The sequence below is a fragment of the Collinsella sp. LCP21S3_D3 genome, from assembly GCF_052118305.1.
Taxonomy (GTDB): Bacteria; Actinomycetota; Coriobacteriia; order Coriobacteriales; family Coriobacteriaceae; genus Collinsella.
On record NZ_JBQKHK010000013.1, the window covers coordinates 1 to 55449 of the forward strand.

The 55449-nt window shown below is 58.4% G+C and carries 45 protein-coding genes, 6 tRNA genes, 1 rRNA gene and 1 pseudogene; 5 read left to right on the forward strand and 48 right to left on the reverse strand.

Translation table 11 applies throughout. The features are described from left to right. Window positions 1–61: 61 nt before the first annotated feature. The 3 genes from ACTQ1S_RS06840 to ACTQ1S_RS06850 form a co-directional block, all read right to left on the reverse strand. Window positions 62–601, reverse strand: a complete 540-nt coding sequence (locus tag ACTQ1S_RS06840) for an HAD-IIB family hydrolase (protein WP_441547359.1) — start codon at window positions 599–601, stop codon at window positions 62–64. 83 nt (window positions 602–684) lie between these two features. Continuing rightward, a complete protein-coding gene (locus ACTQ1S_RS06845; RefSeq protein WP_441547360.1) occupies window positions 685–1263 on the reverse strand; it encodes an urease accessory protein UreE in 579 nt (192 codons plus the stop codon). 3 nt (window positions 1264–1266) lie between these two features. Further along, entirely contained in the window at window positions 1267–1695 is a 429-nt protein-coding gene (locus ACTQ1S_RS06850; protein WP_427727768.1) for an FKBP-type peptidyl-prolyl cis-trans isomerase, read from the reverse strand. Window positions 1696–1815: 120 nt separating this feature from the next. Here ACTQ1S_RS06850 and ACTQ1S_RS06855 point away from each other — a divergent pair, with 120 nt between their 5' ends. Together ACTQ1S_RS06855 and ACTQ1S_RS06860 are read left to right on the forward strand one after the other, a co-directional pair. Continuing rightward, window positions 1816–2829, forward strand: coding sequence for a dipeptidase (locus tag ACTQ1S_RS06855; RefSeq protein ID WP_441547361.1), 1014 nt, complete (start codon window positions 1816–1818; stop codon window positions 2827–2829). 74 nt (window positions 2830–2903) lie between these two features. After that, complete coding sequence (locus ACTQ1S_RS06860) at window positions 2904–3680, forward strand: M48 family metallopeptidase (protein ID WP_441547362.1); 777 nt, start codon at window positions 2904–2906, stop codon at window positions 3678–3680. A gap of 6 nt (window positions 3681–3686) precedes the next feature. Here ACTQ1S_RS06860 and folB read toward each other — a convergent pair whose 3' ends face one another. The 41 genes and pseudogenes from folB to uvrA form a co-directional block, all read right to left on the reverse strand. Then, a complete protein-coding gene (gene folB, locus ACTQ1S_RS06865) occupies window positions 3687–4172 on the reverse strand; it encodes a dihydroneopterin aldolase (RefSeq protein ID WP_441048575.1) in 486 nt (161 codons plus the stop codon). Between the two features lie 43 nt (window positions 4173–4215). Further along, a complete protein-coding gene (locus tag ACTQ1S_RS06870) occupies window positions 4216–4797 on the reverse strand; it encodes an HD domain-containing protein (RefSeq protein ID WP_441547363.1) in 582 nt (193 codons plus the stop codon). Window positions 4798–4799: 2 nt separating this feature from the next. Further along, window positions 4800–5357 carry a GTP cyclohydrolase I FolE gene (gene folE, locus ACTQ1S_RS06875; RefSeq protein WP_427718613.1) on the reverse strand — a complete coding sequence of 186 codons (558 nt, stop codon included), beginning with the start codon at window positions 5355–5357 and terminating at the stop codon, window positions 4800–4802. Window positions 5358–5424: 67 nt separating this feature from the next. Next, window positions 5425–6006, reverse strand: coding sequence for an anaerobic ribonucleoside-triphosphate reductase activating protein (nrdG, locus tag ACTQ1S_RS06880; protein WP_441015851.1), 582 nt, complete (start codon window positions 6004–6006; stop codon window positions 5425–5427). 426 nt (window positions 6007–6432) lie between these two features. Then, complete coding sequence (gene nrdD / locus ACTQ1S_RS06885) at window positions 6433–8655, reverse strand: anaerobic ribonucleoside-triphosphate reductase (RefSeq protein ID WP_427718616.1); 2223 nt, start codon at window positions 8653–8655, stop codon at window positions 6433–6435. A 567-nt stretch (window positions 8656–9222) separates the two neighbouring features. Beyond that, the gene (locus ACTQ1S_RS06890; protein WP_441547364.1) at window positions 9223–9417 is read right to left on the reverse strand and encodes a hypothetical protein; all 195 of its coding nucleotides are present in this window, start codon (window positions 9415–9417) and stop codon (window positions 9223–9225) included. 204 nt (window positions 9418–9621) lie between these two features. Continuing rightward, window positions 9622–9696, reverse strand: a tRNA-Val gene (locus ACTQ1S_RS06895). 3 nt (window positions 9697–9699) lie between these two features. Beyond that, window positions 9700–9775, reverse strand: a tRNA-Gly gene (locus tag ACTQ1S_RS06900). A gap of 33 nt (window positions 9776–9808) precedes the next feature. Next, the gene (locus ACTQ1S_RS06905) at window positions 9809–10075 is read right to left on the reverse strand and encodes a hypothetical protein (RefSeq protein WP_427727887.1); all 267 of its coding nucleotides are present in this window, start codon (window positions 10073–10075) and stop codon (window positions 9809–9811) included. A gap of 32 nt (window positions 10076–10107) precedes the next feature. Further along, window positions 10108–10908: pseudogene (locus tag ACTQ1S_RS06910) on the reverse strand (alpha-amylase family glycosyl hydrolase). Between the two features lie 140 nt (window positions 10909–11048). Continuing rightward, window positions 11049–11124 (reverse strand) — tRNA-Gly (locus ACTQ1S_RS06915). 42 nt (window positions 11125–11166) lie between these two features. Beyond that, a tRNA-Cys gene (locus ACTQ1S_RS06920) sits at window positions 11167–11240 on the reverse strand. 35 nt (window positions 11241–11275) lie between these two features. Continuing rightward, window positions 11276–11351: transfer RNA gene (locus ACTQ1S_RS06925), tRNA-Gly, on the reverse strand. 105 nt (window positions 11352–11456) lie between these two features. Further along, the gene (locus ACTQ1S_RS06930) at window positions 11457–12203 is read right to left on the reverse strand and encodes an anti-sigma factor antagonist (protein WP_441547365.1); all 747 of its coding nucleotides are present in this window, start codon (window positions 12201–12203) and stop codon (window positions 11457–11459) included. Window positions 12204–12284: 81 nt separating this feature from the next. After that, a complete protein-coding gene (locus ACTQ1S_RS06935) occupies window positions 12285–14630 on the reverse strand; it encodes a SpoIIE family protein phosphatase (RefSeq protein WP_441547366.1) in 2346 nt (781 codons plus the stop codon). Window positions 14631–14689: 59 nt separating this feature from the next. After that, a tRNA-Leu gene (locus tag ACTQ1S_RS06940) sits at window positions 14690–14779 on the reverse strand. Between the two features lie 590 nt (window positions 14780–15369). Beyond that, window positions 15370–16398: an ABC transporter ATP-binding protein gene (locus ACTQ1S_RS06945; protein WP_154517434.1), complete on the reverse strand. Its 1029-nt coding sequence runs from the start codon at window positions 16396–16398 to the stop codon at window positions 15370–15372. Beyond that, a complete protein-coding gene (locus ACTQ1S_RS06950) occupies window positions 16399–17490 on the reverse strand; it encodes an ABC transporter ATP-binding protein (protein WP_154517437.1) in 1092 nt (363 codons plus the stop codon). Window positions 17491–17492: 2 nt separating this feature from the next. Next, entirely contained in the window at window positions 17493–18383 is an 891-nt protein-coding gene (locus ACTQ1S_RS06955) for an ABC transporter permease (protein WP_370450642.1), read from the reverse strand. Between the two features lie 59 nt (window positions 18384–18442). Then, the gene (locus ACTQ1S_RS06960) at window positions 18443–19480 is read right to left on the reverse strand and encodes an ABC transporter permease (RefSeq protein ID WP_304212150.1); all 1038 of its coding nucleotides are present in this window, start codon (window positions 19478–19480) and stop codon (window positions 18443–18445) included. A 155-nt stretch (window positions 19481–19635) separates the two neighbouring features. Further along, window positions 19636–21312, reverse strand: a complete 1677-nt coding sequence (locus ACTQ1S_RS06965) for a peptide ABC transporter substrate-binding protein (protein ID WP_441547367.1) — start codon at window positions 21310–21312, stop codon at window positions 19636–19638. Window positions 21313–21606: 294 nt separating this feature from the next. Next, window positions 21607–21861, reverse strand: coding sequence for a preprotein translocase subunit SecG (secG, locus tag ACTQ1S_RS06970; RefSeq protein ID WP_006236144.1), 255 nt, complete (start codon window positions 21859–21861; stop codon window positions 21607–21609). A gap of 166 nt (window positions 21862–22027) precedes the next feature. After that, window positions 22028–23581 (reverse strand): 2,3-bisphosphoglycerate-independent phosphoglycerate mutase, encoded by a 1554-nt coding sequence (gene gpmI / locus ACTQ1S_RS06975; protein ID WP_304212185.1) that lies wholly within the window; start codon window positions 23579–23581, stop codon window positions 22028–22030. Window positions 23582–23586: 5 nt separating this feature from the next. Continuing rightward, the gene (gene tpiA, locus ACTQ1S_RS06980) at window positions 23587–24354 is read right to left on the reverse strand and encodes a triose-phosphate isomerase (RefSeq protein ID WP_154517452.1); all 768 of its coding nucleotides are present in this window, start codon (window positions 24352–24354) and stop codon (window positions 23587–23589) included. Continuing rightward, window positions 24347–25537 (reverse strand): phosphoglycerate kinase, encoded by a 1191-nt coding sequence (locus ACTQ1S_RS06985; protein WP_304212190.1) that lies wholly within the window; start codon window positions 25535–25537, stop codon window positions 24347–24349. Before ACTQ1S_RS06985 ends, tpiA begins: the two co-directional genes overlap by 8 nt. A gap of 140 nt (window positions 25538–25677) precedes the next feature. Next, a complete protein-coding gene (gene gap, locus ACTQ1S_RS06990) occupies window positions 25678–26703 on the reverse strand; it encodes a type I glyceraldehyde-3-phosphate dehydrogenase (RefSeq protein ID WP_154517458.1) in 1026 nt (341 codons plus the stop codon). A gap of 193 nt (window positions 26704–26896) precedes the next feature. Next, the gene (whiA, locus tag ACTQ1S_RS06995; protein ID WP_441541200.1) at window positions 26897–27826 is read right to left on the reverse strand and encodes a DNA-binding protein WhiA; all 930 of its coding nucleotides are present in this window, start codon (window positions 27824–27826) and stop codon (window positions 26897–26899) included. Between the two features lie 6 nt (window positions 27827–27832). Further along, window positions 27833–28753, reverse strand: a complete 921-nt coding sequence (rapZ, locus tag ACTQ1S_RS07000) for an RNase adapter RapZ (protein WP_427718645.1) — start codon at window positions 28751–28753, stop codon at window positions 27833–27835. 99 nt (window positions 28754–28852) lie between these two features. After that, window positions 28853–29539, reverse strand: coding sequence for an N-acetylmannosamine-6-phosphate 2-epimerase (locus ACTQ1S_RS07005; RefSeq protein WP_154517496.1), 687 nt, complete (start codon window positions 29537–29539; stop codon window positions 28853–28855). Between the two features lie 70 nt (window positions 29540–29609). Beyond that, window positions 29610–30575 (reverse strand): ROK family protein, encoded by a 966-nt coding sequence (locus ACTQ1S_RS07010; RefSeq protein WP_427728775.1) that lies wholly within the window; start codon window positions 30573–30575, stop codon window positions 29610–29612. Window positions 30576–30745: 170 nt separating this feature from the next. After that, window positions 30746–31666: a dihydrodipicolinate synthase family protein gene (locus ACTQ1S_RS07015; RefSeq protein ID WP_427718650.1), complete on the reverse strand. Its 921-nt coding sequence runs from the start codon at window positions 31664–31666 to the stop codon at window positions 30746–30748. A gap of 68 nt (window positions 31667–31734) precedes the next feature. After that, a complete protein-coding gene (locus ACTQ1S_RS07020; RefSeq protein ID WP_441547368.1) occupies window positions 31735–32586 on the reverse strand; it encodes an acetylxylan esterase in 852 nt (283 codons plus the stop codon). Further along, window positions 32579–33556, reverse strand: coding sequence for an acetylxylan esterase (locus tag ACTQ1S_RS07025; protein ID WP_427718656.1), 978 nt, complete (start codon window positions 33554–33556; stop codon window positions 32579–32581). Before ACTQ1S_RS07025 ends, ACTQ1S_RS07020 begins: the two co-directional genes overlap by 8 nt. Before the next feature lie 80 nt (window positions 33557–33636). Continuing rightward, window positions 33637–34464 carry an ABC transporter ATP-binding protein gene (locus ACTQ1S_RS07030; protein ID WP_154517508.1) on the reverse strand — a complete coding sequence of 276 codons (828 nt, stop codon included), beginning with the start codon at window positions 34462–34464 and terminating at the stop codon, window positions 33637–33639. Next, window positions 34465–36480 carry a dipeptide/oligopeptide/nickel ABC transporter permease/ATP-binding protein gene (locus ACTQ1S_RS07035; protein ID WP_427728769.1) on the reverse strand — a complete coding sequence of 672 codons (2016 nt, stop codon included), beginning with the start codon at window positions 36478–36480 and terminating at the stop codon, window positions 34465–34467. Between the two features lie 3 nt (window positions 36481–36483). Then, the gene (locus tag ACTQ1S_RS07040; RefSeq protein WP_441547369.1) at window positions 36484–37440 is read right to left on the reverse strand and encodes an ABC transporter permease; all 957 of its coding nucleotides are present in this window, start codon (window positions 37438–37440) and stop codon (window positions 36484–36486) included. A 157-nt stretch (window positions 37441–37597) separates the two neighbouring features. Further along, window positions 37598–39205, reverse strand: a complete 1608-nt coding sequence (locus ACTQ1S_RS07045; protein WP_427718660.1) for an ABC transporter substrate-binding protein — start codon at window positions 39203–39205, stop codon at window positions 37598–37600. 364 nt (window positions 39206–39569) lie between these two features. After that, a complete protein-coding gene (gene uvrC, locus ACTQ1S_RS07050) occupies window positions 39570–41510 on the reverse strand; it encodes an excinuclease ABC subunit UvrC (RefSeq protein ID WP_441547370.1) in 1941 nt (646 codons plus the stop codon). A 6-nt stretch (window positions 41511–41516) separates the two neighbouring features. Continuing rightward, window positions 41517–43814, reverse strand: coding sequence for a murein biosynthesis integral membrane protein MurJ (gene murJ / locus ACTQ1S_RS07055; protein ID WP_441547371.1), 2298 nt, complete (start codon window positions 43812–43814; stop codon window positions 41517–41519). A gap of 3 nt (window positions 43815–43817) precedes the next feature. After that, complete coding sequence (gene ybaK / locus ACTQ1S_RS07060) at window positions 43818–44318, reverse strand: Cys-tRNA(Pro) deacylase (RefSeq protein ID WP_441083177.1); 501 nt, start codon at window positions 44316–44318, stop codon at window positions 43818–43820. Window positions 44319–44452: 134 nt separating this feature from the next. Continuing rightward, on the reverse strand, window positions 44453–47332 hold the full coding sequence (gene uvrA, locus ACTQ1S_RS07065) for an excinuclease ABC subunit UvrA (protein ID WP_441547372.1): 2880 nt from the start codon (window positions 47330–47332) through the stop codon (window positions 44453–44455). Window positions 47333–47592: 260 nt separating this feature from the next. On the opposite strand from uvrA, the gene ACTQ1S_RS07070 reads away from it, so the two are divergent. The 3 genes from ACTQ1S_RS07070 (at window position 47593) to ACTQ1S_RS07080 (ending at window position 51416) form a co-directional block, all read left to right on the forward strand. Continuing rightward, window positions 47593–48423 (forward strand): Mrp/NBP35 family ATP-binding protein, encoded by an 831-nt coding sequence (locus tag ACTQ1S_RS07070; RefSeq protein WP_441547373.1) that lies wholly within the window; start codon window positions 47593–47595, stop codon window positions 48421–48423. Then, on the forward strand, window positions 48424–49695 hold the full coding sequence (locus tag ACTQ1S_RS07075; RefSeq protein WP_441547374.1) for an NAD(P)/FAD-dependent oxidoreductase: 1272 nt from the start codon (window positions 48424–48426) through the stop codon (window positions 49693–49695). Window positions 49696–49775: 80 nt separating this feature from the next. Next, entirely contained in the window at window positions 49776–51416 is a 1641-nt protein-coding gene (locus tag ACTQ1S_RS07080) for an NAD(P)/FAD-dependent oxidoreductase (protein WP_441547375.1), read from the forward strand. A gap of 65 nt (window positions 51417–51481) precedes the next feature. Here the strand turns inward: ACTQ1S_RS07080 and uvrB are convergent, their stop codons facing one another. The 4 genes from uvrB to rrf all read right to left on the reverse strand — a co-directional run bounded on the left by uvrB (window position 51482) and on the right by rrf (window position 55297). Further along, window positions 51482–53722 (reverse strand): excinuclease ABC subunit UvrB, encoded by a 2241-nt coding sequence (uvrB, locus tag ACTQ1S_RS07085; RefSeq protein ID WP_441547376.1) that lies wholly within the window; start codon window positions 53720–53722, stop codon window positions 51482–51484. A 51-nt stretch (window positions 53723–53773) separates the two neighbouring features. After that, entirely contained in the window at window positions 53774–54355 is a 582-nt protein-coding gene (locus ACTQ1S_RS07090; RefSeq protein ID WP_441068933.1) for a lytic transglycosylase domain-containing protein, read from the reverse strand. Beyond that, window positions 54348–54989, reverse strand: coding sequence for a dephospho-CoA kinase (gene coaE / locus ACTQ1S_RS07095; protein WP_154517538.1), 642 nt, complete (start codon window positions 54987–54989; stop codon window positions 54348–54350). Before coaE ends, ACTQ1S_RS07090 begins: the two co-directional genes overlap by 8 nt. 192 nt (window positions 54990–55181) lie before the next feature. Beyond that, a 5S ribosomal RNA gene (gene rrf, locus ACTQ1S_RS07100) occupies window positions 55182–55297 on the reverse strand. Between the last annotated feature and the right edge of the window lie 152 nt (window positions 55298–55449).

Consider the following 55449-nt stretch of genomic DNA (forward strand, 5'->3'; position numbering starts at 1 on the left):
GTCCTTTCCTAGAACCTGTTGTTGTGGTGATTTCAGATTCTAGGACGAAGGCCGTTCTTCGTTAAACGAGCGCTAGGGTGTCACCCTTACACCAACATTTTCGACGCGATCCCGCCGGCTGCTCTGTCTCGGGCGTTTGAAACGCGATCTTAATGACGTCCTCGTCGATGTCCTCGGGGCGGTCGACCACCGCCACATCGCAATGGACCTCGTAGCGCAAATGGTCGACGAATGCATCGTTGCCGCTTATGGTGTAGAGGTGTCCCTCGCAGGAAAGGGTCACGTCGGCATGGGGATACGCAACCACGGCATTCGCGATATCCATAGCAAGGTTACGCTCCATGGAACGCCTGACAACGGCACGCCCCTCGCTCATCACGAGGGCTCCGTTTTCGCATACATAGGCGAGCTCATCGGCCACCGGGGCAAACAGATAGCGCAAGCTCGCATATTGACGGCCGCTCGCCGGCATAAACACGATGCCACGACGATGCAGCTCATCGATGAGCTCAAAGGCCTCGGAACGCGGCTCGCACTCCCCCGGATGCAGCAACGTGCCGTCCAAATCGCATGCAATCAGCTTGATTCCCTCAAGACCCATATGCTTTCCCCCACAGCACCTCATCAACAGCAAGACGGACTTTGAATAGCTGCCTCTCAAATTCCGTCTTGCTCATACGCACGTTAACCGCGCGCCTTTTTTACGATCGTAAAGTCGGGAGCCATGCTCACAACGGCATACGCCGCACTCGACGCAAAACGCCGGTCCGTATCGAGTTCACGGCTAACCACCGAGAGCATAACGCCCTCGACGCCCCGGAGCATGCGGCCCAAAACAGGCTGCACCGGCGTATACATGCGCACGGTATGCTCGTCCGAATCGCCTCGGAAAAGCGGCGCGTGCATATTGCCGATCTCCCAGCACGCATGCGCGAGCGCAATCGGATCCATGCGGTCGACTTCGACCAAATAAACCTCGGCGCTGCGCAGGCGCACGACAACCGCCACGGGCACCATGCCCGAACGGTCGATGGCGAGCACGTCGCCGTCGGCAAGACGACTGCCGTCGGCAGTATCCAGCCGAACATCGACCGTGCGCCCCAGCTCCGTCACGCCCGCAAACGCGCATACATCAGCCTGGTCCCAATCGAGCAGCAGCTCGTCAACTTCAAAGATGCCACCCAGCTCCCGACGAAGCAGGAGTTCATAGGACGGATCGTTGAGATTTCCCAAGCATGTCGTCGAAACCAGGCGTTCAGGCATACTCTAACCCTCGACCTCGACGAGCTCGATATCAAAGTTGAGATCCTTGCCGGCCAGTTCGTGGTTAGCATCGAGCGTCACGGCCTCGGGCGTCACATCGATGACAACGGCAGGGACAGGCATGCCGCTCGGCGTGGACAGGAAGAGCTTCATGCCCTTCTCGATCTGCTCGATGTTGGGAACCTGCTCGGCCGGGAAGGTGATAACCATCTCGGGATTGTGCTCGCCGTAGGCATCGGCAGCAGGAATGTGCACGGACTTCTTCTCGCCCACCTGCATGTCGACAACAGCGGCATCGAAGCCCTTGATCATCTGACCGGCACCGCAGGTGAACTCCAGCGGCTCGCCGCGATCGTAGGAGCTATCGAACTGCGTGCCATCGTCGAGCGTGCCGCGATAATGAGTCTTGACCTTCTTGCCCTGGTTGGACATGGAAACCTCCGTGATAAGGGCGGCACACAACGCGGGCCGCCATGAACGTATGGCGCTAACTATACCCTAGTCATACAATTCGAAGACAGTTTGCAAAGAAACGCTGCAACCGGAGGAACCATGGCATATCCCGTATTTGACTTGCACTGCGACACCGCCGACCGCATCGGCTGGGCCACGCTCGATCTCGACCTGCGCTTTACCGCCGGCACCGACGGTTATTTCCCCGGCGACGAGACGCATCCGCAAGATTTCGACCTCATCGAGGGCAATGCCTGCGCCATCTCGCTCGCAAAGATCGGCAACACGCCGTGGGCACAGTGCTTCGCCACGTTTATCCCCGACGAGATTCCCACCGCCCACGCCGCGCGCTTCCAGGCGCAGATCATGGCGCATATGAGCGGCCAGGCCATGCTCAACCACGACCGCATGGTCAACGTGCGCAGCGCCGCGGACATTCGCCCCGCGCTCAAGGACGGCAAGGTCGCCTGCATCCACACCATCGAAAACGCCACGTTCTTTGCCGAGGACCCCGCACTGATCGAGGTGCTCAAGAGCTTGGGCGTACTCATGTCATCACTCAGCTGGAACGCGCAGGGGCCGCTCGCGAGCGGACACGATACCCACGCCGGCCTCACCGCCGCCGGCATCGAGGCACTTACGCAGATGGAGCACGCCGGCATGGTGCTTGACGTCTCCCATCTCAACGATGAGTGCTTTGACGAGGTCGCCGCCCGCGCCACGCGTCCCTTCGTCGCCAGCCACTCCAACTCCCGTGCGGTTTGCGGCGCCAAACGCAACCTTACCGACGACCAGTTCCGCACCATTCGCGACATGGGTGGCATCGTCGGCCTCAACTACTGCAGCGAGTTCCTTTCCAACGACGCAACCGACAAGACCGCCGCAGACGTCACCTTCGATCAGCTAGCGGCACATATCGAGCACTGGCTCGACCTGGGCGGCGAGGACGTCATCGCGCTCGGCGGCGACTGGGACGGCGCCACGGTGCCCGTTTTCCTCTCCGATGCCAGCAAGATGCCCGAGTTCCAGAACATGCTCTCCAAGCATTTTGGCAAGACCGTGATGCAAAAGCTCTGCAGCGACAACGCGCTTGCCTTCTTTGAGCGTTATTAATTTCACATCCCTTGAGCGGGCCGGCATGCCGAACGGTCGACATGCCGGCCCGTCCCCAATCTGAAGGACCGCTTTTGACGCAGCAGTTTACGATTTCCGTATCCCGACCGGATGGGATGCCCATCCCCGTCGTCGTTACCAAAAAGCGTGTCAAGAACTTCAACCTACGCGTCACATCGAGCGGTGAGGTCCACGCCAGTGCGCCGCTCGGTGCCACCCGCGAGCGTATCGAAGCATTTGTGAAGCGCAACAGCGCCTGGATTATCAGCCGACTTGCCCAGCGCGAGCAACGTCAGGCGACGGCGCAAGAGCCGCTCAGCCCCTCGTCCATCATTGCGCTTTGGGGCAAGCCCATCACGGTACAAGATGCGCTCGATCACAACTTTGCATCACCCGCACCGCGACCCAAACAGGCCACCTTCGCAAGTTTTATGGGTACCGACGAGCCAAGTGGGCGCGCGCAGGCAAAGCAGCGCACGGCCCTCGACGGCCTAACGCCCGATGAGCTCCAAGCCCGCATCGACCAGCTCTATACATCCGAGGTCACCACGGCGCTGCGCGATATGGTGCGCACATACGAAATCGCAATGGGTGTCGTCGCTTCCCGCGCTTCCGTGCGCAGCATGAAAACGCGCTGGGGCTCGTGTACGCCCAAAACCGGTGCCATTCGCATCGCACGCGAGCTTGCCGCCTACCCCGTCGAGTGCCTTGACATGGTTGTCGCCCACGAGCTCGTCCACTTGCTCGAGCCAAGCCACAATCAGCGGTTTCACGCCCTGCTCGACACGTACTGCCCCAACAATAGAGCTCTGTCGCAGCGGCTCAAGCAGCCACCCATAGAGACGTATTAGAACCGGTTAGCGCACGCGCTCGATCTCGACACCGCAGCTTGCCAGGGGAAGACCGACGGGTGCCCAAGGCTTATCGAGCTTAACACGCACGCCGAGCAGCAGAGGGTAACGACGTAGCAGCATCTGGGCCACGCCCTCGGCTGCGGCCTCGATGAGCTTAAACGTATGCTCGCGCAGATAGCCATCGACATCGTGGCACACCGAGCCGTAATCAATCGAGGCATCCAGGTTATCGTGCTCCCCTGCTGCACGCAGGTCGGCATAGAGCACCAAGGACACGATGAACTTCTGACCCAGGGCGTTCTCCTCGGGATACACGCCGTGGTTGGCAAAGACCTCAAGACCTTCAACGGTGATGCGATCGGCATGGCGCAGATCGTCATAACTCACGTGGGGCACCGCCGTTGCGGTGGATATTTCGCCCCTTCCACGGCGGGCGAGCTCGGCGCCTTCAGTCTTGGTTGCATTCTCGGGCAGTTTCTTGTTACCCATCGCGATCGTCTCCTTCGTTTAGAACCCCGACCGCGCAAACCAACTACACGCGAATCGACAGGTTCTTTTTATCATCGCTCCAGTTGCAGGCATTGCGCGCGGGGCATGCAAAGCAGGCGCGCGACGCTTTGTCAGCTGCATAGAGCAGACGCTCAAGCGGTTGGCTGTTCACGCGCAGCTTTCTATGGCCTAAAATGGCCGTCTTAATGGCCGCGGCATCGGCCGGATCAAATGCCACGTCATCGGGCATGCCGCCAAGAATCGCATCAGCGACGCGCTCGCTTGCAACATCATGGGATATACCCGATTCATACTGTTCATCTTTGCCGATATCGTGAAGAAGTGCCGCGGCGTAGATGACCTCGCGGTCAAATTCGAGCTGTTCCTCAAGATTCTTAATCCACATAATGCGCGCGACATCCAGCAGATGGTCAATACCGTGGCGGCAAAAGATGCGCCCCGATTCCAACTGTGCAATGTTGCCCAGGTGCCGCCGGAACAGCCCGTTGGCACAAATGTAATCAATGCGAGGCATGGCGCCAAAGGGAGTCAGGCCCGAAGCCATAAAACCGCGGCGCGGCGTCCCCTCATCGGTCTTCGATGTAAAGTCGTTGACGACTCTCATGGTTAGCGGCCCAGCATCCTAAAGAATCGCTCCTCGAGCGCGGGATCGGTCTCAAAGACACCGCGACGAGCAAGCGTTACGGTCTTGGTACCGGGCTTTTGCACGCCGCGCATGGTCATGCACATATGCTCGGCTTCCATCAGCACGATCGCCCCTTGGGGAGCAAGATATTCCATGAGGGCATCGGCAACCTGCGCGCACAGCTGCTCCTGCAGCTGCAGACGACGGGCATAGACCTCAACCGTGCGAGCAAGCTTAGACAGACCCGCCACGCGACCGTTAGGGATATAGCCGATCGCAGCCTTGCCATAAAACGGCAGCAGATGGTGCTCGCACAGCGAGTAAAACGTAATGTCGCGCTCGATAACCAAATCGTTCGAAGCGACGGCAAAGGTTTTGGACAGGTGCTCCTCGGCACTCCGGCCCATACCGCCGGCAATCTCGCCATACATACGGGCGACGCGTGCCGGGGTCTCCAGTAGGCCCTCACGAGTTGGGTCCTCGCCTATACCTTCAAGCAGCAGCTTAATAGCAGTCTCGACTTTTTCCTGATCGACCATCTGGGCCTCACTTTTTTCGATTTCGCGTTCGCGCTATGGTACCACGCTGGCACGCAACCTCTTCCAGCTACATAGTATGGGTCGAATAGACCGGATCGTCCCGCCAAAGCTCCACAGCGTCGCAAAGCGCAACGCCCTCGCGCGCAGCACGAGCGCGCGAGGCGTTCATGTCGATCACACGCTGATTACTCGAGCCCCTAAAGCGCAACGAGATATCGTACAGATCTTGAACGAACGGACCGTCCACCAGCATGTCGAGGCAAGCAAGGATACGGTCCGTCACGTCGGTATGGTGACGGCCACCCGGCATTAGTTCCTCGAGCACGTCACCGGTAAAGCACCAAATGGTCTTCCCAGACTCCACAGGGTAGGTCGCACGCACGCGTTCGATAAAATCAACGAGCCCCGCCTGGTTCTCGGGTTCCATAGGCTCCCCGCCCAGAATCGTCAGGCCATCAATAAAGGGATGATCAAGACTCTCGATGATTTTGTCCTCGACGGCACGATCGAACGGTTCACCCGCGGCAAAGTCCCACGCGACGGAGTTAAAACAATTCTTGCACCCACGACGGCACCCACTCACAAACAGAGAAGTACGAACGCCTTCTCCATCAGCAATGTCGAAATACTTAATGTTCGCGTAGTTCATAGGTAACCTTCCTGGGGGTCTGGAGCATATCATCCCGTCCTCAAACATTCTCGGCCTTCGGCCTGCGAAACTGCGGGCGGGACGATATGCTCCAGATCCCTCGCGAGCGACACTCGGTGAACAAAGCGAACATCGAGTATGGGGTTCGAGGTCCAATAAAAACTGGGTTGCGGCTCAACCGCCATCGCAAGTAAATCGCAGCTGCAGCTCGAATTATTTCCGCCAAGAACTTCGAGGAGTGAGCAGACCGCATACTGCATCTCAGCTACATCAACTTGGCTGCCCCGTAGCGAGGCCCCGGACCTTTGCTCGATATGAGTTCCGCACGAACAGGAGGCGCCAGTGGCGCCTCCGTCGTGAGCCAGGGCTGTCCGAAATAGCGAGTAAAGGTCCGGGGCCTCGCTACGGGGCAGCCTGGGATGGTTATTAGAGATGCAGCACGCGATCGCGGATCTCCTCGGTTCGACCCTGGTTCCAGAACTGGGTACCGATGTAGCCGCACGTGCGACGGGCGACATTCATCTTCTCCTGGTCACGATTGCCGCAATTGGGGCACTCCCACACCAGTTTGCCATCGTCCTCGACAATGCGAATCTCGCCGTCATAGCCGCACACCTGGCAGTAATCGCTCTTGGTGTTGAGCTCGGCGTACATGATGTTGTCGTAGATGTACTGCATTACGCGAATGACCGCCTTGAGGTTGTCCTGCATGTTGGGAACCTCAACGTAGGAGATAGCACCGCCCGGCGAAAGCTGCTGGAACATACCCTCAAACTTAAGCTTGTCGAAGGCATCGATCTCCTCGGACACGTGGACGTGATAGCTGTTAGTAATGTAGCCCTTGTCCGTCACGCCCGGGATAATGCCGAAACGGCGCTGCAGGCACTTGGCGAACTTGTAGGTCGTCGACTCAAGCGGGGTGCCGTACAGCGAGAAGTCGATATCGCTTTCGGCCTTCCACTCGGCGCACTTGTCGTTCATGTGCTGCATGACGGCCATGGCAAACGGCGTGCCCTCCTTCTCGGTGTGGCTGTGGCCCGTCATGTACTTGACGCACTCATACAGACCGGCGTAACCCAGGCTAATGGTGGAATAACCGCCCACGAGCAGCTTGTCGATCGTCTCGCCCTTCTTAAGGCGCGCCAAGGCACCGTACTGCCAAAGAATCGGCGCAGCATCCGAAAGCGTGCCCATCAGGCGCTCATGACGGCACAGCAGGGCGCGGTGGCACAGCTCAAGGCGCTCATCGAAGATCTTCCAGAACTTGTCCATGTCCTGATGCGAGCTCAGCGCAACATCGGGCAGGTTGATGGTCACAACACCCTGGTTAAAGCGACCATAGTACTTAGGCTTGGTCGGGTCATAGTTCAGAGCGTTGGCGACATTGTTAAAGCCGTTGCCCGAACGGTCGGGCGTCAGGAAACTGCGGCAACCCATGCAGGTATAGCAATCGCCGTTGCCGGCGGTCTCGCCCTTAGACAGTTTGAGCTCGCGCATCTTCTTCTCGGAGATGTAGTCGGGCACCATGCGCTTGGCGGTGCACTTGGCGGCGAGCTTGGTCAGATAGAAGTACGGCGAATCCTCGCGGATGTTATCGTCCTCGAGCACGTAGATGAGCTTGGGAAACGCCGGGGTGATCCACACGCCGGCTTCGTTCTTAACGCCCTCATAGCGTTGACGAAGCGTCTCCTCCACAATCATGGCAAGGTCGTGCTTCTCCTGGGGCGTACGGGCCTCATTGAGATACATAAAGACCGTCACGAACGGCGCCTGGCCATTCGTGGTCATAAGGGTCACGACCTGATACTGAATCGTCTGGACGCCGCGACGAATCTCATCGCGCAGGCGTTCCTCAACGACCTCGCGAACCTTCTCGGCAGATGCCGAAACACCGAGCTCCTCAAGCTCGCGAGCGACCTCGCCGCGAATCTTTTGACGGCTCACCTCAACGAACGGGGCGAGATGGGTCAGCGAAATAGACTGACCGCCGTACTGGGAGGAAGCAACCTGGGCGATAATCTGCGTCGCGATGTTGCAGGCGGTCGAGAAGCTGTGCGGCTTCTCGATCAGCGTGCCCGAGATAACGGTGCCGTTCTGGAGCATGTCCTCCAGGTTCACCAGATCGCAGTTGTGCATGTGCTGGGCAAAGTAATCCGAATCGTGGAAATGGATCAGGCCCTCATTATGGGCATCCACGATCTCCTGGGGCAGCAGCACGCGTTGGGTCAGGTCCTTGGAAATCTCGCCGGCCATATAGTCGCGCTGAACGGAATTGACGGTCGGATTCTTATTGGAGTTCTCCTGCTTAACCTCTTCGTTATTGCACTCGATCAGCGACAGGATCTTGTCGTCGGTCGTGTTCTTTTGGCGCTTCAGGCTCTGAACATAACGATAGATGATGTAGCGGCGAGCGACCTCGTAGCAGTCGAGACGCATGATCTCGTCCTCGACCAGATCCTGGATCTCCTCGACCGATACGGTATGGCCGGCCTTCTCACATGCCTCGGCGACGTTTTGCGCCGCGTAGATCACCTGGCGGTCGGTAAGACGAGAGCCCTCCTCGACCTCCAAGTTGGCGGCGCGAATCGCATTGACGATCTTATCGATGTCAAAGGCAACCTCGGTGCCGCTGCGCTTGATGATCTTCATCCTCTTGCCTCTTTCGCGTCGTAATCCCATTGCGCTTCAGAGCCAAACGATGCCTGGCAGGGCTTGTCCCTGTCTTGCGGCGCCGTCGCGCAATCTGTGTTCTCGATAAACCATAGGTCCTCATGCGGACAATCCTCGCGGCCGATCAAGCGGCTCAAAGGCGTGTCCAAATGGGACGAACAAGGTCTTCGTTCTCTGTCCGACATCTATCATACGACAAAGACGCCTCTATATCCTGTATTCTTTTTTTAGGTTAAACACAACATATAGTGTTTCAGCAGGTCAAAGCAATTGGTCATTTTACAGACACATTAATTATGAGGGTTTCTTGGCAAGTCGGTAAAACGTTACCAACGCGGCTACCTGCAAGGCAGTTATAAAACCCCCTAGTCAAGCCGCCGACAAATCCTACCAAAACCAAGCCGCTCACGCGAAAAGAATCCAAAAGATTATGCTTGACCAACATGTTGCGGTCGAATGCCGGCGGACGGAGCGACGGGGCTGCAAACGCTCGGAAGACTACAGCCCCGGCACCCCGTCCGCCGGCATTCGATAGGCGAGGAGCTATTAGTTCTCTTCGCGAGCTATCATGCGGCCGAGAGCCGCTGTAAAGGGATCGAGCAGCACGCCGGCGATAACCACAAAAGCCCACCCCTTTGTGACAAGGCCCGCCCAGCGCGCGAAGAACGCACGGCCTTCAATCGTTCCGAATCCTCCCTGGAAGGCAATCTCGCCAAAACCGATCACCATAAAAGATTGCACGGGGGTCAACCATGGAAACGCGGGCGACGTGCACGGTTATGATCAAAATAATCATCTCCCACGAGACCAAGAGGCCAATAACGACAAATTATGCTGGGCAGCAAATGCAACGTGAAAAGGCGACCGAGGTCGATAATTTGACGGCATATTATGTGTATTTATAACAAAACAGTCCAGAAGCAAAGCCTCTGGACTGCGAACATTTGGTGGGCGTTACAAGATTTGAACTTGTGACCTCTTCCGTGTCAGGGAAGCGCTCTCCCCCTGAGCTAAACGCCCAAATGGAGCGGACAACGGGGCTCGAACCCGCGACTCCAACCTTGGCAAGGTTGTGCTCTACCAACTGAGCCATGTCCGCTTACGGGGATTAATCTTACGTGATACCCGCATCCTATGCAAGAACTTTTTTTGAAAAGTTTTGCGACGCCCTCGCGAACCTCACGAAGACATCAGCCACCTCAAAAAGGCCGAGCTCCTCACCCTGATACACGTATGCCGAGCCCGGAAGCGCCAGCTCAAGCAAAAGGGCCGCCCGCGCGCGGCGCTCGCCGAGTTCACGGTCCTCGTCATAAGACGACCCGTCGCGCAAGAGCCAGTCGAGCGCAATCTGGTGGTAGCGCGTCGCCTTGATTTGCGGCAGGGCATAGCGCGTCGCCACGCGCGATAGATCTCGTGGACCTCGTTGCGGTCTCACAGCGGACTGGTGCCGTCGTCAACCATGTCATCGCCCTCGGCGAGATGCCACCGGTCGAGGTCATCGCGGTCGAGGTCCTTGGCGAGACCGTGCGCCACATCAATGCGAAAGCCATCAACGCCTCGATCGCTCCAAAACGTCAGGACGTCGCAAAAGAACGCATGAACCTCGGGGCGTGACCAGACAAAGTCCGGCCGCTCGGGCGTAAACATATGCAGCTACCACTGACCGTCCGCAACACGCGTCCAGGCGGGGCCGCCAAAGTTGGCATTCCAATTGGTGGGAGGCAGCTCGCCATGTTCGCCGCGACCATCGCGGAAGATATAACGGGCGCGCTCGGGCGATCCGGGGCCGGCGGCAAGAGCGGCTTTGAACCAGGGGTGCTGGTTGGATGAATGATTGGGCACGATGTCGACGATGACCTTGATGCCGCGCGTGTGAGCCGCAGCGACCATGTCATCGAAGTCGTCAAGCGAGCCGAGACGTGGGTCGACATCGCAGTAATCCGCCACATCATAGCCACCATCGACAAGAGGCGATGGGTAAAACGGGCTCAACCAGATGGCCTCGATGCCCAGCCGCTCAAGATAGTCCATCTGCTGGGTAATGCCCACGATGATACGCCCAAAGCTGATATTCGCGGCAAACAACGCCACGGCCACGCCCCAAGACGCTCGCTCCCTCTCGGGTTCGAGCCTCTGCAATGGGTACGAAAAAGCCCGGCTACCGTGGTAGTCGGGCTGTTGTGCTTGGAGCGGACAACGGGGCATCCGCGTATCCGCTTCGCGGATCCGCATCGGCTTCGGCCGCCTGCCGGCGACCTCGCCAGCTCGCTACAAACGCTCCGCGTTTGCTTAACGCTCGCTCCCTCTCGGGTTCGGGCCTCTGCAATGGGTACGAAAAAGCCCGGCTACCGTGGTAGTCGGGCTGTTGTACTTGGAGCGGACAACGGGGCTCGAACCCGCGACCCCAACCTTGGCAAGGTTGTGCTCTACCAACTGAGCCATGTCCGCATATGTAAAACAAAACGGGCGCCGGAGCGCCCGGATGTTGCCTGGAGGCGAAGCCCGGATTCGAACCGGGGGTAAAGGCTTTGCAGGCCTCTGCCTTACCACTTGGCCACTTCGCCGAAAAAGGACCGTTAAGAACGGTCCGGAAATGCAATGGAGCGGACAACGGGGCTCGAACCCGCGACCCCAACCTTGGCAAGGTTGTGCTCTACCAACTGAGCCATGTCCGCTTGCGGGTTATTAATTTACGCGAGTTATCCAAAAGACGCAAGTACTTTTTTCAAAAAAGTTGCCCAAAGCAAGTTCACGCAGGAAAATCATGTCAACCCAAGGCGCTAAGCGCACGATTCCAATGCCGAGCTAAACAGCTTCACCATCCGAACGCGTGTGCCGGCACCATCCGTGCGACGGGCAACCTCCACATTATCGACGAGCATGCGCATAAGCTTGATACCGCGTCCGCGTTCCTCGGATGCCATCGGTTCGCTCACCCCATCGATAGAATAGCCAGCGCCTCGATCAAGCACCTCAAGCACAACACGGTCCCCATAGGCCTGAATCGTCAAGATGCAGCCAACACCGCCCGCATGGTCATATGCGTTACCCAATGCCTCCCCCAACGCTAATGCGACGTCATAGCGCTCATCACGCCTCAGGGGAAGTGATTCGAGAATCTCGGCCACACGGTGCCGATAATACGGGAGATTCTCGATGCCTCGCTGCACCTTGACGCTCTTGCTCCATCGCGGCAACTCCCCCACCGGAATGGCGGGAATCGACTCCCGCACCGCACCCGCAACATGAAGGATGTCGACAAGTCGGGCAATCTCCAAAAAGCGAACGACCTCATCGGAGGCGTTAACAAGCGAAAGCAGCCCTTCTCGTCTCATAAGCTCTCTGGCACGCGTAAGCAAAAACGCCAAACCCGTCGAGTCGATAAAAGCCACGGTCTGGCAATTGATGACAACACGGCGCACGCCCCGGTCGATTAAATTATCCAACCGTCGGCGCAGCTCGGGCACCGAGGCGATATCGATATCGCCCGGTGGCGTCAAAACCGCTATGTCATTCCACTCATTCATGCGACCATGGTTCCCCAAAAGAGCTCGCTCGATGCACACTTTTCTGCAACCGTTAGGATTCTGTATGCCCAACGTCGCGACCTACGATCGGCCCCGTAAAAACTCAAGGGACACCAATGCAATGTCATCGTCCAGCGCCGAGTCGGTAAAGCGGTCAAGCTCGCCCAAGACCTTACCGCAGATGCCCGATACGCCCTCACCCGAAACAGAGAGTAGAAGGTCGCGCAGGCGTTGCTCGCCAAAGAAAGCACCCGAGCGGTCGCGCGCTTCGATCGTTCCGTCGGTATACATAAACAGCATGTCACCAGGATCGAACGTAAACACGCCCGTCTCGTACACCATGCTCTCAAAGGCACCGATCACGCCCGATTGGCACCCAAGGAGCTCCACTTCTCCCCCGCAGGTCTCTCCTCCGCCATGCGGCGTCGACGACGGCCTAATGACCATAGCGGGAGGATGTCCCGCAGAGCAATAGGTAGCGCGGCCCGCTTTAAGATCAATCTTGGCGATAAACGCCGTCACAAACGTCTCGACCCTCGAAAAGCCCATGAGCATGCTATTGAGCGAGCGGGCCATGCGAGCGGGTCCCGCACCCTCCCAGGCATAAGCCGTCAACGCCGTCTTGACGAGCGCCGACATCGACGCCGCCTCAATTCCTTTGCCGGAGACATCGCCCAATATCATAACGGCGCAATCGTCGGGAAGACGGACAAGCGTATAGAAGTCACCACCGACCAACGCCGAATTCGTTGCCGACAGGTATACCGAATCGGTTGCGATGCCCGGAACGTCGCCTAGCGAATTTCTCATGCCAATCTGAAGCGTCTGAGCGATATGACGCTCTTCACGCTTTTGAGACTCGCCCTCATAGATCAGCTCAAAGTCGTGTGCCAAATGCACCATGTAGTCGTATTCAAGGTCGTCGATTGGCTCCTGGCTGCCATCACGGAGCAGCAAAACGCGCCTCGTCGGTCCCTTGGCGATATCAGCGGGCACGATTGCATCGTTGCTTCGCGTACCATCCGCCTCCGAGTGGCAGCGCCCCGCCTCGATACCGGAGTCGACATAAAGTCCCTGACACGGCAGGCCGTGGGCTCTCAACCATGCGCCCATAGTCGTGGATTCGTCCACGCGTGTAAGGCGCACGTGCTTGAGGTCGTCGACGCTCGTCCCGCCCAGCACCGATGTCTCAAATCCATCGGAAATTGCCCCCAGGCGCGCCGCCGGCGTCGTGACAGAAAAGAAGAGTGACTCCGGATCGCCCGGCAATGCCACACGACTGCCGCCTTCAAAATCGATGACATAGGTTTCGAGGCCCGCATCATACTCCACGGGGCAGAAATGACAACTGAGCACAGCGCAGATTTCGGTCGATACCGCACGCGAGGCGGCAATAGGATCATCGAGATAGGCAAACAACTCATCGCGCAGCATGTTGAGAGAACGGCCAAGCTCTGCCGTGCGACGTGAACGTAGACTCGATGCCATGCCGACTAGTTGGATGGAGAGATAATCGCAAATGACCTCGAGCACGTTGACATCATAGGCAAGCGGCGCCTGCGGACGTTTCCAACCGACCTCCAACACACCGAGCACCTGAGTGCCATAAAACACGGGAAGACATATCTCGCTGCGGTATGGAGGCATATCTTGCATGCGTAGCAGGTGCTTAGAACGATTGTCCAGGTCCATGAACATACCCGAGGCAATCCTATCGCCCTCGAGGTCCTGCTGAATCGACAGGCGGCAGGCACGAGACTCACGGAGCACATACGTCGGGATACCCGCACCATACGGCATAAACTCGGGCAGGTAGCTGTCATACAGCTCCTTGGAAACACCGCGAAGCTTAAAACCGCCGCTCTCAGAAAAATAGATGGCAGCACCCGAGGCATCGAGGGTTCCTACAAGCTGGTTCAAAACGGTATCCAACAAACTAGGCAGCTCATCGGAGCCCATCGTGCTCATAATGACCGACAACGTGCCCGAGAGGCGCTTATTCGCCACTCTGAGCTCCGAAAGCGCACGCTTGAGCTGACGGTCATGCGAATACTGTTCTTCGATACTATGGAGCGCCACGAGAACACGCGGCGCACGGCGGCCAAAGATACGAGGCGGCGTAACCGAGCCGGCACAAACTAGGACGGGAATAAAGGAGCCGTCACTTAGCTTAAGCATCAACTCGCTCTCGGTACCATTGGTCTCAAAAGGAAGACGATGTTCTGTCGCGCGTTCAAATGCTGACGAGTACAAGAGATCTTTAACGTCCCCGTTGATCACATCGGAACGTTCCTCGCAGATCAAGTCGAGCAAGCGATTGTTTACATGCAAAATGGTTCCGTCGAGCTCGCAGATAATGACAGCATCGCTCGTAATATCGACCAATTGGGCAACGTCAACCCACTCATTGCGCTCAAGCGTTTCCATCGTGAACCTCACCGTCTATCGGTAACAAAAAAGCCTCCGAAGAGGCTTCTCAAATGCGATGGTGTCGGAGGCGGGACTTGAACCCGCATGACCAAAAAGCGGTCACTAGCACCTCAAGCTAGCGCGTCTGCCAATTCCGCCACTCCGACATGCTATATTGTTGATTCGCAGTTCGTTTTGTTGGACCCGCGCTTTCAACGAGGAAGATAATAACCTATGATTCGAGAACTGTGCAAGCACTTTTTTCAAAAAAGTTTACGAATTTGAAAATGCGCAGGTAGACTGACCTGTTCGGGCAGGAATGAGGTTGCCTTCCAACGCGTCCTCGGGCATGCGGCATTATTTTGATCTGCGCTTCGCGCTACAAAATAATGCCGCCCCCTGCGGAATGCGTTGGAAGGCAACCTCATTCCTGCCCTAGGGGCACATGCTTCATGCACAGTTCTCAAACATGTTCTGGGGCTGATATAAATTTGGTGGCTCGGCTTTGCCGAGCCCTTTTATGGGGAGGCCGGAGCTAAAGCTCCGGCCTCGCTATCTTTCCCATTAGATTAAGTGAGCGATCAGGGAACCGCATTCCACCTGCCGAGTTGCCGCAGGGCCTGCCCTGGTGTTGCTTTTCAGAACATTCCGCAGGACGGAGGAAGCCCCGCAGCGCGTAGCGCGCAGCGGGGCTTCCGACATGTCCGAGGACGTTCTGAAAAGCAACACCAGGGCAGGCCCGGACTAAAACAACCGACTACAGGTCGATATGCGATTCCTTGATCGGGAACGGCTCGGCGAAGTGGCAGGCGCAGCAGTGGCCCGGAGCAACTTCCCTAAACTCGGGAAGCTTCTCGGAGCAGATGCCCTGCGCGATCGGGCAGCGCGTGTGGAAACGGCAGCCAGTCGGCGGATCCAGCGGTGACGGCGGATCGCCTGCAAGGATGATGCGCTTACGGGACTTTTGGATATCCGGATCGGGAACCGGCACGGCAGACAGCAGCGACTGCGTATACGGGTGGTGAGGCTCGCTATAGAGCGTCTTCCAGTCAGAAACCTCGACCACCTTACCCAGATACATAACGGCAACGCGATCGGAGATGTGCTGAACGACGGACAGGTCGTGGGCGATAAACAGATACGCCGTACCAAACTTGTCCTGCAGTTCCTTAAGCAGGTTCAGAACCTGGGCCTGAATGGATACATCCAGAGCGGATACCGGTTCGTCACAGATAATCAGCTTGGGCTTCAGCGCAAAAGCGCGGGCAATGCCGACACGCTGACGCTGGCCACCCGAGAACTCATGAGGATAGCGGTTGATGTGCTCGGGGTTCAGTCCGACAACGTCGAGAAGCTCGCGGACGCGCTCAATGCGCTCCTCCTTGGTTCCCACGCCGTGAATGGTCATGGGTTCGGAGACGATCTCGCCGATGGTCATGCGAGGATTCAGCGAGGCATAAGGATCCTGGAAGATAAACTGCATCTCGCGACGCATATCCTTGATCTCATGCTTGCTCATTTCGGCAACATCTTTACCCTGGAAGAACACCTTACCGGCGGTCGGCTTGGTCAGGCGCATGATGGTGCGACCCGTAGTGGACTTACCGCAACCAGACTCACCAACCAGACCAAAGGTCTCACCAGGATAAATCTCAAAAGAGATGTCGTTTACAGCAGAGACGACGCGCTTGGAAAAACGCTTGGCGAACATGCCGGACTCTGCGGGGAACTCCTTAGAGAGGTGCTCGACCTTCAGTAGCGGAGTGCGCTCGTTATTGTCTGCCATTTACGCCTCGCCTCCCTTCTTGGAATCCTTACGCGTGCGGGACGTCTCAGGGGCGTTCTTGAGGAACTCGGGGTCACCGGAATAATGGCACGCAGAATAGTGGCCGGACTCGGTGACAAAACGCTCGGGGCGCTGCTTGCGGCACTTATCGGTCGCATAGGGGCAACGAGGCGAGAACACGCAACCCTCGGGCAGGTTCATGAGCGAAGGCGGGTTGCCGTGAATCGGCGTAAGCGGCTTCTTCTCATCGATGGCCTGCTCCGGGATGGAGCGAATCAGGCCCCAGGTATAGGGGTGACGGCTCTCGTAGAAGATTTCCTCAGCAGTACCGAACTCGACGGGACGGCCGGCGTACATAACCATGATCTTGTCGGCCATATCGGCGACAACACCCAGGTCATGGGTAATCATGATGATGGCGTTGCCGTTCTTCTCCTGCATTTCCTGCATAAGCTCAATAATCTGAGCCTGAATGGTAACGTCCAGGGCAGTCGTGGGCTCGTCGGCAATCAGAATATCGGGATCGCAGGCAAGGGCCATGGCAATCATGACGCGCTGACGCATACCACCAGAAAACTGGTGCGGATACTCATTGACGCGTTTCTCGGGCTCGGGAATGCCAACGAGGTCCAAAAGCTCGGTGGCGCGCTTGAGCGCCTCCTGCTTGGAGTAGCCACGGTGCAGACGAAGGCCCTCACCCACCTGCTTGCCGATCTTATAGACCGGGTTCAAGGAAGTCATAGGATCCTGGAAGATCATCGCGATATCGTTGCCACGAATGTGCTGCATCTCTTCCTCGGTCATCTCGAGGATAGAACGACCGCGATAGCGAACGTCACCGCCCTCAATCTTTCCCGGAGGCATCGAGATAAGACCCATGATGGTCATGGCGGTCACGGACTTACCGGAGCCGGACTCACCGACGACACCCAGGGTCTCGCCACGATCGAGCGTGTAGGACACACCATCGACAGCGCGAACGACGCCATCCTCGGTGTGGAAATACATCTTAAGGTCATCAACCTCGAGCAGATGCTGGCCCTCGGGAACCGGCTGGTCCTTCAGGTCCACATAGTTCTTGTTCTTCTTCATCCTTATGCGTCCTTCATCTTGACGTCGAGGGCGTCGCGCAGACCGTCACCCAGCAGGGTGAAGGCGAGCACCGTCGAGAGAATTGCCAGACCGGGCATGATCATCATCCAGGGAGCAGTCAGAAGATACTGCTGGCCGTCCTGAATCATGGAGCCCCACGAAGGCGTAGGCGGAATAACGCCCATGCCGAGGAAGGACAGAGCGGACTCGGTCAGAATGGCGCCACCAATGTTCATAGTCGCGTAGACCACGATGGAGGCAACGGAGTTCGGGAAGATGTGACGCACGACGATACGAGCATCAGATGCACCCATCGCGCGCGCAGCGTCAACATAGTCGTTTTCCTTGACCGTCAAGATCGCGGATCGGAAGACGCGCGCAATCGAAGGCCAGCCAAGAATACCGATGGCGATAAAGACGTTCTGAAGACCACGGCCGATAACGGCGATCATGGCGACAACGAACAGCACGTACGGGAACGCAAGGAAGATGTCCGCACAGCGCATGATGATCGTATCCCAGATGCCGCCGTAGAAACCGGCCAGAGCGCCCATGACCAGACCAATCACCGTGGAGATCGCAGTGGCCATAATGCCGACGGACAGCGAAACGCGTGCACCGTAGATAACGCGGACGAGAATGTCACGGCCAAGGGAGTCGGTGCCAAACGGGTGCTCTGCACACGGAGCCAGCAGCGACGTCTCGGCCATGGTGGTCGAATCGGAAGCCGTCGGCGAACCGAGCCAGGGCTTAGCCCACAGATCTGCGGTCAAGGCAACCACAACGACGATAATGATCCAGCAGACACCGATAACGGCGAGCTTGTTCTTACGAAGACGCTTAAAAGCGTCGCCCCACAGCGTGCGAGACTTGGCGGGAGCAGATGCGGCCATGGTGGCGGTAGCCTGCTCCTGAGACTGAGAATCAGTTTCCTGCATGAGACGTACCTCCCTTAGGCCTTATCCGACGGACCGCCAAGGCGGATGCGCGGGTCGAGGAATGCATAGCTAATGTCGACGAGCAGGTTGATCACCATGACGACGACGACGATGAGCGTAACGCCGCCCATAACGATGGGCCAGTCACGCATGCTAATGGCGCGATAGACCTCATAGCCGATACCGGGCCAGTTAAAAACCGTCTCGGTCAGGATGGCGCCCGAAAGCATGGCACCAAAGTCGACACCAATATAGGTAACGACGGGGATGAGTGCATTCTTAAGCGCATGCTTGATGATGATCGCGCGATTGGAGAGACCCTTGGCCTTTGCCGTACGGATGTAATCCTGGCTCATGACGTCAAGCAGCTGCGAGCGCATAATGCGGGCGGCATAAGCGGTCGAAACCGAAGCCAGCGTAATGGTCGGAAGCACATAGTGCATCCAATCCTGATACTGAGAACTGGAACCACCGGCACCCGAGATCGGCATGGAGAATGCACCACCCGTGGCGTCCTTGAGAATGACGCCAAAGAACAGCTGCAGCAACATACCGAGCCAGAAGGCCGGGACGGCAACGAGGATCGACGTGGTGAGCGTTACCAAAATATCCCAGAAGGAATAACGCTTTACCGCCGAAATGATACCCGCACCGATACCCATGATTGCCTCGAGTACGATGGCGCATGCGGCAAGTTTGACCGTATACGGATACTTCTGGGCAAAGATTTCCGTAACCGGCAGCTTGCGCTGATAGGAATTACCCAGATCGCCATGAAGCAGGCCGTTCATGTAATACAAGTAACGGTCCACGAGCGACGTTTGAACGGGGTCGCCGTTCTCGTCAAGGATCGCGTTGCCGTCCTCGTCCGATTGGACCAGGTGATAGCGGACGCGAAGCTGAAGCTCCACCTCGGGGGACAGAGCCTTGTCTCCACCGATCAGCTTGATCGGATCTCCCGGCACGATATTCTGGAGGGCGAACAGAATCAGCGTAACGCCCAAAAATACCGGGATGAACTGAAGCACACGTTTAACGATGTACTTACCCATACCACTCCCCTATCTAGGGATTAACCTAAATGGGATGCCGATCGCCAGACCGGCATCCCAAAATTACCATCAGCCAGTTTACCCCAGGTTAGGGGGAACTGTATGTTTCCCATGAGGTCTACGTAAAAACTTGACCCTCACCAAAGCTGCAAATCTTATGCGAGCTCAGCGGTACCCAGATCAGCATGCTTCTGCGGATCAACATAGAGGTGCTTGATGCGGTCGGAACCAGCGAGGGTGTGCGTGTAGAACATCAGCGGGATGACCGGGCAGTCAGCAGCGACGATTGCGTCGGCCTCCTGCATCTTAGCGACGCGCTCTTCGTCGTCAATCGTGGTACGGGCCTCGTCGACCTTGGCGTCGAACTCGGGGTTGTTGTAACCAGAACGGTTGTCGCCACCGAGGGAGTCGGAGTGGAACAGCGGATACAGGAAGTTGTCCATGATCGGGTAGTCGGCAATCCAGCCCAGACGACCGAACTGATAGTTGAGGTTCTGGTACTGCTCGAGCAGGGCAGACCACTCGGGGGTATCGGAGACGGCGGTAATGCCAACCTTGGCAAGGTCACCGATGATGGACTCCATGATCTCCTTGTGGCCACCGTCCTGGTTGTAGGACAGAGTCACGTTAATGCCACGATCACCGTTGGCGTCAGCGGGAGCAACCTTGTCGAGGTACTCGTTAGCCTTGTCGACGTCATAGGCGCAGAACTCCCATGCGCCCTCCTTGTAGCCATCGATGCCCGGAGGAACAATGCCGTCAGCGGGGGTGCGGGTACCCTTGAAGATGGTCTTGCAGATGGCCTCACGGTTGATGGCCAGGGAGATACCCTTACGCAGATCGGCGTTGTTGAACGGCTCGGCCGTGGTGTTGCAGGTCAGGTAGTAGGTGGAAGGCTCGGCACCGAGCAGCATGCGCTCGCCGTCGCCCATGGTGTAGCCGTCCTTGGACTCGCCGCGATCCTTCTTGGCGGCGTCGATCTGAGCAACGGGAACGTCGCAGATGTCAAGGTTACCGGCCTGGAACTCCTTGTAAGCGGTCTCCACGTCCTTGATGACCTGGAAGTGGATGCCATCGATTTTGGCCTTGTCGCCATAGTAATCGTCGAACTTCTTGAGGTTGATCTCCTGACCATCCTCCCACTTGCCGTCCATCATGAACGGGCCGTTACCGATCGGGGCAAGGTAGAAGCTCTTGACATCGGACTCAGCGCACTCGGGAACCGGGGACAGAGCCGGATGAGAGGCGACGAAGGGGAAGTCGGCGTAAGCGGAAGTCAGCTTGACGACGAGGGTCTCATCGTCAGGGCAGGTAACACCGCTAAGCTCAGTAGTGTTACCGGCAAGCAGATCGTCATAGCCCTCGACCATGGAAAGGTGATAGGAGACCTCGGAAGGACCATACTCTTTAGCGACAGCGGACTTGGTGCTGACCAGACGCTCCCAACCGAGCTTGAAGGACTTGGAGGTAACGTCATCACCGTTGTGGAACTTGGCCTTCTTGATCTTGAAGGTAAACTCGGTGGCGTCGTCGTTGGCCTCGAAGGACTCGCAAGCCAGCGGAACGATCTCGCCCTTCTCGGCGTCATAAGAGGTCAGAGCGTCAAAGAGCTGGTACTCGACCTGAGTGCCCTGGTCCTCCTGGACATTGTAGGGGTCGATGCAGACCGGGTTATTGATGTAGAAGTTCAGCGTCGAACCGGACTCAGAACCGGAAGCGTCGCCGCCCTTCTTGCCGCATGCGGCAAGAAAAGCCATGGAGCTCGCAGCAAGGGTACCGCCGACAAAGGCGCGACGACCCATAACGGGCTGGTGGAACATAGAATCAGCCATGCCATCCTCCTTATGAGATAGGACAAAGAAATGTTCAGTCGGACATATGTCGAGACAATCCGATCCGAACTATCGAAACGCCGCCCGTTGCTATGGCTGGTTATGCACAACAGGCCAACGTTTTCAATACAGTAGCGCATTTTATGCACGGTTTGGGGCTAATTCCGGTTAACGGTCGAGAATTTCTTTAGTTGGGCGCAGTATGTGGTGATATTCTGACTCTGTTACAAATATGTAAACAAAAAGGGTCCCGCACTTGCGGAACCCTTTTCAATTATTTTATGCGGCTCGTGCTTAGTAGCCCACGATGCCCTGCGGGAAGAAAAACATGCAGAGCACGACGCACACGGCAAACACGACAGCCATGATGACGGTCAGGCGGTCAAGGTTCTGCTCCATAACGCCCGTGGCAGAGCTGGAGTTATACAGCGAGCTGGCAATCATATCCGAAACGCCGGTGCCCTTACCGGAATGCATCAGGACGAGAATCGTCAGCGCCACGGCAGAGACAGCCCAAACTACAAACAGCAGAATCTGAAACGGACCCATAGAGAAGCTCCTTAATAGAACAATTCAAACTCTAGTACTGTACCACAACCCCCGACACTCCCCACCTGCCATTTGGGGACGAGGTAGAAATGGCAGAAATACCAAAAAAAGGGGGGTTGCCCGAATATGGTCAACCCCCTTGCAAAGAAACGCTTGGCGTTTTCTCTTAGGCCTCGGTCGCGAGCACGCGGCCCGTCATCTCGGCGGAAGGCTCCAGACCAGCCATGGTGAGCATAGTCGGGGCGATATCGGAAAGTCGACCGTCCTCGATACCGGTGAGCTGTGCCTTCTCATCAACGATGATGAACGGCACGCGGTTGGTGGTGTGAGCCGTAAACGGATGCTTGGAACCGTCGGAAGCAACGTCAAACATGTGATCGGCGTTGCCGTGGTCGGCGGTAATCAGCGCAAAGCCGCCCTTAGCGAGAATCGCCGGGACAACCTTGGACAGGGCATCGTCAACAGCCTCGACGGCCTTAACGGCCGCGTCGAAGACACCGGTGTGACCAACCATGTCGCAGTTCGCGAAGTTCACGATGTAGAAATCAGCGCGGTCCTCGTTGATGGCAGCGACGAGCTTCTCGGTAACCTCGGGAGCGCTCATCTCGGGCTGCAAATCGTAGGTAGCAACCTTGGGGGAAGCGACGAGCACGCGCTCCTCGCCCTCCTTGGGCTCCTCGATGCCGCCGTTAAGGAAGAACGTCACGTGGGCGTACTTCTCGGTCTCGGCGGTGTGCAGCTGCTTCAGGCCATTGGCTGCGATAACGTCAGCCAGAACGTTCTCGGGGAACGTCTTGGGGAAGGCGACCTCGACGTCAAACGTCGGATCGTATTCGGTCATCGTCACAAAGTGCGAGAGCTTGATCTGCTCGCGCTCAAAGCCGTCGAACTCCTTGTCCGTGAACACGCGGGTCATCTGACGAGCGCGGTCGGGACGGAAGTTGAAGAAGATGGCCGCGTCGCCCTCGTGGATGCCCTCGTTGTGGGCGGCGAACGGCTCAACGAACTCATCGCCGCGCGGATCCTTCTCGTAGTAGGCCTTGATACCGGCAACGGGGTCGGTATCGGCATCGGACGCATTGACCATGACGTCGTAGGCGCGCTCGATGCGCTCCCAACGGTTGTCGCGGTCCATGGCCCAATAACGGCCCGAGACGGTAGCAACGCGAGCGTCGCAACCAGTCTCCTCGGAGATCTTGGCCAGGAAGGCGCAGAACTCGCTCATGTAGCCGGCACCGGACTGCGGATCGACGTCGCGGCCATCCATAAAGGCGTGAACGCGAACGGTCTTAATGCCATACTGGGCAGCCATCTTGACCAAGGCCTCGACATGGTTCATGTGAGAATGAACACCGCCGGGGCTCATAAGGCCCATGAGGTGCAGGGTCTTGCCCTCGGCCTTGACGTCATCCATAGCCTTGACGAAAACCTCGTTCTTGGCGATGGAGCCGTCCTTGATGGCGTTGTTGATGCGCGAAAGCTCCTGAAACACGATGCGGCCGGCACCGATGTTGAGGTGACCCACCTCGGAGTTGCCCATCTGGCCGTCGGGAAGGCCCACGTCCTCGCCCGAAGCACCGAGCGTGGTGTGAGGATACTTCTCGTACAGGCTATCGAGGAAGGGCGTCTTGGCGGCAGCGACGGCGTTCTCGCCGTCGGCCGGAGCCAAGCCGCAGCCATCCATGATGATTAGGAGTGCAGGAAGATGACGCTGTGCCATATGCCCTACTCGCCTGCCTTGACGACCATAGAGGCGAAGTCGGCAGCCTTGAGCGAAGCGCCGCCCACGAGGGCGCCGTCAACGTCGGGCTTGGCAACAAGCTCAGCGATGTTGGCGGGCTTGGCGGAGCCACCATAAAGAACGCGGATGCCGTTGGCGAGCTCCTCGCCGAACATCTCCTTGAGGGTCTCACGGATAGCGCCGCAGACCTCCTGAGCGTCCTCGGCGGTAGCGGTCTTGCCGGTGCCGATGGCCCAGATGGGCTCGTAGGCGACGACGACCTGCTTGGGGCAGGTGATCTCAAGACCCTCGAGACCAGCCTTGACCTGGTTCACGACATGCTCGACATAGGTGCCGGCCTCGCGAACCTCAAGGGACTCACCGCAGCAGAAGACGGGAACAAGACCGGCGGCAACGAGAGCCTTAGCCTTCTTGTTCTGGTCCTCATCGGTCTCGTGGAAGTAGTCACGACGCTCGGAGTGGCCGATGATGCAGTAGGTGCAGCCAGCGGACTTGAGCATGTCGCAAGAGGACTCACCGGTGAAGGCACCCTTGGCCTCCCAGTACACGTTCTGTGCACCGAGGGCGATGGGGGCAGCCTGAATGCGGTCATGAACCGTAGTAATGTCAATGGTCGGAGGGCAGACGAGCACCTCGACGCCAGCCGGAACCTCGGGTAGAGCCTGGGCCAGCTCGTCGGCGAGCTTGGCAGCCTCGGCGACGTCGTTGTTCATCTTCCAGTTACCAGCGATAAGAAGGGTGCGATTAGGCATCGAGAAGCGCCTCCACTCCGGGCAGGGCCTTACCCTCGACGAGCTCCATGGAAGCGCCACCGCCGGTGGAGATCCAGCTCATCTTGTCGGCCAGGTTAAACTTGTTGACGGCTGCGACGGAATCGCCACCACCGATGATCGAGGTGCAATCAGCCTCGGCGACAGCCTCGGCGATAGCCTGGGTGCCGTGAGCGAAGTTGTCGAACTCAAAGACGCCCATGGGGCCATTCCAGAATACGGTCTTGGCGCCCTTGACGGCCTCGGCGTAGAGCTCCTCGGTCTTGGGGCCGATGTCCATGCCCTCACGGTCGTCGGGGATAGCGTCGGAAGCGACAACCTCGGGGACAGCGTCCTCGCCAAAGTGGTCGGCAACACGGTTGTCGATGGGGAGCAGGATCTTGACGCCCTTCTCCTCGGCCTTCTTGAGCATCTCGCCAGCGCGCTCGACCCAGTCCTCTTCCTTGAGGGACTGACCGACGGTCATGCCCTGAGCCAGGAAGAAGGTATAGGCCATGCCGCCACCGATAATCAGGGTGTCGGCGGAGTCGATAAGGTGATCGAGAACGCCGATCTTGGAGGAAACCTTGGAACCGCCGACGATGGCGACGAAGGGACGCTCGGGTTCGGCGAAGATACCGGTCAGCGTGTCGACCTCCTTCTCCAGAAGGAAGCCAGCGACTGCGGGCAGGTAAGCGGCGGGACCCACGACGGAACCCTGGGCGCGGTGAGCGGTACCGAAGGCGTCGAGGACGAAGACGTCGCCATAGGAAGCGAGGGTCTTGGCGATCTCGGGATCGTTCTTCTTCTCACGCTTGTCAAAACGGACGTTCTCGAGAACGAGGACCTTGCCCGGCTCGACGGCGGCGACGGCCTCGGCGGCCTTCTCGCCATAAGTGTCGGCGACAAAAGCAACATCGAGACCAGAGAGCTCGGCGAGCTTCTTGGCGACGGGCTCGAGGGAAAGCTCGGGCTGGAAGCCGGTGCCCTCGGGACGGCCAAGGTGGCTCATGAGGATAACGCGAGCATTGTGCTCAACGAGATAGTTGATGGTGGGCAGGGCAGCCTTGATACGGGTGGTGTCGCCAACGACGCCATCCTTGATAGGCACGTTGAAGTCAACGCGGACGAGAACGCGCTTGCCGTCGACATCAATGTCGCGGACGGTCTTCTTGGTAAAGGCCATGTTTGCTTCTACCTTTCGTACGTGTCTGCCTCCCATTACGGCAGACGATTTCTTATAAAAAGGGCGCGACCTTAGGGTGTAAGCCCTATAAGGCCGCGCCCTTTTTTAGACGCTCAACGAGCTATTCGCTAAAAGCCAAATTAAGCAACGAACTTCTCGAAGTACTTGATGGTGCGGACCATCTGAGAGGTGTAGGAGTTCTCGTTGTCGTACCAAGAGGTAACCTGAACGAGGGTCTGACCGTTGCCGAGGTCAGAGCACATGGTCTGAGTGGCGTCGAAGATGGAGCCATGGGTCTCGCCGATGATATCGGTGGAGACGATGTCGTCCTCGTTGTAAGCGAAGGTCTCGGAGATGGTGGCAGCGTAGGCCTTCATAGCGGCGTTGACCTCGTCGGCGGTAACCTTCTTGTCAACGACAGCGTAGAGGTTGGTGAGGGAGCCGGTCGGCGTCGGGACGCGCTGGGCGGCACCGATGAGCTTACCGTTGAGCTCGGGGAGAACCAGGCCGATAGCCTTGGCAGCACCGGTGGTGTTGGGGACGATGTTGACGGCGCAGGCGCGGCTACGACGCTTGTTGCCCTTGCGCTGCGGGCCGTCGAGCGGCATCTGGTCGCCAGTCCAGGCGTGAATGGTGGTCATGATGCCGGACACGATGGGAGCGAAGTCGTTCAGACCCTTGGCCATCGGGGCGAGGCAGTTGGTGGTGCAGGAAGCAGCGGAGATGATGTTGTCCTCAGCGGTCAGCGTCTCATGGTTGACGTTGTACACGATGGTGGGCAGATCGCTGCCGGCCGGAGCGGAGATGACGACCTTCTTGGCACCAGCGTTGATGTGGGCCTGAGCCTTAGCCTTGCTGGTGTAGAAGCCAGTGCACTCGAGAACGACGTCGACGTCGAGGTCGCCCCAAGGCAGGTTGTTGGCGTCGGCCTCCTTGTAGATCTTGATCTCCTTGCCGTCAACGGTGATGGAATCCTCGCCAGCGACGACCTCGTGATCGCGAGCATAGTTGCCCTGCGTGGAGTCGTACTTCAGCAGGTAAGCGAGCATATCGGGAGAGGTGAGGTCGTTGATAGCGACGATCTCGGAGCCCTCATGACCGAACATCTGACGGAAGGCCAGACGACCGATGCGACCGAAGCCGTTAATAGCAACCTTTACTGCCATTGTGTCTCCTTTCGTAAGGCCCCCGCAAGCTACAGCGCCCGCCGTTGAGGCCCACAAACTAACCACTCGCCTAATATACCTTTTTTTTGACTTGAATTTCACGAGAATGCTCGAAATTGAAAATCAAATTTGCTTTAAAACGTTTTAAAGCATAAAACAGCAGTTCAAGTACTATATAAACTGCCGCTTTAAACTACTTGTTCGCTTCAATGAGCTTTTCAAGACGCAAAACACGGTGATATAGGGCCGACTTTGACAAAGGAGGGTCGGCCATCTCCCCCAAATCTCGCAGTGAGAGATCGGGATAGCGCTCACGTAAGTCACAAAAGGCCGCCAAGGCATCCGGGAGCACATCGCGCATGCCGCGTCGCTCAAGCTCCTCGATAAGCGCGAGCTGATGTTGGGCAGCGCCGGCGCTTCTCGTCTGGTTGGCCAGCTCAGCATTCACGCGACGATTTACGTCGTTTTTCACCAACTTGACCGCACGGGCTTCCTCGATTTCGGCAACGCTGCGCTTGGCACCAATCAATTTGAGCAAATGCTCAATCTCCTCGGCGCTCTTGATGTACACGGCATATGATCCTCGCCGGGCGTTGACGCGTGCATGAACCCCGACCTGCTCCAACAGGTCGCAAAGCCCCTTGGCGTATTGTTCGCCCTGCACCGCAATCTCCAGGTGAAAATCGCCACGCGGGTCTGCCACAAAGCCGCCGGCAATCAAAGCGCCGCGAATGTAGGCGAGCCTGCAGCAGGGCCGGGCGACGATATGGCGCGGCACACCGGCGACGAGCCCTCCCCTGCGGTCGAGAATGCCCAGCAGAACCAAAGCCTTATCGAGGTCGGGCTGGTCGGGCAAGGTGATGAGATAGTTTCGCACCTTATGCAAGACCGACTTGCGGACGGTAAACTCCGTTTTGAGCTTGAGGATGCGGTGCGTCAGCGTAATCATCGTGCGTGCAACGGCACCCGTCTCGGTCGCAACCGTCAAACGGTACCGACCAGAGCCCGCCAGCGAAAGCGTGCCACTCACACGTGTAAGAGCGGCAAGTGTCGACAGATCGCAATATTCACATTCGGGTTCGCAGCGCGCAAGCTCGTCACGCACCTCGGCGGTAAACGACATTCAAACCTATGCTTTCGTGTTGGCACGCGACAAGTCGCGGTGAGAAATGCTCACGTGATACTGAGCACCTTCCAGGTATCGGGCCGTAGCCTCTGCAATGGCAACGCTGCGGTGCTGGCCGCCCGTACAGCCGATGGCAATGGAAAGCTGCGGCTTGCCCTCCGCGATATAACCCGGCATGACCGTATCGAGCAACTGCGTCCAAACCTTCCAGAACTCCTGCGTCTTGGGATGGTCCAGGACAAAGTCGGAGACCTTCTTATCGAGGCCGGTCAACGTGCGCATCTCGGGGTCGTAGAATGGATTAGGCAGGAAGCGAACATCGATCATGATGTCTGCCTCGACGGGCATACCATGCTTAAAGCCAAATGAGAAGACGTGGACGTCCATGAGCTGCTGGTCGGACAGCTCTGAAAAAGCCGCACGCAGCTTATTGCGTAAAGCAGAGGTACGAAGGCGGCTCGTATCGATGATCATATCGGCTCGGTCGCGCACGCCCTGGAGTTGTAAACGCTCGCGCTGGATGGCGTCGGCCGTGGTCTCCCCCGGCTTCGCAATGGGATGGCGGCGGCGGTTTTCGCTGTAGCGGCGAATCAGCACCTCATCAGATGCATCGAGAAACACAATGTCACAGCTCATCTCGCGCTCTTCCAAGGCGGCAACGGCGTCAAGCAGCTCATCAAACAGGCCTTGGCTGCGAAGGTCACAGGTAACAGCAAGATGTCTACCCACACCCGTATTGATGCCAACAAGCTCTGCGAGCTGCGCAATCAGGCGCGGAGGCAGGTTGTCGATACAAAAATAGCCCATGTCCTCAAACACATGCATGGCTTGCGTTCGGCCCGATCCGGACATTCCGGTGATGATGACGATATCGGGAATGCGCTCCGTGCGCTCCGCCGCATCCATGGCATCTCCCTTTTGCATGTGTTGCCTCCTAAAATAAGCGCAGGACCCGGCCAGCGGATCCCGCGCGATCAATTGCCTTAGTTGAGTATACCGCCCCAAGCGGATACGGGGCCCGTCTTACGCCTCAAGCGCAGCCTTGAACCAACTCGTAATACTTGTGGGGTGCGTAATGGCAGTGCCAACGACAACGGCCCAGGCGCCGGCGTCAATCGCGGCGCGAGCCTCCTCGGGCGTATGCACACGACCCTCGCAAATAATGGGAAGACCGGGGAACTCCTCGGTTGCCTGGCGCAAAAGCGGCAGGTCGGGGCCGTCTGCCATGGTGCAATCGATGGCGGCGACGCCATGCGAAAGCGTAGTGGAAACCAAATCGAAGCCCATGTCGACCGCGCGGCGGATATCCTCGATCGTGGCGCAGTCCGCCATCAGAAGCACGCCCTCCTCGTGCAGCGGACGAAAAGTGTCCTCGAGCGACTTGCCATCGGGGCGCGGACGATCGGTGGCGTCAATCGCCACGATGTCAGCACCGGCAGCAACGCAGGCGCGGGCGTGACGCAGCGTCGGCGTGATGTAAACGCCCTCGTGTCCATCCTTCCACAGGCCGATAACAGGAACCTCACAACGACCCTTAATGGCAGCAATGTCGGCAAGGCCCTGGCAACGAATGGCGGCGGCGCCACCGAGTTCGCAAGCGCGAGACATTTGAGCCATGGTCTCGGGCGTACGAAGCGGCTCGCCCATATACGCCTGAACGCTCACGATGAGCTTACCCTTCAGGGATTGAATTAAAGGATCGACGGTCATAAGGCTATAACCTTTCTCAGAACAGCCTCCCGAGGCGTGTCGTCTCGGGAGGCTCCTACAGCAGATACGTTTACTTTAACGAGGCAAGAAGATGCTCGGCGGCACCGATAAGCGGTGCGTCGCCCTCCAGAGAACCGATGAGGATCGGCGTGTCCTGAAGCGGATCGAGCGCCTGGCTGGCATAGCCCTCGTGTACCGAATCCTTCCACGTCTGCGAACGCCAATCGGGTCCCTGGTGAATTACGCCACCCGAAAGCACGATGACCTCTGGATCCAGAATGTTGGCGAGCGAGCCCAAGCTAGCGCCCAATGCAAAGCCGGCATCGTGGATGACCTCGGTCGCCTTTGCGTCACCCGCGCGGCACAGGTCGTTCACGTCGCGGCCAACCGAGGGACGGCTGGGGTCAACGCGACCGAAGCGCTCGTCGTACATGCGCCCAATCGACGTACCCGAAGCCACCGACTCCAGATGGCCGGAACGCCCGCAGGCGCAGGGAATGCCGGCGGCAGCCGAGCACTCGATGTGGCCCATATGGCCGGCAGCACCATGGAAGCCCTGCATCACGCGGCCGTTCTCGACATATGCGCCTCCGATACCCGTACCGATGCCCAGACACAAGACGGAGAACTTGCCCTTGCCGACGCCCCAATGGGCCTCACCCAGAGCATGAGCCTGCACGTCGCCTACAACGGCAACGGGAAGACCGAGGTCCTCGCGCAGACGCGGCCCCAACTGAACGCCGGACCAGCCGGGCATGATCTCGTTGGCATACGCGATGGCGCCCGTCTTGGGATCGACGACGCCAGCGGCACCGATACCGACGCCAAGGACCTCGACATCGGGATTCGCCTCGAGAGCGGCCTTGATGGACGCCTCGATACGCTGGAAGACGGCCTCACCGCCCTCTTGGGCCTCGGTGGGAACCTCAGCCTCAAATACGGGATGGGGCACGCCGCCATCAGCCGGATATTCCATAATGGCGGTCGCAATCTTGGTGCCACCGATATCAACGGAGCAGATGTACTTGTTCTCCATGTCGCTCTCCTTAGGAGATAAAAACAACTACAGGAAATAAAGGCGGTGTTATCGCCGCAGCTTGCTAAAGGCTTCCCGAGTGCCCGGGGTTGGGGTGAAAGCGGTCGGGCATTGACCTAATGGGTCACGCTCGATCGCTTGAGCCCCAAGATCGGGTGCCCGGGAAAGCTTTACAGGAGACCGTTGTCCTGGAGGACCTTCCTAATCGCCTCGACGTTCTCGCCGGTCATGGCCTTCACCGGGCGCGGCATGGTCGGGCTGTCGAAAATGCCCATGAGGTTCATAGCGGTCTTGAAGGCGCCAACGCCACCGGCATAGCCCTGGACGCCCGAGGTGACGTCCCAGATGTGCGAAATCTCATTGAGGCGATCCTGCTCGGCTTTGACGGTAGCCCAGTCACCAGCCTGAGCGGCCTTCCACTGACGCACGTAGCCCTCGGGCTCAACGTTGGCGAGACCCGGGACAGAGCCGTCGGCGCCACCAAGGTAGGCACCGTCGACGACGACCTCATGGCCGGTGAGGATGCTCATCGGATGGCCGTTCTTCTCGTTCTCCTGAACGAGGTAGCGGAACGAGACGTCGTCACCCGAGGAATCCTTGACGCCAGCAAGGACGCCCTCGGCGCCGAGCTTTGCAAGGAGCTTCCAGGGGAGCTTGGTGTGAACGCACACGGGAATGTCATAGGCAAAGATGGGCAGGTCGAGCTCCTCGTGCAGGATGCGGAAATGCTCCTCGACCTCGGTCATGCCCTGCAGGGCATAGAACGGGCAGGTGGCGACGAGCGCATCGGCGCCCAGCTCCTGAGCAACCTTACCGTGCTCAATCATGCGCTCGGTCTCGGTATCGATGATGCCGACCAGAACAGGAACGCGGTGGTCGACGATTCGAACGGCCTCGGCGATGATCTGTCGACGACGCTCGTCGGTGGAGAAAACGACCTCACCCGAAGAGCCCAGGAAGAACAGGCCATCGACGCCGGCGTCGATCATGCGGTTGATGCTGCGCTCAAAGGAGGCAACGTCGAGCTGGTGATCTTCGGTATCGGGAACAACGACGGGAGGAATAACGCCGGTGAATTTCTGAGTTGCCACAAGAATCTCCTTAGTTGTCTGGCGGGTGGCCCTATGCCGCCCACTCTTGTTGGCAGTGTCCAGGCCGTCTAGGCCAAAGAACACAGGTAGAACACTTGGTTAAAGAAGTCGACGACTTCGTTTTCGAACGCATTGATGCGTTCGTGAGCATATTTGGCATAGATAATATGCCTCCGGTCACACTCAAGACCGTTGAATACGGCAAACTGGCCCTTGGGATCGCTCACGGCATCCATGAGCGATGTACCCATAAGTACCGATCCGCGCACCCGAGACGACAGCGCTTCGAGGCCGCCGGGAAGCGGATTGGCAACCGCCGTGCAGGCAAGGCCCCGCTCGTCTAGAGCAGAAACCGCCAGCGCGACTCCACCGCCAAGGCCCTCGCCCCATGCAAAGATGCGGTCGGGGTCCATGCCGTCAAGATTGCGCGCGACCTTTGCCATTGCACAGCCCCAGCGGACGCGTTCAACAAAAACGGGCGAGGTAACCCTCTGCTTCAGCTCGCTGAGCCCAATCACATCGTCGTCCAGCGCAAGCACGGCATATCCCATGGCGGCAAACCTCGTCATGTGATGCCATCCACGTACGGGTCGGTCGATGTCATGAAACATCAGGCATAGCGGCACAAGCTCGGATGCCCGGGCACAACCTGAGGGCTCAATCAAACGGCCGTGTACGACTTCCCCGGCAAGTTCAAAGGAAACCTCGGAGTAGCGCGCGCACGGATTGGCGAAATCAATCGCCGTGACAGTCAGTCCGCAAACCTCAAGGTCCGAAGCGGCTGCCTCCAACTCGGAAACATCCGCCAAGGCATCGCCGCGCCAATCACGGAAATCGGAGAGCCTTGACGAAACCGTCCCAGAGATCCCCGCAAGCTCGGGGTCAATCAGCTCATTGACATTGCTCTCGCACTTAGACATGAGCCTCCCCTTCCTTGCAGAAAAACGGAATGATCAGATCGTCAAAATCCTGAATCTCCTCGTGGCCAAAACCCTCAAAGAACTCATGGCGCTTCTCACAGGTCAGGTTGTTGTAGACCGCAAACTGCGTCGCCGGTGGACAGACGATATCAGCCGTTCCCGTGCCAAACAGCACGGGGCATTTGACCATGGGGGCAAAGTTCTTGGAATCGAAATACGCCAGCTTGGCATAGGCTTCGTCAATACGAGTCGAGTCCTCGTCAAACCAGCGAGACCAATAGCGCAGGCCCTCGTAGGCAATGTCGTCGGCATCCAAATCCCAGACCAGGCGGAAATCCGACAGGAAAGGATAGAGGATGGCGGCACGATTGATAAGCTCGCTGTTAAGCGCGCAGGTCGCAATGCCCAAGCCACCGCCCTGCGACGCACCGTTCACAAAAACACGGGCAAGATCGATGCCCTCGAGCTCGCGAACAATGCGGCACAGAATGCGGATATCCTGATGCAAGCGTACGTAGTAGAGATTGGCCGGGTCGCCGTCGATACCGGCAACGATATGCCCGGCAACCGTTGTGCCTTCAAATCCACCAATATCCTCGGAGGGGCCACCCTGACCGGGGCAGTCGAGGGCGACAAGCGCCATGCCCATACCCGCAAACGATGCCTGCTCGAACCAGCTGCGGCTTGCGCCCGGATAGCCGTGGAACTGTAGCACCAGCGGCACGGACTCGTCCGAAACCGGCTTGAGATACTTGGCATGCAGGCGGGCGCCACACATGCCCGTATACCAGAGGTCAAAAAACTGGCAGGTCGCAGTATCGGCAATCGATGCCGCCTCGACCGAATAGTCGATCTCGACGGCGTCAGCCTCGGCCATGCGGTCGTTCCAAAAGAGATCGAAATCTGATGGACGAGGCATGGCGCCCCGATAACCACCAAATTGCTGTTGTAGCTCCTGAGCGCTTGGCATGGCTCGTGAACCCAACCTTTCGAAATCGCAACGAAGGTGCGCCCGGCAAGGGAGCCGGGCGCACAGGAGGGAAAGCGAACCTACTCGCCAAGCTTGGGGTGCAGCAGCGACGGCGCAGCACCGAGCAGCATCTTGGTGTAGGGGTCCTGCGGGTTCTGGAAGACCTGCTTGGCCTCGCCCTGCTCGACGATCTTGCCGCCGTTCATGACGATGATGTCGTCAGAGATGTAGCGGACCGTCTGGATGTCATGGCTAATGAACACCATGGCCAGGCCGAGCTCCTTCTTAAGATCGGTCAACAGGTTGAGGATCTGCGCGCGGACCGAAACGTCCAGAGCCGAGGTGGGCTCGTCGGCGATGATGGCGTCAGGGTTCAACGACAGGGCACGGGCAATTGCCACGCGCTGGCGCTGACCGCCCGAAAGCTGGCCGGGAAGAACCTCGGCGGCAGAGCTGGGCAGACCGGTGAGTTCCAGGAGTTCCTTAACGCGCTTCTCCTGCTCGGCCTCGGTACCCAGGTTGTGGACGCGCATGGGATCGAGCAGCTGCTCACGAACGACCATGCGAGGGTTGAGTGCCGTCGCGGGGTTCTGGAACACGACCGAGATGACGCGGCCCATGTGACGACGATCCTCGGCAGTACGCTTGGTGACGTCCTTGCCCTTAAAGTAGACCTTGCCACTCGTGGGGGCCTGCAGGCCGCACATGACATTAGCAGTGGTGGACTTGCCGCAACCGGACTCGCCGACGATGCCGATCGTCTGACCGGGCATGAGCTTAATGGTCACGCCTTGGACGGCATGAACCAGATTGGGGTGCAGGATCGAACCGGTACGGGTCCTAAAGGTGACGTGGACATCGTCAAGGAAGATAATCGGCTCGACGCCGTTGACCGCAGTCTCGCTCATCTACATCACCTCCGCATGAGGGGTCAAACCATTTGCCTTGAGCACCTCATCGGGGAGCTCGGAATAGAAGTGCTCGGTGCCGGGCACGCGCTTGAAGACCGGACGGGTGTCCAGGCCGATGTGCGGATGGCTTGAGCGGGGCGCGAAGCGATCGCCCTTGGGGAAATCGCGCGGGCTGGGGACGGCGCCGGGTACCTGGTGCAGGCGGCCCGAACCGCTCTCGATGGACAGAACGGAACCCAGAAGACCGCGGGTGTACTCGTGAATCGGGTTGGTGAGCAGCTCCTTGGTGGGCGCCTGCTCGATAACCTGACCGGCGTACATAACCGTGATGTTATGGGCGACCTCGGCGACCAACGCCAGGTCATGCGAAACGAAGATCATGGCAAAGCCGAGCTTGGCCTGAAGATCGTTGAGCAGCTTAATGACCTGCTTTTGGACGGTAACGTCCAGAGCGGTCGTGGGCTCGTCGCAGATGACCAGCTTGGGGTCGCGGGTAAGGGCCATAGCGATCAGAACGCGCTGACGCTGTCCACCGGAAAGCTCGTGCGGATAGCTCTCGAGCGTGCGCTTGGGATCGAGGCCGACGAGCTCCAGGAGCTCCTCGGCGCTGCGGGTGCCGCCGCGCTTGGTGAGCTGCTTCATCTGGGCGGAGATGAGCATAGAGGGGTTGAGCGAGGACAGGGCGTCCTGATAGACCATGGCGATATCGGTACCGCGCAGGCCGAACCACTCCTTCTTGCTCATCTTGAGCAGGTCACGACCCTCCCAGAGGACCTCGCCGGAAAGATGCTCGTCCTCATCGGTCAGGCCCATGATGGCCAGCGTGGTGATGGACTTACCGCAGCCGGACTCGCCTACCAGGCCCATGGTCTGGCCGGGACGGACGTCAAAGTTGACATGGTCGACGACGTTGATATCACCGTGGTGCTCAAACTGGATGCAGAAATCGCGGACCGAAAGAATCGGCTCAACGGACTCATCGGGCACATGGCGGTCGTTACGCTTGAGCTCGACATCGCGCAGGGCTCCAAGACGGGCGGACAGGGACTGGGCCTGCTCCTTGTAGGCGCGAACGGGGTCGGAGACCAGCAGGTCGGCCTCGCGGCGCTTGGAGGAATCGGTCGGATCCAGAGCGGCGGAAGGAGCAGCGGCCATAGCGTCGGTAATGCCCTCGGAGAGGATGTTGAGCGCCAGGCAGGTGATCATGATGGCCAGACCCGGGAACAGCGCCTGCCACCAACGACCGGCGAGCACGCCACCGCGGGCGTCGGCGAGGATGTTGCCCCACGTAGCAGTGGGCTCCTGGATGCCAGCGCCGATAAAGGTCAGCGAAGCCTCGAAGATGATGGCGTCGGCGACCAGGGTGACGGTGAAGACCATGATCGGGGCAATGCAGTTACGAAGAACGTGCTTGATCAGAATCCACGGAGCCTTGGCGCCGGAGACGATGACCGCGCGGACATAGTCCTCACCGTACTCGGATACGATGTTGGCACGCACGATACGGGCGATCTGCGGGGTGTACATAAAGCCGATCGCAAAGATAATCGACGGCACGGAGTTGCCCAGGATGGAAACGAAGACGGCTGCGAGGGCGATACCCGGGACAGACATGATGATGTCCAGGATGCGCATAATCGTCTCGGAGACGGCCTTGCGCGAAACCGCAGCAAGAGCACCGACAACGGAGCCACAGACCAGAGCCATAGCGGTAGCACCAAAGCCGATGATCAGCGAGTAACGGCCACCGTAGAGCATACGCGAAAGGATGTCACGGCCCTTGTCGTCGGTTCCGAAGATAAACCCGTTGCCGGGAGCCTGGCGAGCCGTAAAGATCTCGACCGGGCTATAGGGGGCAAGAACGGGGGCAAGAATCGCAGTCAGGGCGACCAGCACCAGCACGATGGCGGCAATCTTAGAAGATAACGTCATCTTCTTCCAGCCACCGAGCTTGAGCCCCTTGGAGGCAGCCTTCTCGAGCTGCTCGGTTTGCTTCTCTCGAATCTTTACCATAATCTACACCGTCCTGATGCGCGGGTTGATGAGCAGGTAGAGCATGTCAACCACGATGTTGATGATGATGAAGGCAAGAGCAACGACGATGACGACGCCCTGAACCAGGTTCGCCTCGTTGCCCTGAACGCCCTGCAGGATCGCAGTACCCATGCCGGGGAGGTTGAAGATGACCTCGATGACGACGGCGCCGCCCATGAGATAGCCAATCTTAAGACCGAGGGTGGTGACCGGGGTGATCAGCGCGTTGCGAAGAACGTTGATGCCGACGACGACCTTCTCGGGAACGCCGGCGCCGCGAGCCATACGGACATAGTCCTTGTCGAGCTCCTCGACCATGGCGGTACGCACGATACGAGTCATCTGACCCGTCAGCGGAAATGCCAAGGCGATGGCGGGCATGATCATGCGTCCCAGATAGCCAGCCGGATTCGTGGTGAAGTGCGGCAGGGCACCCGATGCCGGGAGTACCTTAAGGTAGGAAGAGAACAGCAGGATCAACAGAACGGCAAGCCAGAACGACGGGGTTGCCAAGCCGGCGATGGAAAAGACGCGGATCACTTGGTCCGGCCATTTATCGCGATACAGTGCCGCGATGACGCCGAGCAAAAACGATACGACCGCACCGATGGCAAGACCGATGAAGGTCAGCTGCATCGTGACGGGTAGGGCCGTGGAGATTCGCTTGGAAACGGAGTTGCGAGCAGCACCATAGGTGCCCATGTCGCCATGGATCAAATTGCCCATATAGCGCACGTAGCGCACGGGCCAGGGGTCGTCCAGACCATACTTCTCATGGTACTCGGCAACCGCCTCGGGCGAGGCACCGTCACCCAACGCCGTGTAGGCGGGGTCGGTCTTGGAGAACGACATAAGGAAGAACACCAGGACGGTGACGCCCAATGCCATGATCGGCAGCGCCACGAGACGCCTTCCAATCAAACGTAGAAAGTTGTTCACGTTCTCTCCCCTTTCTTTTGTCGGTAGGACCAACTGGTATATGAGTACGGACACTCATTACAAGACCCGAGCGACATCGTTGCCGCCCGGGTCTTTGTTTCAACTATGAGGATACGGTCCCAACGGCCGACATCCTGCATATAGACTCAAGCGAGTCTTACGCCTTGACGGTCGCGACACCCTTAAAGGACATGCTCGTCGTGCCGATGCCCTTGAAGCCATCGAGGGCCTCGCCGTTGGGCGCAGTGGACGGGTCGTTCCAGGAAGCGGAGACGGTCTTAACGTGGACAACGGGGTACAGAACGGCGTTGTCGGCGATGATGTCGAAGCACTCGTTCCACTTCTTCTGCTGCTCGTCGCCCTCGGCGGCAAGAGCCTCGTCCATAAGGCCGTGGAGCTTCTGCCACTCAGCGGACTCCTTCCACGGGCAACGGGTCTGCATCCAGACGTTGTCGCCGTACCACCAGTTGAGCAGCAGGTCGGGGTCTGCGCCGAAGCAGGAAGGATCGCCAGGGGCAAGGAGGATATCGTAGGCCTCGCCGCCGTCGATGGCAGCATAGGTGGCCGGCGAGGTATCGGTCTGGATGGTCACATCGAAGCCGAGAGCGTCGAGGTCGTTCTTGACCTGGGCAGCCATACCCTTGATCTGCTCGTTATCAGTGGTGCGCAGGGTAATGGCGCCCGGGGTGATACCGGACTCCTCGATAAGCTTCTTGGCCTTCTTGGCATCGGTCTTGTACACCGTGGAGGCCTCATGATAGTTGGTGAAGCTCTTGGGCAGGTAGCAGCTGGCAGCGGTAGCAAGGCCGGCGAAGGTGTTGCTGATCATCTTCTCGGTGTCGAGCGCATACATGACAGCCTGACGGACCTTGACGTCGTTCCAAGGCTCCTTGGCGACGTTGAACATGATGAAGCGGGTGCCGAAGCCCTGGACGTTGTCGATCTTGCAGCCGGCGCCCTCGAGCTGGTCGACGGCGTCAGCGGTAACGAGCTCCATGACGAGCGTGGAGCCTTCCTGCTGAGCGGTGACGCGAGCGGTGGGGTCGGTCAGGATGCTGTACTGGATCTTCTTATCCTCGGCAGCATACTCACCGTTGTACTCGGGGTTGGGAACCAGGGTGATCTCGGTATCGGAGATAGAATCGTACATCCAGGGGCCGGAGCCGATCGGCTGCTTGGCGCGATCCTCCTCGCTCTGGGCGGCAGGAGTAACGCGAATGATGGCCAGACGATCCTTGAGCAGGGAGAAGTTGGGGACCTTGGTCTTGACCGTCACGGTGCTGGCATCCTTGGCCTCGATGGACTCGAAAGGCTGGAAGAACGGAGCGTAGGTGGCAGAAGCGGCGCAAGCGGTGTAGGAGGCGACGACGTCGTCAGCGGTAACCTCGGTGCCATCGGAGAATTTGGCGCCCTTGCGGATGGTGACCTCGAAGGTGGTGTCGTCCACGGACTTGGGATCATCGGTGGCGAGCTCGTTGAAAGTGCTGTAGTCGTGGTAATCGATGCCGTAGAGGCCCTCGACGACGTGCCAGTTAGCGCCCAGGCCCACGGCGGAGCCAGTGCTGGCGGGGTCGAAGCTGGACGGAGCGTAAGCGGAACCGGCAGTGATCACGCCGCCGCCACGGTTGGCGGAATCGGCGGGAGCGGAACCCTCGTCGCTAGAGCTGCCACCGCAGCCAGTGAGACCAAAGCCGGCGACAGCAGCGACGCTGCCGGTGAGGCCGAGGAACGAACGCCTGGACATACCCTTATTGATGATGGCCATGTCTTCTCCTATCAATAGAGAATCTTACCCGGGAGCACCTAAACTTGCCCCCGCGCAACTTGCGGACGATATATACCTTACCTACCGACAAACCCAACTGAGGTGCCGCGCTCGGCGACCGATACATACATACGCTTGAACGGTATTTACTACCGTTCACCGAATTCGTTGACAAACGATACAGCAGACAGTATGTATCGGCGAGGTGAGATATCAGTCTTCGTCAACCCGCAGGATAGCAGGGTTTTCGCTTGGGTTAGTCAAACGTTTTAGCGTTAATAAAACCCGAAACCTGCAGGCAATCATGGCGAAATAAATGGTTGAAAATCGCGCAATCATGTATATCAGTTGTTTATGCTCGTGTTTAGCTATCGGAATGGCCAGCCGCGGCCTCGGCGCGCTCGGCATTCCATGCAACGAGCGCCTCGTGGACCGCCTTGGCAACATCGGCAGGTATGCCGCGAACTTCCGCGATCTCTTGCTCACTCGCCGCGCGCAACCGCTTCATCGAGCCAAAATGGCGCATAATTGCACGTTTTCTAGTGGGTCCCACGCCTGGAACGTCATCGAGTACCGAAACCGTCATGGCTTTATCGCGCAACTCACGATGGAACGTGATGGCAAAACGGTGCGATTCGTCGCGCACCTGCTTGATGAGATAGAGCGACGCAGACCCGGTCGGAAGTACGACAGGAGTCTCGTCCCAAGGCACGAAAACTTCCTCATCGGCCTTTGCCAAACCACAAACTGGTATATCGAGCCCAAGGGCCTCAAGTTGCTTAATTGCAGCCGTCAATTGCGGCTTGCCGCCGTCGACAACGAGCAAATCGGGGCGCGAGCCAAAACGTTCGTCGCCCATCCGCTCGGGAGCATAGCGACGCCCCAAAACCTCGGACATCGAAACGAAGTCGTTCGCCTCGTCCAATTCGGCCTGGATTTTAAAGCGGCGGTACTGGCTCTTGTCGGCGTGGCCGTTGGTAAACACCACCATCGAGGCGACCGTAAAGGTGCCATGAAGCGTAGAGATATCGAAGCACTCGATTCGCATTGGCGGCGCAGGTAGCGCCAAGGCGCTCTCAAGCTCCAGGAGCGCTCGATTGGTGCGATCGTCGGCGTATCCCGTGCGCATCATATAACGCATGAGGGCATGACGCGCATTTTTAGATGCCATATCGAGCAACCGGTGTTTTTCGCCGCGCTGAGGCCTATGGAGATGACAGGAACGCTCGCGCTTGTCCGAAAGCCACTCCCCTAGCGCCTCCGCATCCTCAAGCTCGACGGAAAGGTTCACCTCGGCTGGAATATCAGCCGTCTCGTCGTAATAGCGCTTGAGAAAGCCCGACTGAAGCTCCTCTTCATCGACATCCAGGCCCTTATCGAGAATGAACTCACAGGTTCGAACCGTTCGCCCCTCGCGCACAACAAACACGCAGGCGGCCGAAATGGTCTCTTCTCGATAGAAACCAATCACATCGAGATCGACACTCGACGGAAAAACGACCTGCTGTCGGTCGTCCAGGCCCCTAATAACTTCCAAGCGACGCTTGACGCGCGCCGCCCGCTCAAAATCGAGCGCTCCAGCGGCGTCCGTCATCTCGGATGTAAGCTCATCAACGACATCTTTACGATGGCCCGACAAAAATCGCTCGACGCGTTTAACGTTTTTAGCATAGTCGGCTGGAGAGATCGCACCGACGCATGCCCCCGGGCCGCGGCCAACATGGAAGTCAAAGCAGGGACGCCCGTTTTGAGCGCAAATCATATTGACGATATCTTCTTCGCCCTTGTGGGACTCGACGATACGGCGGCATCGACGCCATTCCGCACAAGAAGCCGAGCAGATCGGGATTACCTTGCGCAGCGTATCAATGGTCTCGCGCGCCGCGCGGCTGTCGGTGTAGGGACCAAAATAACGCGTTCCCGGCTTATGACGCTCACGAGTATATTTAATAGCTGGGAACAGATCGCTCTTGGTGATAGCGATAAAGGGATAGCTCTTATCGTCCTTAAGGTCGACATTAAAGTACGGATGGTATTGACCGATCAGGTTGCGCTCGAGCACCAGCGCCTCGTGCTCGTTCTCGACAACGATATAGTCAAAGCTCGCAACCAGCTGCATCATCAGTGGAATCTTTTGGCGCTCGTCCTGCAGCGTCACATATTGACGCATGCGCGAGCGCAGATTTTTAGCCTTGCCAACGTAAATGACATCGCCCTTGGCATCTTTCCAAAGGTAGCAGCCAGGCTGTATGGGCACACGCGAAACCTGTTCGGCAAGCGTTGGAATGTTGTCATGACCTGCCACGATTGCCTACCTGCGGCGAAGAAGCGCGGAGACCTCAGGCATCTTTAGAAGGACGGCAAGGCCAAAAGTCACGGCAAGTGAAACCATGCCCGCGATGCAAACATAGCCCAAGGTAATAAGAATCGATCCGCCAAGCGCTCCGACAAAACTCTCGAGCGCCCACAAAACGCCGGCACCCGCTGCGGCACCCAGGCCGCCGAGCAAAAGGCCATAGAAGCAGCCGTGCAGAATAGATTTAACCTGAAGACCCTGCAGACGACGACGCAGCCACCACAGCGAACAGCCGACCAGAATCACATAGTCGACAACATACGACATCGCAATCGCAGGCATGCCATAGCCCAGCACCACACCAAACAGCAGAACCGAACCAGCCTGACCGATGGCAGAGTATAGGCAATAGCGACTATAGGGCTTCATGTCGAGCAGCGCCGAGAAGCTCTTCTGCATCAACACGACCACGCCGTAGAGCGGCAGGGAGAGCGCCAGATAAACCAGAAACTCGGACACAAGCGCCACACCCGACTCGTCGAACTTGCCGGCGCAATAAATCATGTTGAGCGGACGGGCAAACACCATGAGATATAGCGCGAAAGGAATCAGGAAGAAGAGCATCTGGGCCACGCCGCGCGAGATACCAGCGCGCACGCTGTCATAATCCTTTTCCTGGGCATCGTGCGAAAGCTCGGTATAAAGCGCCGTCGAGAGCGAGGCGGCTATCAAGGCATAAGGCAGTGTGTACCAAAGGCGCGCATAGGCAATTACAGAAGGACCGGTCTCGGGCTGCACCACCAGCGCGGCTGCGTTGGTAATGGAAGTCGACACGAACATGCATACCGTAGCGAGCAACGTCGGGACGCCGAGCGCGAGCGTCTGTCGCAGTGCAGGATCCTTAAAGTCGATATGAATATGAGGCCGGACACCATGCTTACCGAGTGCGGGAATCTGGCACGCCATCTGGACAAAAACGCCAAGCGTCGTGCCGAGCGAAATCAAAACGACGCCCGCCTGCTCACCAAAGCAGGCAGATACGGGAGCGAAGCCCATAAAACTCGCAATGACAATCACATTGTTGAGTACCGGGGCGAACGTCGACCAAAAGTAGTCACGATGCGCGTTAAGAACGCCCGAGAACACCGAGCCCAAGCCGTAGAACAAAATCTGAATGGCAAAGAAACGGAACATGAATGCAGCGGTATCCATGCTTCCGCCATCGCCCGAAAGGAACGACTGCGTCCAGATAAAGCCCGGAGCAAACACGGTGCCCAACACCGAAATGCCGCCCAGCAGCAAAAGCAGGATGCCGAGCAGATTACCTACGTATTCGTTTGAGGCGTCGCGACCCTGCTCACGACGCACGCCCATGTACACCGGCAAAAAGGCGGTAACCAACATACCGCCCATCACGAGCTCATAGAGCATATTGGGCAGGTTGTTGGCGACCTGATAGGAAGACGAGAGCAGCGACATGCCGATGGCGGCAGCCATAGCCCAAGTACGGATAAACCCGGTGACGCGCGACACGATGGTCAGTGCAGTCATGAGGCCGGCAGAACGGCCAACCGTAGAGTAGTCCGACGAGCCCATATCATCTACGTCGTCCTGTGATTGGGGGCTGACTTCAGTGTGTTGTCGAGAATCAACCTCGATATCAGGGTCATCGATTATCGCGAAGGGGTCGTCGACCAAAACGGCATCATCGGCAGAAAAAGCTCCGTCAACAGGCGTGACATCGCTGCCAAACGAAGCGTCATCGTTAGCTACGGCATTATTACCAAACACCGTGTCAACTTCCCTGGCGGCAGCGGTTCGACCAGAAAACGACAATAGATCCCAATCATCGTCCTCAACAGCAACGCCCTCGACCGGATCGGTCGAGCCGAGCGGTGACCACTCGTCATCCAAAAGCAACTGCTCGCCATCACCGTCGGTTGCAGGCCTCGCGGGACGATCGGCTGGGACACCCTGCAGTGCGCCCTTTCCCTGAGCCGCCATCAAAAACACCGCCGTCTCATCGGGACGCGGCGCACGAGACGCCCCGGCGTCAGGCATCCGTCCGGCACGGGATTGAGCCGCGGCCAAAAACACCGCCGTCTCATCGGGACGAGCCGAAGAGAGAATCGTACGGGGAGGCACCGTACCGGCACCGGCGGCACGCAAATACACAGCTGTCTCCCCTGGATCTGCAGCAACGGACCAAGCGTTTCGAATCTGGTCATCGACCGAAGAAGCCTCAGGCGCGGGCGTCTGAGAAGCCGAACCCTTTGCAAAGTGAGCTCCGCGCTTCGATTCTTCCTGCGGCATCGCTCAGTCCTCTCTCGTGATCGGGGCAACCGTCGCCCTGCAAAATGCAACTAAGTCGTCGGGGGCAAGCTCAAGTTGATAGCCACGCTTACCGCCTGAGATAAAAATGGTATCCCAAAGGACGCATGTCTCATCGATCAGCGTCCGAAAGCGTTTTTTCATGCCGACTGGACTGCAGCCGCCCCGGACATACCCCGTCGCGGCAAGCAAGTCCTTGACATGCATCATGGTCAGCGACTTTTCACCAGCGGCGCGCGCGGCGGCCTTTAGGTCAAGCTCGTCGGCAACGGGAATACAGCACACAACGTGTTCGTTGGACGGCGTCACGCAAACCAAGGTCTTAAACCCCTGGCCAGGCTCCTCGCCAAGTTGTTCCAAAATTGCGACGCCTAAACCCACCGACTCATCGCCATCGTCTTCATACGTATGGAGAATATAGGAGATGCCGGCGTTTTCCAGCTCGCGCATCGCATTGGTTTTCGGCGTCTTTGCAGCCTTTGCCATGGCATGTCCCTTCCCTCGCATTCGAACGTAACGCCTAAGTATATGTCCAATTTAGCCGCATACGTCATCTCGACACACAGAAGCGCCACCGAATCGAAAGGAATCGGTGGCGCTTCTCGTACGACGGCGTCTCTTTACTGGGCGTCGAGTTGTGCCTGACGCTCGCGGTCGCGCTTGAGCAGCGGTGCCAAGAACTTGCCCGTGTAACTCTGCGAACATGCCGCGACCTGCTCCGGCGTACCCGAGACCACGACGGTTCCGCCGCCATTGCCGCCCTCGGGACCCATATCGATCAGGCGGTCGGCAACCTTGATGACATCAAGGTTGTGTTCAATCACCAGCACCGTGTTGCCCGCATCGACCAAGCGCTGCAGCACATCGAGCAGCTGGCGGACGTCCTCAAAATGAAGGCCGGTCGTCGGCTCGTCCAAAATATAGAACGTCTTGCCCGTCTGGCGTCGATGAAGCTCCTTGGCGAGTTTCACACGCTGCGCCTCGCCGCCCGAAAGCGTCGTGGCAGGCTGCCCCAAACTCACATAGCCCAAGCCAACGTCATACAAAGTCTGAAGCTTGCGCTTAATCTGCGGGATATTCCCAAAGAAGGCCAGCGCCTCGGTGACGCTCATGTCGAGCACGTCCGAGATGGTCTTGCCACGGTAGGTGACCTCGAGTGTCTCGCGGTTGTAGCGTTTACCGCCGCAAACTTCGCAGGGAACGTAGATATCGGGAAGGAAGTGCATCTCGATCTTGATCTGTCCGTCGCCCTTGCACGCCTCACAGCGCCCGCCACTCACATTAAAGGAGAAACGACCCGGCGAGTAGCCGCGCGCCTTCGACTCCGGCGTACTCGCAAACAGCGCGCGAAGATCATCCCACAGGCCAATATAGGTAGCGGGGTTGGAACGCGGTGTGCGGCCAATCGGCGACTGGTCGATATCGATAACCTTATCGATACACTCGATGCCCTCGATTTTTTTATACGGACCCACAGGGCGCGTCGAACGGTGAATAGCATTCGTAAGGGCAGGCGCAATGGTGTCGGTAACCAGGGAGCTCTTGCCCGATCCCGACACGCCGGTAACAACCGTAAGCGTACCAAACTCGATCTTGGCAGTAACGTTTTTGAGGTTGTTAGCTCGAGCGCCCGTAATTTTAAGGCAGCCGCGACCGGGCTTGCGCCGTTCATCAGGCACCCGGATCATTCGTTTGCCGGTCAGATAAGCGCCCGTCATCGACTCAGGACACGCCATGATATCGGCAGGCGTTCCCGCCGCGACTACGTGTCCGCCGTTGACGCCGGCGCCGGGCCCCATGTCGATCACGTAGTCGGCGGCACGGATTGTGTCCTCGTCGTGTTCGACGACGATGACGGTATTGCCGATATCGCGCAGGCGCTCAAGGGTCTTGATCAGGCGCTCGTTGTCACGCTGATGAAGGCCGATCGATGGCTCGTCCAAAATGTACAGGACACCCATGAGGCCGGCGCCGATCTGCGTTGCCAGGCGAATACGCTGCGCCTCGCCACCAGAAAGCGTCGCCGAGGCACGATCGAGCGTCAGATAGTCGAGTCCAACATCGACCAGAAAACGCAAGCGCTCCAGGATTTCCTTGACGATGCGCCCGCCGATAAACTGTTGGCGCTCGGTGAGCTCCAGGCCCTCAAAAAACTCGAGCGACTCACGGCACGACAGGCAACAAACCTCGTAAATGGACTTGCCGCCCACGGTGACGGCGAGCATCTCAGGGCGCAAACGAGCGCCGTGGCAGCTCGAGCACGGTTCCTCGCGAATGTACTTCTCCAAGCGCGCCTTGGTGTTCTCGTTCGTCGTCTCGGTATAGCGTTCGTACAGGATGTTGCGAACGCCCGAAAACTTGGTATCCCACTGGCTACGACGTCCGTCGAGCTTTTGGTAGTCAACCGAGATCTTCGTATCGCCCAGGCCATCCAAGAATGCACGACGCACGCGAGGGGGCAAGTCCTCCCACGGCGTATCGGCGCTTACCTTAAAGTGTTTACAGACCGCAGCAAAAATCTGCGGGTAGTAGTTCGAATTGCCAAACAGGCTACCAAAGACTCCGTCGGCAATGGACTTCGAGGGGTCCTCGATCAGCGCCTCGGCATCAACGGTTTTCTTAAAGCCCAGGCCGTCGCACTCAGGACATGCGCCATAGGGAGCGTTAAACGAAAAATCACGCGGCTGAAGATCGTCAATGGAGTGTCCATGCTCCGGGCACGCCAAGGCCAACGAATACTCCAGCAGCTCGCCCTCGGTCCCCTCGGGAGCATCACGATCGGGCAGCATGTACACATTTACATTGCCGTGAGCCAGCGCGGTCGCCTGCTCAACGGACTCGGCGATACGGCCCAGAGAGTTCTCACGGATCACGATGCGATCGACCACGACCTCGATATCGTGCTTGAACTTCTTGTCCAGATCGATTTGATCGTCGAGCGAGCGCACTTCACCGTCGACACGCACGCGGCTAAAGCCCTCGGCGCGAAGGTCCTCAAACAGTTTGGTGTACTCGCCTTTTCGCCCGCGCACCACCGGTGCCAGCACAAACGCGCGGCGACCCTCCCCCGCCGCCAAGACCTTGTCGGCAACCTGGTCGGTCGTCTGGCGCTCAATGACGCGGCCGCATTCGGGACAGTGCGGGGTGCCCACACGGGCGAACAGCAGGCGCAGATAGTCATAAATCTCGGTTACGGTGCCAACCGTCGAGCGAGGGTTTTTAGACGTCGTCTTTTGGTCGATCGACACCGCCGGCGAAAGGCCGTCGATTGAATCCAAGTCGGGTTTGTCCATCTGGCCCAAGAACTGGCGCGCATAGCTCGAAAGGCTCTCGACGTATCGACGCTGGCCCTCGGCATAGATAGTGTCAAATGCCAGCGAGCTCTTGCCCGAGCCAGAAAGACCGGTAATGACCACGAGTTGGTCACGCGGAATGGAAACATCGATATCACGGAGGTTGTGCTCACGAGCGCCGCGAATAACGATAGAAGAATCAGACATGGAAGCTCCTTGCCTCCTATTGCATCGAATCATACTGCCGATGAGTTTAGCGCACTCGACGCGCACAGATGTTCGTAATACAAGATTCGCAGACCTTTAGCTTTGTCCGACGCACGCATGCTGCGTGTCCGACCCACGCTTTCGAATGCCATCGATTACCCATCGCACATCACAAATGACTCCCGCTCGCAAACGAGGGTACAATGACGCTCGTGTCACATCACGGGGCCCCGGCCCCAACATATACAAAGGAGTCATACATGGGTTGCGAGCACGCACAGGCCGCCGGCGGACAAACGTCGCCGTCGCAATTTGAGGAGAACACGCTGTCCGAGGTCAAACGCGTCATCGCCGTGCTTTCCGGCAAGGGCGGTGTCGGCAAGTCGTTTGTCACCGGTGCCATCGCCACCGAGCTTGCCCGTCACGGCCACAAGGTCGGCGTCCTCGATGCCGACATCACCGGTCCCTCTATCCCCAAGATGTTCGGTATGAGCGGACGCCACGTCCATGCCCTTGGCAACCTTATGCTGCCCGAAATCTCCGAGCACGGCGTCAAGGTCATGAGCTCCAACCTGCTGCTCCAAAACGAGACCGACCCCGTCCTTTGGCGCGGTCCGGTCATCGCAGGCGCCATTAGGCAGTTCTGGAGCGAGACCTCGTGGGGCCCCATCGACTACCTGCTGGTCGACATGCCTCCGGGAACAGGCGACGTCGCGCTCACCGTCTTCCAGTCGCTGCCCGTCGACGGCATCGTCATCGTCACGAGCCCGCAGGATCTGGTCTCGATGATCGTCGCCAAGGCGGTTAACATGGCCGAGAAGATGAACGTCCCCATTCTGGGCATTGTCGAGAACATGAGCTATATTGAGTGCCCCGACTGCGGCAAGAAGATCGAGGTCTTTGGCAAGAGCAAGCTCCCCGAGGTCGCAGAGCGCTATAACCTCGACATCTTGGGCACGATTCCCATTAATCCGGCACTCGCCGAGGCCTGCGATAAGGGCGAGGTCGAGACCGCACTGCCCGACGGCATGTTGCCCCAGGCCGTCTCTGCCGTCGAGGCCATTGCCCCGCACGAGATCGACGAGGCCTAAGTGAACACGAGCGCCTTCTATGACGTCCTGGTAATCGGCGGCGGGGCTTCAGGCCTCGCCGCCGCCATTACGGCCGCACGCGCTGGCAAAAGCGTCTGCATCGTTGAGCGCGATGTCGCCTGCGGCCTTAAGCTCCTTGCGACCGGCAACGGTCGCTGCAACCTCTCCAACGAATCGATTGATCCACAGCGGTATAACCACCCCGCATTCGTCGAATCCGTCATGGGCCCCCAGCCCGAACAAGAGCTTATGGGTTTCTTCTCCTCGCTGGGCATCATGACAACCTCCGAGGAAGGCCGGCTGTACCCGCGCTCCCTTCGCGCCGAATCGGTACGCGACGCGCTTCTCAACGTTTGCGACCGCCTAGGTATCACCTTAATCTGCGGGGCCAACGTTGCCTCGGCGCACAAAGCTTCCGAAGGCTGGGCACTCCAAATAAACCGTCCAGCGCGGGCGCTCAAGGCAAAAAAGCACGACGACCGAAAATCGGAGCTCCGCTCGCTTCGGAAGGCACTAGCCGATGTCCCTCGCAAGAACGAGGCCCTGCAGGCACACGCCGTAATTATCGCCACGGGTGGCAACCCCACCGGTATCGCCGATACGTTTAGCCTCCCCCTCACTTCGCTGCGCCCCATCCTCTGCCCCGTATCGGCAACGGTCGTCGGTGATCGGGCGGCACTCAAGACGTTGGATGGCCTGCGCGTCCGCGCCCGCTTGACGCTCACCCGAAACCATAGGGAGCTCTGGCACGAAGACGGTGAAGTACTGTTTCGAACCTTCGGTATCTCGGGCGTCGCTGTCTTCAACCTCTCCCGTCGTATCCAGCGCGGCGATACGATCCTGCTCGACGTTTTCCCCGACCTCTCTAAAGACGAGTTGCTCGATATGCTTAACAGGCGCGTTAAGCTGCTCGGCGGCTTTTCGCCCCGCGATCCCCGTTGGCTCGACGGCATGCTCGCCCCGCAACTCTCCCGCGTCGTCTGCACAACGTTCGAGCAGTGCCATCCAGGCTCCAACGATGTCGTCCACCTGGTCTCGATCCTCAAGCACTTTAAGTTGCTCGTCGAGGGAACAGCCGAGGAGCGCTCGGCGCAGGTCACGCGTGGTGGCGTATCTGTCGAGAGCATCTCAACACCCAGTCTACACGCGTGCAGCGTTGTCGACGCCCCGCTTTACGTCTGCGGCGAAGCGCTCGACATCGACGCCGATTGCGGAGGCTTTAACCTTGCGTGGGCCTGGATCTCGGGCATTCGCGCTGCAAGCAGCCTGTAGCCGCACAGTCTATAATCAAAAACGCATTCGGGCCGTCTGGGATACCGGACGGCCTCTTTCTTGCCTCTAAGGAGACCTCGATGATCGAAATCACCCAAGTCAACGCGTCACTCGATGAAGCCGGCGATGAAAATGCCTGCCTCATTGTTGGCAAGCGATTCGCCAAGCGCGTCCTACGTTGCAAGGACTCCGAAATCAAGTCCATCGAGCTCCACCGCAAGTCAATCGACGCTCGCAAAAAACGAGACGTCCATTTTATCCTGAGCTTTCGTGTTGAGCTGACTAGTCCCCACCTCGAGCGAGAAGCGGTCGACAGCGTTGCCGAGCGTGACCGCTCGCGCGTACGCGCGATAGAAGACGATGAGCCTTCATTCCCCTCCCCCGTTTCCAGCGCACCCAAAGAGCGCCCCGTCGTCGTCGGTGCCGGTTGCGCCGGCCTTTTCGCCGCACTCACCCTTGCCGAAGCAGGTCTTAAGCCCTTGCTCATCGAGCGCGGCGACCCGGCATTTCGCCGCTCGCAGGCGATCGACCTCTTTCTAAAGGAGCGTATCCTCGACCCCGAGAGCAATATTCAGTTTGGTCTGGGCGGCGCGGGGACCTTCTCGGACGGCAAGCTCAATACGGGAACAAAAAATCCCGCCCATCGCCTTATCCTCGAAACCTTCGTCGAGGCGGGTGCGCCCCGCGATATTCTGTGGGATGCCAAGCCGCACATTGGCTCCGACATCCTTCCCACGGTTGTTACCGCTATATCCCAGCGCATCGAGCAGCTCGGAGGTGTCGTCCGTTATCGAACAAAACTCGTCGACATTCGCATCGACGCGTCTGGCGCCATCACCGGTATTGATGTCCAATCGTCCCAAGACGCCGCTTACGAGCCAATTGAGACAAAGCACCTCATCCTCGCCTGCGGGCATTCTGCTCGCGATATTTTTGAACTCCTTAAGGACCACAACGTGGCCCTCGCACAAAAGACCTTTGCCATGGGCGTTCGCATCGAGCATCCGCAGCGCGACATCGACCGAGCCCAATATGGAGCCTCGGCGGGACATCCTGCCCTCGGAGCAGCCCCCTACAAACTCGTCGCTCATCTTCCCAACGGCCGCAGCGTGTTCTCGTTTTGCATGTGCCCCGGCGGGCAGGTTGTCGCCGCCTCTTCCGAGCAGGGCCACCTGTGCGTCAACGGCGCCAGCCTCAATGCCCGCGACGGCCGTAACGCAAATGCCGCCCTGCTCGTTAACGTCACGCCCGAGGACCTTCCCGACGATGACCCGCTCGCCGGCATCGAGCTCCAGCGCGCCTGCGAGGCGGCCGCCTATCGCCTGGGCGGTTCCAACTGGAACGCACCGGCACAACTCGTCGGAGATTTCCTCGCAGGACGCGCCAGCAAGGCGCCCGGAAAGGTAAAGCCCACCTATCCGCTCGGTGTGACCTGGACGGCAATTGACGAAGCCCTGCCGCAGCATATCGTCGAGTCGCTCCGACTGGGACTTCCCCTACTCGGAAAAAAGCTACGGGGCTACGACTGCCCCGATGCCGTTCTTACCGGCGTGGAGACTCGTTCGAGCTCACCGGTCACTGTCACCCGAGACCGAACGTGCCATGCCGTGTCGACCCCGGGCCTCTACCCTTGTGGTGAGGGAGCTGGATATGCCGGAGGCATCATGAGCGCGGCCACCGACGGCATCCGTTGTGCCGAAGCCCTGATCGCAGACCCCTAGCGAACGAATTCCAGCGCGCAAAAGACACAGGCCCCGAGCTCCCTATGGAGCTCGGGGCCTGTTCGCTATTTCTTAAACCGTGCACCCTGTCGTTTTCTGCCCGATGCGAACGTGGAACCCTTGCGGGCCTGCGAACGCAAGCGCTCGATCGTCTCGTCCTCAGACGCACCCTCGAGCATCGCCCGAATCTGAACGACAGCATCACGCAGGCGCGCCGCCTCCTCAAAGTCCATGGCGGCAGAAGCGTTACGCATATCCTCTTCCATAGTTTCGACGATCCGCACAAGCTCGTCATGCGGTAGTTCCTCCAATTGTTCCGCAAGTGTCTGCTCGGGCGCCACCGTTTCCGGCACACCGCCCTCGCCCGACTCATCGGGCGTATAGAATACACCATGGCCAAGAGAGTCGCCCTTCGAGCGTCCCTTGGAGCCCACAGTTTTTTCGGCCTCGGCAATAAAACTTGAGATGTCGTTGATGGCCTTGCGCACTGTCTTGGGCACAATGCCATGTTCTTCGTTATATGCCATCTGAATCTCGCGACGGCGCCGTGTCTCCTCGATGGCCGCTTTCATCGAATCGGTCACAACGTCTGCATACATGATGACTTCGCCATCGGCGTTACGGGCCGCACGGCCAATCGTCTGAATCAGCGAACGGCGGTTGCGCAAGAAGCCTTCCTTATCGGCATCGAGAATTGCCACCAGTGAGACCTCGGGAAGATCCAAGCCCTCGCGAAGCAGGTTGATGCCAACGAGAACATCGATCTTGCCCTCGCGCAGCGTTCGCAGGATCTCGACACGGTCCATTGTCGCCGTATCAGAGTGCATGTAATTGACCTTAATGCCCGCATCAAGTAGATGGTCGGTCAGGTCCTCGGCCATGCGCTTGGTCAACGTGGTCACCAGCACGCGCTCCTTGCGGGCAACACGCTCGCGAATCTCCTCCTCAAGATCGTCAATCTGACCGCGAACGGGACGCACGTCGATCTTGGGATCGAGCAGGCCGGTCGGACGAATAATTTGCTCCACGTCGTTTTGGCTCACCCGCAGCTCGTAGTCGCCCGGCGTTGCCGAAACATAGATGAACTGGGGGATTCTCGCCTCAAACTCATCGAAACGAAGCGGGCGATTGTCGAGCGCCGAGGGCAGGCGAAAACCATGCTCAACAAGCGTAACTTTGCGCGATCGGTCGCCTTCGTGCATGCCGCGAATCTGTGGCACCGTCACGTGGCTCTCGTCTATGATGCAGAGCATGTCCTTGGGGAAGTAGTCAATCAAGGTAAACGGCGGTTCACCCGGCTTACGCCCGTCTAAATGGCGAGAGTAGTTCTCGATACCGTTGCAAAAACCCATGGTCTCGAGCATCTCGAGGTCATAATCGGTCCGTTGCTGTAGACGTTGCGCCTCGAGCAACTTATCGGTCGCCTTGAGCTCCGCCACGCGCTTCTCGCACTCTTCACTGATTGACTTCAAGGCCGCCTTGACCTTGGGTTTCTCGGTAACATAGTGCGATGCCGGCCACACGGGAATAGCCTCATACTCACGAAGCATCTCACCGGTAACCTCATCGATTTCGGCGATAAGCTCGACCTCATCGCCAAAGAACTCAAATCGCAACGGATGCTCGGCATAGGGCGGATACACATCGACAACATCACCGCGCACGCGGAAGGTGCCACGCGCCAAGTCATAGTCGTTCCGGTCGTACTGAATGTCGATGAGCGCATGGATAAAGTCATCGCGCTCGAGCGGTACTTTCTTGTCGACATTCGGCGCCAGCCCCGCATAGTCCTCAGGAGAGCCGATGCCATAGATACAGGACACCGAAGCAACGACGATCACATCGCGTCGAGAAAGCAACGAGGCGGTCGCCTGATGTCGAAGCATCTCAACTTCTTCGTTAATCGAAGCATCCTTCTCGATATACGTATCGCTTTGCGGCACATATGCCTCGGGCTGATAGTAGTCGTAGTACGAGACGAAGTAGACCACGGCGTTGTTGGGAAAGAATTCTTTGAGCTCGCTCGCAAGCTGGGCGGCGAGGGTTTTGTTGGGGGCCATGACCAGCGTTGGCTTACCGAGAGCTTCGATGGTCTTGGCCATGGTAAAGGTCTTGCCCGAGCCGGTCACGCCAAGCAAAACCTGATACCGGTCTCCGTCCCTCACACCCTGCACAAGCGACTCAATGGCCTTAGGCTGTGAACCTGCAGGCTCATAGGGAGACACGACCTCAAACGGTACCTCGGAGCCCTCAACGCCAAAACGTTTGAGCTCTCCGCCAACACGCTCAACTTCAAAATCCGCCATGGATACTCCTAACTCATACATCTGCAGTATACGCAGGCGGCAGGCATAGTCCTATACGAACCGGTCGGGATAGAGGGTCTTATAGCGAATCCAGGCATTATTGACACGAATCAAATAGGCTTGCGTCTCGGGAAAGGCAATCGCGTTATGGAGCGATGTGTTTTGCTGCGCCCACCCATCGACATTGCCCATTCCGGCATTGTAAGCAGCAATAGCGCTATCCGTCGACCCATTGAAATACGTCAACAGGTATGAGAGGTACGCGCACCCAAATTCGATATTCGAAGCGGGGTCATTCAGGTCATCGGCTGAATACTCGTCCCCGTCGACAAGGCCCTTAGCGATCATATCCTGAGCGGTTTCGGGCATAAGTTGCATGAGACCTTGGGCGCCCTGATTTGATTCCGCCTCGGGATCCCAGTTTGATTCCGACTTGATGACGGCACACACCAGATACGGATCGAGATTATGCGAAATACTGGACTGCTTTACATACGCCTCATAGTCAATCGGATAGAACGGTTTAAAGAAAGCGGCGGGAGCACACGAGTAAACGAGCGAGATAAGGCCAAAGACGAAAACGACAACCAGCGGCACAAGGCGATACCACGTAAAGAAACGCGTCTTAGGCATCTGTCGTCTCCTTATCCATAGCATCCATAAGGCCATGGCGAGCAAGCCACGCGTCCAGTTGTTCAAAGAGCGAGCTGTCGCCCGCTGCGTTATCAATCACGGTCGTGGCGAGACTGCAAAGCGAAGACTCATCGGGTTGGCAAGCACAGCGAGCATCAAAATCGGATGGCTCCATACCACGGTGAATAGCACGTTCGCGACGGACCGCTAAAGGAGCGCTAACAACCATAATTTCATCCGCAAGGCCAAAGGCGTCCTCAAAGCCAGTCGGAGCAGATACTTCGACCGCCGCAAAGGGATAGCGGGGGGACGAAACCGTACAGCAAGCAGGATCGAGAATCCTCAGCGAAAGCTGCTCAATGAGAGCGGGGTGAACAATACTATTGAGCCTTGCAACCGTATCGGGAGAAACAAAAGCTCGAGAAGCGAGAACGTTACGTCGAACACCGCCATCCTCGTCCAAAATATCCCAGCCAAACTCTTCAGCAAGAGCATTGACGATATCCGACCCCGGCACGTACAGCGATTTGGCAAGAACGTCTAAATCGATAAGCAGGGCTCCGCGAGATTCCAGAAAGCGGCAGGCAGTCGATTTACCCGAAGCAATATTGCCCAAAACGAAAACGGTAAACATCAAGCCCTCCCTAACGTCAATGCGAGTAATTATCGCGCAAATACAAAGCGACGGTTCAAAAAACAGCCAAACAGTAAGAGAGTCAAAGGAAGAGTCCGTTCACAAGGCACAGCTTGTATATAGCGCAAAAAAGGGGGAGGCCGCGAGGCCTCCCCCTTCTCAGTCCAAGCGCACGGCTCGGTGCCGTCCACCGGTCAGCGGCGCCCTGGCCTCCCACGGGCTGGCCCCGCAGTACTCTCGGCGCGATGGGGCTTAGCTTCCGGGTTCGGAACGGGACCGGGCGTGCCCCCCATGCTCTGGCCGCTGACCGGTGGGCGGCGCCCACCGTTACGGTGCCCGGTGTCTCACTCACGTGCCCTGGGGGCCGCATGGCGCATAGGGGGGAGTGACTCGGGGGCATCCTCGTGCCCGGACCGCGCTTAAGAGCGCTGGGTCCCGCGGGCCGCGAGGTGCGGTTCCG

What these genes read in the sequence shown, in the direction of transcription:
- ACTQ1S_RS06840 (WP_441547359.1), bottom strand. Translation starts at nt 601, where the DNA reads ATGGGTCTTGAGGGAATCAAGCTGATTGCATGCGATTTGGACGGCACG.
- ACTQ1S_RS06845 (WP_441547360.1), bottom strand. Translation starts at nt 1,263, where the DNA reads ATGCCTGAACGCCTGGTTTCGACGACATGCTTGGGAAATCTCAACGAT.
- ACTQ1S_RS06850 (WP_427727768.1), bottom strand. Translation starts at nt 1,695, where the DNA reads ATGTCCAACCAGGGCAAGAAGGTCAAGACTCATTATCGCGGCACGCTC.
- ACTQ1S_RS06855 (WP_441547361.1), top strand. Translation starts at nt 1,816, where the DNA reads ATGGCATATCCCGTATTTGACTTGCACTGCGACACCGCCGACCGCATC.
- folB (WP_441048575.1), bottom strand. Translation starts at nt 4,172, where the DNA reads ATGGGTAACAAGAAACTGCCCGAGAATGCAACCAAGACTGAAGGCGCC.
- ACTQ1S_RS06870 (WP_441547363.1), bottom strand. Translation starts at nt 4,797, where the DNA reads ATGAGAGTCGTCAACGACTTTACATCGAAGACCGATGAGGGGACGCCG.
- folE (WP_427718613.1), bottom strand. Translation starts at nt 5,357, where the DNA reads ATGGTCGATCAGGAAAAAGTCGAGACTGCTATTAAGCTGCTGCTTGAA.
- nrdG (WP_441015851.1), bottom strand. Translation starts at nt 6,006, where the DNA reads ATGAACTACGCGAACATTAAGTATTTCGACATTGCTGATGGAGAAGGC.
- nrdD (WP_427718616.1), bottom strand. Translation starts at nt 8,655, where the DNA reads ATGAAGATCATCAAGCGCAGCGGCACCGAGGTTGCCTTTGACATCGAT.
- ACTQ1S_RS06930 (WP_441547365.1), bottom strand. Translation starts at nt 12,203, where the DNA reads ATGAATGAGTGGAATGACATAGCGGTTTTGACGCCACCGGGCGATATC.
- ACTQ1S_RS06935 (WP_441547366.1), bottom strand. Translation starts at nt 14,630, where the DNA reads ATGGAAACGCTTGAGCGCAATGAGTGGGTTGACGTTGCCCAATTGGTC.
- ACTQ1S_RS06945 (WP_154517434.1), bottom strand. Translation starts at nt 16,398, where the DNA reads ATGGCAGACAATAACGAGCGCACTCCGCTACTGAAGGTCGAGCACCTC.
- ACTQ1S_RS06950 (WP_154517437.1), bottom strand. Translation starts at nt 17,490, where the DNA reads ATGAAGAAGAACAAGAACTATGTGGACCTGAAGGACCAGCCGGTTCCC.
- ACTQ1S_RS06955 (WP_370450642.1), bottom strand. Translation starts at nt 18,383, where the DNA reads ATGGCCGCATCTGCTCCCGCCAAGTCTCGCACGCTGTGGGGCGACGCT.
- ACTQ1S_RS06960 (WP_304212150.1), bottom strand. Translation starts at nt 19,480, where the DNA reads ATGGGTAAGTACATCGTTAAACGTGTGCTTCAGTTCATCCCGGTATTT.
- ACTQ1S_RS06965 (WP_441547367.1), bottom strand. Translation starts at nt 21,312, where the DNA reads ATGGCTGATTCTATGTTCCACCAGCCCGTTATGGGTCGTCGCGCCTTT.
- secG (WP_006236144.1), bottom strand. Translation starts at nt 21,861, where the DNA reads ATGGGTCCGTTTCAGATTCTGCTGTTTGTAGTTTGGGCTGTCTCTGCC.
- gpmI (WP_304212185.1), bottom strand. Translation starts at nt 23,581, where the DNA reads ATGGCACAGCGTCATCTTCCTGCACTCCTAATCATCATGGATGGCTGC.
- tpiA (WP_154517452.1), bottom strand. Translation starts at nt 24,354, where the DNA reads ATGCCTAATCGCACCCTTCTTATCGCTGGTAACTGGAAGATGAACAAC.
- ACTQ1S_RS06985 (WP_304212190.1), bottom strand. Translation starts at nt 25,537, where the DNA reads ATGGCCTTTACCAAGAAGACCGTCCGCGACATTGATGTCGACGGCAAG.
- gap (WP_154517458.1), bottom strand. Translation starts at nt 26,703, where the DNA reads ATGGCAGTAAAGGTTGCTATTAACGGCTTCGGTCGCATCGGTCGTCTG.
- whiA (WP_441541200.1), bottom strand. Translation starts at nt 27,826, where the DNA reads ATGTCGTTTACCGCCGAGGTGCGTGACGAGCTTGCGCGCTGCGAACCC.
- rapZ (WP_427718645.1), bottom strand. Translation starts at nt 28,753, where the DNA reads ATGCAAAAGGGAGATGCCATGGATGCGGCGGAGCGCACGGAGCGCATT.
- ACTQ1S_RS07005 (WP_154517496.1), bottom strand. Translation starts at nt 29,539, where the DNA reads ATGACCGTCGATCCTTTAATTCAATCCCTGAAGGGTAAGCTCATCGTG.
- ACTQ1S_RS07010 (WP_427728775.1), bottom strand. Translation starts at nt 30,575, where the DNA reads ATGGAGAACAAGTACATCTGCTCCGTTGATATCGGTGGCACCAAGATT.
- ACTQ1S_RS07020 (WP_441547368.1), bottom strand. Translation starts at nt 32,586, where the DNA reads ATGTCTAAGTGCGAGAGCAATGTCAATGAGCTGATTGACCCCGAGCTT.
- ACTQ1S_RS07025 (WP_427718656.1), bottom strand. Translation starts at nt 33,556, where the DNA reads ATGCCAAGCGCTCAGGAGCTACAACAGCAATTTGGTGGTTATCGGGGC.
- ACTQ1S_RS07030 (WP_154517508.1), bottom strand. Translation starts at nt 34,464, where the DNA reads ATGAGCGAGACTGCGGTCAACGGCGTCGAGCCGATTATCTTCCTTGAC.
- ACTQ1S_RS07035 (WP_427728769.1), bottom strand. Translation starts at nt 36,480, where the DNA reads ATGGTAAAGATTCGAGAGAAGCAAACCGAGCAGCTCGAGAAGGCTGCC.
- ACTQ1S_RS07045 (WP_427718660.1), bottom strand. Translation starts at nt 39,205, where the DNA reads ATGGCCATCATCAATAAGGGTATGTCCAGGCGTTCGTTCCTCGGCCTC.
- murJ (WP_441547371.1), bottom strand. Translation starts at nt 43,814, where the DNA reads ATGCCGCAGGAAGAATCGAAGCGCGGAGCTCACTTTGCAAAGGGTTCG.
- ybaK (WP_441083177.1), bottom strand. Translation starts at nt 44,318, where the DNA reads ATGGCAAAGGCTGCAAAGACGCCGAAAACCAATGCGATGCGCGAGCTG.
- uvrA (WP_441547372.1), bottom strand. Translation starts at nt 47,332, where the DNA reads ATGTCTGATTCTTCTATCGTTATTCGCGGCGCTCGTGAGCACAACCTC.
- ACTQ1S_RS07070 (WP_441547373.1), top strand. Translation starts at nt 47,593, where the DNA reads ATGGGTTGCGAGCACGCACAGGCCGCCGGCGGACAAACGTCGCCGTCG.
- ACTQ1S_RS07080 (WP_441547375.1), top strand. Translation starts at nt 49,776, where the DNA reads ATGATCGAAATCACCCAAGTCAACGCGTCACTCGATGAAGCCGGCGAT.
- uvrB (WP_441547376.1), bottom strand. Translation starts at nt 53,722, where the DNA reads ATGGCGGATTTTGAAGTTGAGCGTGTTGGCGGAGAGCTCAAACGTTTT.
- ACTQ1S_RS07090 (WP_441068933.1), bottom strand. Translation starts at nt 54,355, where the DNA reads ATGCCTAAGACGCGTTTCTTTACGTGGTATCGCCTTGTGCCGCTGGTT.
- coaE (WP_154517538.1), bottom strand. Translation starts at nt 54,989, where the DNA reads ATGTTTACCGTTTTCGTTTTGGGCAATATTGCTTCGGGTAAATCGACT.